Raw genomic sequence first — 55839 nt, 5'->3', positions numbered from 1 at the left:
GCAGGTCGAGAGCCTGGTCCCGATGCCGGCCACCGAGTTCCTCGTCCGGCTCCGGCCCGGACGGGAACCGGCCGATCCGGACGCGCTCCAGGCGCGGCGGCGCACGCTCATGGAGCGGATCCTGATCGAACTCGCCGAGCAGACGCAGCAGATCGCGGGCAGCCCGCTTCATGGGCCGTCCGCGCATCCATTCCTGCCCGCACGCGGCGCCTGGTGGCACCGATGGCTCTCGGCCGCGGCGTCGCGGGCCGCCGCGCTGGGCGTTCTCCCGCGCGGGACCCGCCCGGCCCGGTGAGCGGTACCGCGTCCGGACCGCCCGTGGGCGATCTCCCTACGCCCCGGCGCCGCGGTCCAGCACGATCACGGCCCGGCGGTTCTGCGACCAGCAGGAGATGTCGTTGCACACCGCCACCGGCCGCTCCTTGCCGTACGACACGGTGCGCATCCGGTTCGCCGCGATGCCGCGGGTGGCGAGGTAGTCGTTCACCGCCTGGGCGCGGCGGGCACCCAGGGAGAAGTTGTACTCGCGGGTGCCGCGCTCGTCGGCATGGCCCTCGATGATGAAGGTATAGCGCGGGTAGCGCTGCAGCCACGCGGCCTGCTTGTCGAGGGTCGCGGTCGCGGTCGGCGTCAGGTCGGTGGAATCCGACTCGAAGAAGACCCGGTCGCCGATATTGACGACGAAGTCCTGCGCGCTGCCCGGGGTCGCGGCGCCGGCCCCGAACGCGGAGGCGTCGGCGAGGTCCTTGTCGTTGCTGCAGGCGCCCAGCCCCAGGCCGGCGACGAGGGCGAGGCCGAGGGCGGCGGCACGGAAACGCTGCATCATGATCTGAAAAGCTCCTCGCGCGGAGCCGAAGGCCGGCTGCGGGTCTTCGAGGCGGGTCCGCGTACTCCTTGAACGCCGTCTGTAGGCGCGGATGGTTAAGCGACGGTTCCGCCGGGCTGCGCGGGTGGGTGGTGACGACCCGTCGCGTCCGGCGGCGTGCGCTGACGCACCCCGGGACGCGCCGCGAATGCGGCAGCCGCGGGGCGGATGGGCCGGACAGGTGATTTCGCGCAGACAGGTTGCGGCGCTGCAACAGGATCGTGCGGCTTCCGCGCCGTCCAGTAACAGACACAGGGGGCCGATTAAGAGATCCTCAACCCTGTCGCTCCCTTAATCGGCGGGCCGAACACCGGACAGCCCGCCATGCGCCCCGCCCAGAGCGTCCTCATCGTCGAGGACAGCTATCTGCTCCTCGAAATCATCGCGAGCCTGTGCGAGACGCAGGGCATCCGGGTGATCGAGGCCTCCACCGGCGAGGCGGCGCTGACGCTCCTGCGCGCGCGCGGCGCGGCCATCGACTGGCTGTTCACCGACATCCACCTGCCCGGGCTGATCGACGGCTGGACGGTGGCCCACGCCTTCCGGGCGCTCCATCCCGACCGGCCGGTGGTCTACACCTCGACCGACACGATGGGCCGCAGCGGCGTGCCCGGCAGCCTGTTTCTGCGCAAGCCGTTCCAGGTGCAGGAGGTCGACCGGCTGGTGCGGATGATGGTCGAAGGACTGGGTGAAGCGCATCTCGGCGCACAGCTCTGCGCCGCCGGCTGAGCCGGTTCAGCCGGCCCGGAACAGAGCCACGATCTCCAGCGCCGCGAGCCAGGATTCCACCCGCGGACAGGTGAGGTCGCCGGCCGGCAGGGCGTCGTAGATCGAAAAGCTCGCCGCGATGAAGCCCGGCAGGTCGTAGAGCACCGGGAAATCCTCGCCGAGAGCCTTGGACTTCGACGCCTTGGCCTTGAACAGGTACGATCCGGTCAGCCCGAACTGCTCGGCGACGGCCGGGTAGATCGGCCAGATCACGTCCTGGGTCAGCTCGTCGCCGAGATAATCCTCGATCTCCACCGGCTCCGGGGTGATCCCGCTCTCCACGAGCAGGCGCCGGGCGATGTCGCCGACGACGTGCGCCTTCGGATGGTTCATCAGGTGCATGAAGGCGCCGCGGCGCGCCCAGCGGGTCAGCTCGCGCTCCAGGCCGAAGCCCAGGGCCTCGGCCGCGCCGACGAGTTCGCGCACCGCCGGATCCCAATGATCGAGATAGCCGAGGCGCCGGAACACATCCTCGCGGAACAGGCCGGCGGTGTGGTCAGGCGCGAGCCCGAGCCGGTGGGCGGCCAGCACGATCGCCGAATGGTACTGCCCCATCGGCGAGGGCGCGAGCTTCAGTGCGGCGAGGTCCGAGGCCTGTCCGGCATAGACCATGTCGGGATGGAAGGCCGAGAACACGATCGACGGGAAGAGCCTGAGCCGGGGATCGGCGGCGCGCAGGGTTGCGGCGTCGCCCCCCGGGATCAGCCCGGCCGGGAAGGTCTGCGAGAAGACGTGGTCGTGGGCGAGCAACGTGCGGACGAGGCCGTCGATATGGCCGTGGTCGCGCTTCAGCGAGCCCATGGGCAGGTAGCGCACGGGGCTCCTCGGGGCGAGCAGGCGCATCGCCCGGGCGACGCCGCGGGCCTGGCAATTGCCCAGGACCGCGATGCTCGGTCCGTCGCGGCCGGTAGCGGCGCGGGCGCGGTTCCGCCATGGTGTCGCCCAGGTGGGGGGCCAACTGGGCGTCGAGAGCGTGAACGCGCTGCGGGCGCGCCGGGGCAGGTCGTTCAGGGCCACGTCGCGTGCCGTGTCAGCGGACGGTTCAGCGGTCCCGAGGGCCGTCGCCGTCGTGAGGAAGAGGGTTCGAAGATGGCGTTGAATCCGTATACGGGTCTACCGGCCGAGCGATTCTGGCGCAAGGTCGTGACCAACGTGCCGCCCTTCGCGGTCAATCCGCACCCGAAGGACACGTTCGTGATCGCGCCGACCGACAAGGTCGCCACCGGCGGCTCCTGCTTCGCGCAACGCGTGGCCGAGGCGGTGCGCGGCGCCGGATTCAACTATTACCTGACCGAGCCGCCGCCCCCCGGCATGAGCGCCGAGGAGGCCAATGCCCGCCAGTTCGGCACCTTCTCGGCGCGATACGGCAATCTCTACTACACGCGCCAGTTCGTGCAGCTGTTCGACCGGGCCTACGGAACATTCGAGCCGGAGCTGAAGGCGTGGCTGCGCGACGACGGCCGCTACGTCGACCCGTTCCGCCCCACGGTCGAGCCGGCGGGTTTTGCGAGCGAGGCCGAGGTGGTGGCCGCCCGCGACGCGCATCTCGCCGAGGTGCGCCGCCTGTTCGAGACGCTCGACGTGTTCGTGCTGACGCTCGGCCTCACCGAGGGCTGGCGCTGGCGGGCCGACGGCGCGGCGCTGCCGCTGGCCCCCGGCGTCGCGGGCGGCACCTTCGACCCCGCGCTCTACGAATGCGTGAATGCCGGTGCGGCCGAGGTTCTCGGCGACCTGAACGGCTTCCTCGACCGGCTCTGGAGCGTGAACCCGAAGGCGCGGGTGATCTTCACGGTCTCGCCGGTGCCGATGATCGCCACCTACATGGACCGGCACGTGATGGAGTCGAACAGCTACTCCAAGTCGGTGCTGCGGGTGGCGGCCGGCGAGGTGGTGGGCCGCGGCGACCCGCGGGCGGTCTATTTCCCCGCCTACGACATCGTCACGAGCAACGTGAATGCCGGGCGCTACTACAACGAGGACCAGCGCACCATCAACGACGCGGGCGTGCGCCACGTCATGCGCCTGTTCCTGGCGACCTTCGCCCGCGACCGGGTCTCCCCGGCGCCGACCCACGCCCCCGTGGACCTCGCGGCCGAGTTCGAGGGCAATGCCGGCGTGATCTGCGACGAGGAGGAGATCGAGCGCAGCGTGGCGTGAAGCGCGATTGGCAGGCGGGCGGGATCTACAGGGTCCCGATCCGCGTGCTGGTCAGAGGCAGCTCGAACATCGATCCCGGTCGGGCTCGCCCGGCGAAGGCTTCGATGCCGCTCCAGAGGGCCAGGATGCGCTCCGCCTGCTTGACGAGGGGCGCCTTGTAGAGCCCTGCCGAGAGGAAGAACCCGATCAGGCGCGAGGCGCGGAAGGCGTTGAATTCCGCATTGTTCCTGCGAATGCGGCGATCACCTGAGATCACCACCCAGCTGCCCTCGCGGCTCAGTTCGGAGATCCACTGCAGGTCGGTCACGCCGGGCCCGTAGCGATCCCGGATGTGAAGGATGTCGTGGTCGCCCGCGAAGAGAGCCGCCAGGGCCCGGGCCAGGGCAGGCGGAAGATTCTCGTCGACGATAACCTTCACGCGGCCTGGAGCGAGGCTTCGAACCGCATGGCGTCCCGGACCACGGCCACGGGGATCTCATAGAGGCGTGCGACACGCTCGACGGTCCCCTCAGCCCTGACGGCATCGGCGAGGGCCACGGTGGGCACGCCAGTACCGGCGGCGATCGGCTGGCCGAAGGCGCGACGCGGATCGATGACGATCGTGTCCCGCCCCTGGAACGGACGCCAGCGGGTTACGACGTCGCCCTCGATGTCGAGATCGCGGAAGGTCTGCTCGATCACGGCGCGGATGACATACTGGCCGCGCGTCAGGTCGATCACCTCGCTCTCGCCATCCGCCTTGAGGCTTTCCAGGAAGATCGTGCGGCCATCCGTCTTGAACCGGCGCGTCGAGAACGGGCGCGGATCCTGCACGGCTTCGCGGGCTGTCTCGAGACAGCGCCGGATCACGCGCAGGTCGACCTGTTCGCGCACGAAGGCCTGGACGAAACGCAGCTCGATCAGGTCGCGGAATCCGAGTTCCAGATGCTGGTCGTTCGCCGGCAATTCCGGCGTCCAGAGCGGCGGCATTCGACGCTGGTGGCCGTCGGCGGTGAAGGCGTAGCCACCGAGCCAGCGGTTGATCGTGCGGGCCGGCATGCGCAGGAGCCGCGCGGCCTCGGGGGCGGTGTAGAAACCGATCCCCAGTGCGGGCGCCTCGATGGCGGTGTTGGGCGTACGCGATGTCACGCGCGGAGCGTACCCGGAGACCGAATCGTTCGCTACTTTCTTGGCGGATGCTCCGATCCCGAGTTTGCCTCCGGCTGACCCTTTCGGGCAAGCTCGGCGACCCGGGCGCCCCGCCCTCCGGAGACGAATCCCTTGAGCCTGCCCCCGCCCCGCCGCGCCGACCACGCCATCGATCCGGTCTTCGTGAAGCGGCACTCGCCCCGCGCCTTCACGGGCGAGGCCGTGCCCGAATCCGAGCTGATGCGGATGATCGAGGCGGCGCGCTGGTCGCCCTCGGCGTACAATTCGCAGCCCTGGCGCTTCCTCTATGCGCTGCGGGGCGACGCCCATTGGGACACCTTCTTCGGCCTGCTCGTACCCGGCAATCAGAAATGGGTCTCGGGCACCGGCGCGATCGTGTTCCTGGTCTCGAACGGGCTCATGAAGGTGGGCGACGAGCTGAAGCCCTCCTACAGCCATTCCTTCGACGCCGGCACCGCCTCCCTGGCGTTCCAGCTCCAGGCGGTCCACCAGGGCTGGCATGCCCACGGTATGGTGGGCTTCGACCATGTCCGCGCGCCCGAGGTGCTGCGCCTGCCCGAGAACCACCGGATCGAGGCCGCCTTCGCGGTCGGCCGCAAGACGCCCGAGGCCGATCTCACCGAGGAGCAGCGGCCGCGCGAGACCCCGAACGGCCGCCGTCCGATCACCGACTTCACCATCGCGGGCCCGTTCCCGGCCGCCGCGGACTGAGGCGAACCGGAACCGGAACCGGCGGCTTCGCCTGCGGATTGTGTCCGCATCGCAAAACCGTCGCGGGCCCGGGTCCATCCCATCCGCCCTGCACCATTCAGGAGCTGGCTCATGGGTTCGTCCGATAGCGGCGCCACGGCCGCCGCGTTCCTCGACGACGGACGGTTCGACCATGCCTCGGGCCTGCAGAGCGTCGCGGATCGGCACGGGGTCAGCCTCGACGCGGTGCGCCACCTCGTACGGGCGCTGGAGTGCGGCCACGGCACCATGGCGCAGTTCGACCATCCCGACCTCGGCGGGATGGGCCAGTGGTTCTCGGGCGGCATGGTGATGATCGGCCGGATGTTCGACAATGCGCTGAAGGCGCGGGTCGACGCCCTCTGCACCGAACTCGCCGCCACGCTGCCGGTGAGCGGCTTCTCGGAGACGGCCCCCGCGGAGCGGCGCGGCGGCGGCGAATGGTGGCCGGCGGATCTCGGATCGCCGGCGAGCACCGGCTCGCAGAACGGGATGCGCTACGCCTATTTCCCGGAGAGCCGGCGGCTCGCGGTCGAGTCGGGGTCGGGCGTGGCGCTCTACGACACGGCCGAGCACCGCATCACCGGGGTCTCGCAATCGAACGGCAGCCTGGGCTTCACCGGGCCGGCGGGAGCCGTCGATCTCGCGCGGCTGCGCCGTATCGAGGCGGAGGCCGCCGCCCCGCGGCAGGCCGATCCGGCACAGGCTCCGACACCGACGCCCGCGCCGGAGAATGCGCCGCCCGTCGACGTGCTCGCGACCATCGAACGGCTGGCCGATCTGCACGCCCGGGGCGTGCTCACCGACCGGGAATTTTCCGACAAGAAGGCGGAGCTGCTGGCGCGGCTTTAGGGCGTGCCCCGAGTGCAGGCTCTGCCCTGGCCGCTCGGGCTGCGCTTGGTGCCGGCAGACGATCGCGACCTTCTGAGATCGGAGCCGTCTCAGACGACCAAGGCCCGGTGCAGGAACGCGATCAGCCGGCGGTAGTGAGCGTTCTCATCCTCTCCCTCGGGCATGTGCCCCTGATCCGCGAGAAGATGGACTTCGGGATCGAGCCCATGCCGGTGCAGCCGGTCCCGGAGACGCATCGTCATTGCGGCCGACCATATCTCGTCCCGCAAACCATGGCTCAGGTACAAGGGACCGCGGTAGCGCTCGATCTCGATTGGCGTGGTGGGGAGCAACCCGACCGACGTGCCGCGCCACGTCCAGGCCCTTCGGGCCGGATCCCAGGCTTGCCAGCCCGGATCGCCCGCATCACGCCATTCCGCGCCCACGAAGGCGCCGCAGATGACATCCGGGGCGGCGTGAACCGCCACGGCGTCGGGCAGACCGGACATGTCGTCCCGCGCCATCAGTGACGTGACCAGCAGGGCGTGCTCGGCGCCACGGGAGACACCGTAGAGGCCGACTTGTCCGGCGATCGGCAGGGCCCGCAGGACGCCGAGCGCCTCGACCGTGCGATCCAGAGGCACCTCGACGATCGCGCCGGCATTCCAGAGGTTCCCGCCCCGTGAATAGCCGAGCGGAAAGGCCAAGAAACCGTGGGCGGCCAGGATCGCGGCGGTGAGGTAGCTGTAGCCGGACCAAGCGCCTTCGGAACCGTGCAGCACCATCACGGTGGGGAACGGACCATCGCCCGGCGGCCCGTAGGTCATGCCCCAGCCGGGGAGCGGACGGTTAACGATGCGCAGCGACATACCAAGAGTTTGGCATGAAGCGATCCCGACAGAAGCCCTCGATCGGATCCCGGCCGATCAGGCGATGCCGGCGCGCAGCAGATCGTGGACGTGGACGATCCCCACCGGTCGCCCGTCCGTGACCGCGAAGACCGCGGTGATCAGCCGCCGGTTCATCAGCTCCAGGGCGGCCTGGGCGAGCTTGTGCGGCTCCACGGTGACGGGATCGCGGGTCATCACCGCCGAGACCGGCGTGTCGAGGAGCGCCGGGCCCATGTGGCGGCGCAGGTCGCCGTCCGTGACGATGCCGACGAGCCGCCCGGCCCCGTCGGTGACGCCGACGCAGCCGTAGCGCCGGGCCGCGATCTCGATCAGCACCTCGGACATCAGCGCGGTCTCGTGCACGAGCGGCATGTCCTGCGGCCCGTGCATCACCTGCTGCACGGTCTTGAGCCGGGCCGCCAGCGTCCCGCCGGGATGGAGCGTGTGGAACCGCGCCGAGGTGAAGCCGCGCCGCTCGACCAGCGCCACCGCCAGGGCATCGCCCAAGGCCAGCTGGATCAGGCTGGAGGAGGTCGGCGCGAGGTCGTGCGGGCAGGATTCCCGCACACGGGGCAGTTCCAGCAGCACGTCGGCGGCGCGGCCGAGCGTGCTCTCGCCGTTGCGGGTGATGGCGACGAGGGGAATCGAGAACCGCCGGCTGAAGCCCACGAGATCGGAGAGTTCCGCCGTCTCGCCGGACCACGACAGGGCGACGATCACGTCGTCCCGGGCGATCATGCCGAGATCGCCGTGGCTGGCCTCGGTCGGGTGGACGAAGAACGCATGGGTGCCGGTGGAGGCGAGCGTCGCGGCGATCTTGCGCCCGACATGGCCGCTCTTGCCGATGCCGCTGACGATCACCCGGCCCTTGCTCTGCAGGATCGTCTGCACCGCCTCCTCGAAGGCTGCGCCGAGCCGCCCCTGGAACGCCGCGCTCGCCTCCTGAAGGGCCGCGATGCCGAGCTGAAGGCTGCGGATCCCGAGATCCCGGGTGGTGGCCAGATGCGGCGCCGGCGCGTCGTAGAGGTCGTTGCGGCGATCGTCGCGCAGGGCGCTGGAGGCGGGAGCGTTCATCGGTTCCGTTCTGAACCCGGCGCCGGGCCGGCGATGCGAAGCGTCTGCGGCGACGCTAGGCAGCCGTCGTGGTTGAAATGTGACGCACGGACGACACAGGGCCGCAGATCGTTCGGCCGCACGCCGGTTGAAGCGGCGTCCGCACGGGTCCATGCTGGCGCCAAACCACCCCAGAACGAGGGCACGCGCCCCATGTCGATCCGCTTCCCCGAACCCGATCCCGCCATCCTCGCCCGGCGCGAGGCGATCCTGGCCGGCCTCGCGCCCCTGGTGGCGCCGGAGGCGCTGGTGGTGAGCGAGGACGAGCGCCGGGCCTTCGAGACCGACGGGCTCACCGCCTACCGGCAGATGCCGCTCGCCGTGGTGCTGCCCTCCACCACCGCGGAGGTCGCGGCCGTGATGGCCTATTGCCATGCGAACGGCGTGCGGGTCGTGCCCCGCGGCGCCGGCACCTCGCTCGCGGGCGGCGCCATCGCACAGCCCGACGCGATCATCCTGGGCGTCGGCAAGATGACCAAGGTCCTCGACATGGACTTCGCCAACCGCACCGCCCGGGTGCAGAGCGGCATCACCAACCTCGCGATCTCGGGGGCGGTCAGCCACGAGGGCTTCTTCTACGCCCCCGACCCGTCGAGCCAGCTCGCCTGCACGATCGCGGGCAACATCGCGATGAATTCCGGCGGCGCGCATTGCCTGAAATACGGCGTGACCACCAACAACCTGCTCGGCGTCACCTTGGTGCTCAACGACGGCACCGTGGTCGAGATCGGCGGCCAGCACCTCGACAGCGGCGGCTACGACCTGCTCGGCCTCGTCTGCGGCTCGGAGGGACAGCTCGGCATCGTCACCGAGGCGACCGTGCGGATCCTGCGCGCCGCCGAAGGGGCGCGGCCGGTGCTGGTCGGCTTCTCGAAGGTCGAGGATGCGGGCGCTTGCGTCGCCGCGATCATCGCGGCCGGCATCATCCCGGTGGCGATCGAGTACATGGACCGCGAGGCGATCCTGATCACCGAGGATTTCGCCCAGGCCGGCTATCCCCGCGACGCCGAGGCGATGCTGATCATCGAGGTCGAGGGCTCGGATGCCGAGTGCGACGCGATGCTGGCGCGGATCGAGACGATCGCCCAGGATTTCCGCCCGACCAGCGTGCGGGTCTCCCGCTCGGAGGCGGAATCGGCCGCGATCTGGAAGGGCCGCAAGTCGGCCTTCGGCGCGACGGGCCGGATCTCCGACTACATCTGCATGGACGGCACGATCCCCACCGGCCAGCTCGGCCCGGTGCTGGAGCGGATCGGCGCGATCTGCGCCGGGAAGGGCCTGCGCGTCGCCAACGTGTTCCACGCCGGCGACGGCAACCTGCACCCGCTGATCCTGTTCGACATCAACCGGCCCGGCGAATTGCAGAAGGCCGAGGAAGCGGGCGACGAGATCCTGAAGCTCTGCGTCGAGGTCGGCGGTTGCCTCACCGGCGAGCACGGGGTCGGCATCGAGAAGCGCGAGCTGATGCGCTTCCAGTACGATCCGGTCGATCTCGAGCAGCAGATGCGGGTCAAGGCGGTGTTCGATCCGGACTGGATGCTGAACCCCGCCAAGGTCTTCCCGCTCGAGGGCCGGCTCGCGGCCTGAGCCGGGTTTTCAAAGGGCTCCGCCCTTCGGCGGGGTTCGGGGGCGGAGCCCCCGAGACTCGGGCTTCGCCCGACACCAGGACTCCGCCCTGGACCCGCGAAAGGTCTCGCCCCAGCCCTTTTAAGGTGTTTGCGGCAGCAACGAGACAGGGGCCAAGCGCACTCTCCTCCCCCTTGTGGGGAGGAGTTGGAGGTGGGGGTGGTGCAGACGGCACCGCTGCGCCTCATCCTGCACCACCCCCACCCCTGGCCCCTCCCCACAAGGGGGAGGGGAAAAGGCGGTGCTCTTTCAGGATGTTAGAGCCACGACTTGCGAGTTTCGCAGCTAGCCCAAACACCTTAAAAGGGCTGGGTCTCGCCCTTTCGAAACCATGCCTTGCGGCGCGATGCGGAACACCGCGCGTCCGTCAAGCAGGCCCTGTACGGCCGCGTCAGGCGGCCTCGACCTTGCGGCTGCCGCCACGCCCGCGGCCTCCGGCGGCCGCACCCCGGCGCCGCCCCTGCGAGGCGGCCGTATCGTCCGCGGCTTCGTTGTCCTGATCGGCCTGCTGGCCGCGGCCGGGCTGACCGAGGCCAAGGCTCTTGGCCAGGGCCGAGCGCTGCGCCGAGTAATTGGCCGACGTGGTCGGGTAATCGGCCGGCAGCCCGAAGCGCTCGCGGTAGCTCTGCGGGTCCAGGCCGTGCTTGGTGAGGTGGCGCTTCAGGGTCTTGTACGACTTGCCGTCGATGAAGCTGATCAGCCCGTCGGGCCGGATCGACCTGCGGATCTGGGCCGGGGTCGGCCGTTCGACAGTGTCGGCGACCGGGGCGGCCGGACCGGATGCGATCGAATTCAGCGCGCTGTGAATGCTCGCGATCAGGCTGGGCAATTCGGCCGAGGGCAGCGAGTTGTTCGAAACGTACGCCGCCACGACGTCCACGGTCCGTTCGATGTAATCCAGTTGGGATGTCGGCGTAGCGTCAGACATTCTCTCTTTCCTTGCTGTGAAAACCTGGTTCGGTTCCCTCTTTTCGCGAGTTAAGACACCCTCCGGAAAAAGCAAGGTCATCCCGATAGGGTTCGGTGTCTGACCAAAAGTCTAAGTATGCATCACCCGTCCATCCCTACAGGGTACAGTTGCATTGGCGACATTTGAACGGCATTTCCCGGCCGCTTTATCGAGGCCCGGCAGGCGAATGCTGCGCGGATCGTGAAAGCAAGTTTTCATTGACGGGAGAGACCTTTACCCTCGGAAACCGCCTCTGTCTCAGACGATCCTGCGCTGGGATTTACCGGTCTGCCCAAAACATCCGCAGGTGTCGCGCAAGATTTCGTGAGGAATCCGCGCGGCTGCGACATCGGGCGCCGCCGGGCACCGACCGATTCGCCCGTCGATAACCTCAGGTTACCGTCAGGCGCGGGTCAGGCGAAGGTCTTGCGCGGGTCGAACGCGTCGCGGACGGCCTCGCCGGCGAAGACGAGCAGGCTCAGCATCACGGCGATCACCAGGAAGCCCGTAAGCCCGAGCCACGGTGCCGTGAGGTTGTCCTTGCCCTGGGCGAGGAGCTCGCCCAGCGAGGGCGAACCCGGCGGCAGGCCGAAGCCGAGGAAGTCGAGCGAGGTCAGTGTCGTGATCGAACCGTTCAAGATGAACGGCAGGAAGGTCAGCGTCGCCACCATGGCGTTCGGCAGGAGATGAACCGCCATGATCCGGATATTCGACAGGCCCAGCGCCCGGGCGGCGCGGACATATTCGAAGTTCCGGGCGCGCAGGAACTCGGCCCGCACGACGCTCACCAGCGCCACCCAGGAGAACAGCAGCATGATGCCGAGCAGCACGAAGAAGCCCGGGGCGATGAAGGCCGAGATGATGATGATCAGGTAGAGGGTCGGGATCCCGCCCCAGACCTCGATGAAACGCTGGAAGGCGAGATCGACCCAGCCGCCGAAATAGCCCTGCACGGCGCCCGCCACCACGCCGATGGCAGAGGACACCGCCGCCAGGATCAGGCCGAACAGCACCGAGATGCGGAAGCCGTAGATCACCCGGGCCAGCACGTCGCGGGTGGTGTTGTCGGTGCCGAGCCAGTGCCAGGGGATGTCGGCGCAGGTCGAGCCGCCGAGTTTTTCCGCGACCGGCTTGCACTGGGCGTCCGTCAGCATCCAGGTCGGCGGCGAGGGCGAGGGCGTCGGCAGATCCTCGTTGATCGTGTCGTAGGAGAACCGGATCGGCGGCCAGAGCGCCCAGCCGTTCTCGGCGATCTCCTTGCGGATCTCGGGCGAGCGGTAATCGGTCTGCGCGAGGAAGCCGCCGAATTTCTCCTCCGGATAGTCGACCAGCACCGGCACCAGCCACTCGCCCTTGTAGGAGAGGAGGATCGGACGGTCGTTGGCGATGAACTCGGCGAACAGGCTGGCGACGAACAGGACCGTGAAGACCAGGAACGACACGTAACCGAGGCGGTTGCGGCGGAAATTGTCCAGCCGCCGCCGGTTGATCGGCGACAGGCCGCGCCGGCTCGCCGGAGCGGGCGGCGGGGGCGTGCCCTCGTCCGGCCGCAGGACGATCGGCTGGGCGCCGGGCATCGGGGCGGGCACGGCTGTGCCCTCGCCGGGGCGGGCGACTTCGTTCATGGTTGGAGGCTCCCGAACGTTGCCGAGCGCGCGTTCCCTCCCCCCTCTGCGGAGGAGGGTGGCCCGGCCGTCAGGCCGGGTCGGGAGAGGGGAGCGACGTTTTCGGAAGGGTCGCGACCGGCTTCATGGCCTGAACCGTCGCGCAGCCCCTCTCCCCCCCTGCTGCGCAGGGTACCCGCCCCCGCACAGGGGGGAGGGAGGAGGCCCAAATGCGCCCGTCCGCAAGTACTCAGCCGTCGAGCCGGGTCGCGGTGCCCTCGATCTCGGTCGGGCGCAGGCCGCCGCTGCGTTCCATCCAGCGGCGCAGCAGGCGGACGTTGCGACGGTTGGCCTTGAAGGCGGCGTCGAACAGGTCGCCCGCCACCGGCACTGCGCCGATCAGCCCGTCGAAGGCCACGTTGAGCCCCATCCGGGCGAGCAGCCAGCGCGGCGCCCCGAGGCGCCGGGCCTCGTAGACGATGAAGGACGAGATCACCATGCCGGCCACGTCGCCGATCACCGGAACGAGGCCGATCAGCGCGTCGAACCCGACCCGCCGGTTGATGCCCGGGATGATGAAGGCCGTGTCCATCAGGTGGGCCAGCGTTTCCAGCCGGGCGAGGCTCGCCTCGCGGCCGAGATCCGCCGACAGGAAGGCCGGCCGGCCGCCGGAGACGGTTTCGGCCCGGGCGAAGCGCCCGGCCGGGTGGGCCTGGGTGAAATCCATGGTTGCGGTCCGTGGGGATGCCATCGCTGTCAACGATGTGGCCCCGCCAACGGATCCCCGCAAGGAACGGGCTCGCGCGCCTCATGGGTGCCTCGGGCCGAGCCCGCTCATCCGGTCGAGGGCGGCGTCCAGGGTGGCGTCGTCCTTGGCGAAGCACAGGCGCACGAGCGTCCGCACGGAGGCGTCCGGGTAGAAGGCGCTCACCGGGATCGCCGCCACGCCGTGGCGGGTGACGAGCGCCTCGCAGAACGCCACGTCATCGCCCAGGCCCGGATCTCTCAGAGCCAAGTCCGCGATATCGATGTTGAGGAACCACGTCGCTCGGCTCGGCAGCACGTCGAAGCCCAGTGCCCGCAGGCCGCCGGCGAGCCGGTCCCGGGACCGTGCGTAGCCGGCCCGCATGGCGTTGAACCAGCCCGGGGGCTTGGCGAGGCCGTAGGCCACCGCCTCCTGAAGGTTCGGCGGCGTCGTGAAGGTGAGGAACTGGTGCGCCTTGGCGAGCCCCTGCATCAGCCGGGCATCGGCCATCACGAAGCCGACCTTCCAGCCGGTGAGCGAGAAGATCTTGCCCGCCGAGCCGATCTTCACCGTCCGCGCGCGCATCCCGGGCAGCGCCATGAGCGGGACGTGGCGTGCGCCGTCGAAGACCACGTGCTCCCAGACCTCGTCGCAGAGCGCGGTCACGTCGAAGCGGCAGCAGAAGCGGGCGAGCAGCGCGAGGTCGTCCGGCCCGGACAGGGTGGCGCCGGGGTTGAGCGGGTTGTTCAGCACCACGACCTTGGTGCGGTCGCTGAAGGCCTCCGCCAGGGCGGCCTCGTTCAGGCGGAAGGCCGGCGGCGTCAGGGTCACGACCCGCGGCACGCCCCCGGCGCGCCGGACCAGCGGCAGGTAGGCGTCGTAGAGGGGTGCGAACAGCACGACCTCGTCGCCGGGCTCGATCAGGGCCAGCAGCGCGCCGGCCAGGGCCTCCGTGGCGCCGGAGGTCACCATCACCTCCGTCTCGGGATCGAGGGCGAGCCCCTGATGCGCCGCGTAATGCGCCGCCACCGCCTCACGCAGGGCCGGCACGCCCATCATCGGCGGATACTGGTTCCAGCCCTCCACCAGGGCGCGGGCGCCGTGCCGGCGGATGTCGGCCGGCCCCGGATCGTCGGGAAAACCCTGGCCGAGATTGATCGCGCCGTGGGTCCGGGCGAGCCGCGACATGGTCTCGAACACCGTCGTGGGCAGCGTCGCGAAGACCGGATTCATGAGCGGCGGAACAGGGGATCGGGCCAGGACGGGCTCAGCATGGCCGGCCTGTAGCATGGGTGCGACGGGATGAGGAATGTGCGCCGTCGCACAGACGTATCGCGTCGCCGAAAACGGACGGCTGACGAATGTTGACTTTCATCACTCGTATCGTAGGTTTCCCTCACGGCCGGAACGGCGCTCCTGTCGACGGGGCTTCGCCCCCTCGCCCCCTCTGCAGGGTGCCGCTCCGGTCCTCTCGAAGGACCATCGACTTGCGGGTCGGTGGTCCTTTCGACGTTTCGGGGCTAGGTTTTCGGCCAGAACGGCTCGGCCTGATCGCACCGGCGGGCCGATGGCCGGGTCGTCCCGCCTCCGGTGTCAGCGGCTGTTCCAGAATCGACGATGCGAACGGCCACCCGCTGCCTGATCCTCGCTCTTGTATGCGCCGCAGGCGGCCTCCTCCTCCGCCGCACCCTGCCGGTGATTCCCGTCGATGCCGGTTTCCGGACGGTGCTGCGCGCCTATGCGGCGCCGGAACCCGGGGCAAGGCCCGGATCCGACAGGGGACCGGGCGGGGCGGACCACCAGCAACACGACTGAAACCTCGCCGCCCTAGTGACGGCGCATTGGGCAGGCACCGATCCAGGCTGCCCGGGCGGCGAAGATGTCGCCGCGGTCATGAGCCGTACAGGCCCCAGATACCGTTATGGGCTTAGGCTCGACGCCGGGAGTCGTTTCCGCCCCGGTCCGACATGAGACGGCAATGGTCTCAGACCAAGTCTCGGCGACCGGCGTCGCGGGGGCAGGCACAGGGGTTTGGACACGCGGGAACGGGGCCGTCCATCGGAGCGGCGGTCTCGGCTCCAGCCAGACATGAGTCAGTCATGAACGAGAGTTCACCGATCCGGACCGACACGGCCCGCGCCTACCAGCCCGGCGAGGCGCCCGTGCGCGATGTCCGGCGGCGGTTCCGGCCGATCCGCTGGCTCGTGATCCTGGTGCTGCTGGCCGGCGCCGGGGCGATCGGCCATCGCTGGTACGAGGCGCGAACCGACAAGGGGGCCGCGCCCGCGACCGGGCAGCATGCCGGCGGCCGCGGTGGCCGGCACGGCGGGGCCGACATGCCGCAGGCGGTCGGCATCGCGTCGGTCACGACCGGCGACATGCCGGTGGTGCTCCAGGGCCTCGGCACCGTGACGCCCCTCGCCACCGTGACGGTGAAGTCGCAGATCAGCGGCTACCTCATGCAGGTCCAGTTCCGGGAAGGCCAGATGGTCAAGGCGGGCGACGAACTCGCCCGAATCGATTCGCGGCCCTACGAGGCCCTGCTTGCCCAGTACCAGGGCCAGCTCGCCCGCGATCAGGCGCTCTTGCAGAACTCGAAGCTCGACCTCCAGCGCTACCAGACGTTGAACCGGCAGGATTCGATCTCCAGGCAGAATGTCGACACGCAGGCCGCCCTGGTGAAGCAGAACGAGGGCACGGTCGCGGCCGACCAGGCGCTGGTCGACCAGCAGAAGCTCAACATCGCCTATACGCACATCACGTCGCCGGTGGACGGGCGGGTCGGCCTGCGGCAGGTCGATCAGGGCAACTACATCTCGGCCGCCTCGACGGCGATCGTGGTGGTGACCCAGCTCCATCCGATCTCGGTGGTGTTCACCCTGCCGGAGGACGACGTCGCGCGGGTGATGCGGCAGGTGCGGGCGGGCGCGAAGCTCATCGTGCGGGCCTACGACCGCGGCGACGCCCACGAGATCGCCACCGGCCGGCTCGACACGGTCGACAACCAGATCGACACGACCACCGGTACGGTGAAACTGCGCGCCCTGTTCGACAACGCCGACGAGGAGCTGTTTCCGAACCAGTTCGTCAACGCCAAGCTGACGGTCGACACGGTGCGGAATGCCACGCTGGTGCCGAACGCGGCCCTGCTCCAGGGCACGCCCGGCACCTACGTCTACCTGATGGACGGGGACAGCAAGGTCACGGTCCGGCCGATCAAGACCGGCGAGACCGACGGGACCCACACGGTGGTGGTCTCCGGCCTGAACCTGGGCGACCGCGTCGTCACGGACGGCACCGACCGGCTGAAGGACGGCGCGCCGGTGCGCATCACCGAGGGCGCGCAGGCCGATGCGGGCAAGGCCGCGGAGGCGAAGCCGGACGGCAAGGGGGAGGTGAAGGCCGACGGGGCGGCGGACTCGCAAGGGACAACGGAGGGCGGCCGTCGGCACCGGCGCCGTCAGGCGCAGTGAGGCGGTTGGCAGCGCGCGTGTGCGGCTTCCTCCCCTCTCCCCGCGCGCGGGGAGAGGGCTCCGGCGACCTCGTCGTCGCCGGAGCGAGGCGGCAGCCGAAGGTGAGGGGGCTTGGCCGTAGAAGCCTCATCCTGCGGCACCCCCTCACCGCCGTTTCGGCTTCGCCTCCGCTTCCCGCAGGCACGACAAGGTGCCTGCGGGCCTCTCCCCGCCCGCGGAGACAGGGGAAAAAGGCGGCGCGCCGATGAACCCGTCCCGCCTCTTCATCCTCCGCCCGGTGGCCACGACGCTCTTGATGCTGGCGATCCTGATCGTCGGCGGCGTGTCGTACCTGAACCTGCCGGTCTCGGCGCTGCCGGCGGTCGATTACCCGACGATCCAGATCCAGACCTTCTATCCCGGCGCCAGCCCCGAGGTGATGACCTCCTCGGTGACGGCGCCGCTCGAGCGGCAGTTCGGCCAGCTCGCCAACCTCAACCAGATGACCTCGCAATCCTCGGCGGGCGCCTCGGTCATCACCCTGCAGTTCAGCCTGGACCTGTCCCTCGACATCGCCGAGCAGCAGGTCCAGGCGGCGATCAACGCCGCCGGCAACCTGCTGCCCTCCGACCTGCCGGCGCCGCCGATCTACGCCAAGGTCAACCCGGCCGACGCCCCGGTCCTGACGCTGGCGCTGACCTCCAAGACGCTGCCGCTGACGCAGGTGCGCGACCTCGCAGAATCGCGCCTCGCCCAAAGAATCAGCCAGGTGGCGGGCGTCGGCCTCGTGAGCATCTCGGGCGGCCAGCGGCCCTCCGTGCGGGTGCGGTTCAACGCGCGGGCGCTCGCCGCCTACGGGCTCAACATCGACGACCTGCGCACCACCATCACCAACCTCAACGTCAACACGCCGAAGGGCACGATCGACGGGCCGAAGCAGTCCTACGCGATCAACGCCAACGACCAGATCCGCGACCCGAAGGCCTACGATTCGGCGATCATCGCCTACCGCAACGGCGCCCCGGTCATGCTCTCCGAGGTCGCCGACGTGGTCGAGGGGCCGGAGAACACCAAGCTCGGCGCCTGGGCCGACGCGACCCCGGCGGTGATCCTCAACATCCAGCGCCAGCCCGGCGCCAACGTCATCGCCACCGTCGACAAGATCAAGGCGCTGCTGCCGCAGCTCCAGGCGAGCCTGCCGGCCGCCGTGGCGGTGGCGCCGCTCACCGACCGGACCACCACGATCCGCGCCTCCGTGGAGGACGTGCAGTTCGAACTCGGCCTCGCCATCGCCCTCGTCGTGCTGGTGATCTTCCTGTTCCTGCGCAGCCTGTCGGCGACCCTGATCCCGAGCCTGTCGGTGCCGCTGTCGCTGGTCGGCGCCCTGTCGGTGATGGATCTCTACGGCTTCTCCCTCGACAACCTGTCGCTGATGGCGCTCACCATCGCCACCGGCTTCGTGGTGGACGACGCCATCGTGGTGATCGAGAACATCGCCCGGCACGTCGAGGCCGGCGATTCGCCCCTGGAGGCGGCGCTGAAGGGCTCACGCGAGATCGGCTTCACCATCATCTCGCTCACCGTCTCGCTGATCGCCGTGCTGATCCCGCTGCTGTTCATGGGCGACGTGGTCGGGCGGCTGTTCCACGAATTCGCCATCACGCTGGCGGCCACGATCGTGATCTCGGCGGTGGTCTCGCTGACCCTGGTGCCGATGCTGTGCGCCCGGCTCCTGAAGCACGTGCCCGAGGCCGAGCCCCGCCACCGCCGGGAGGGCGCGATTTCCCGCCTCGGCCGCCGCGCCATCGACGGCACGATCGAAGCCTACGGCCGGGCCCTGCGGGTGGTGCTGAACCACCAGGGCCTGACGCTGCTGGTGGCGTTGGGCACGCTCGCGCTCACCGCCTACCTGTTCGTGGTGATCCCGAAGGGCTTCTTCCCCGTGCAGGACACGGGCGTGATCCAGGGCATCACGCAGGCCGATCAGTCGGTCTCCTACGCCGCCATGGCCGAGCGCCAGCAGCGGATGGCCGAGATCGTCCTCAAGGACCCGGACGTGGCGAGCCTGTCGTCGTTCATCGGGGTCGATGGCCAGAACGTCACGCTCAATTCCGGCCGGATGCTGATCAACCTGAAGCCCCGGGAGGCGCGCACGGCCTCGGCCAGCGCGATCATCCGGCGGATCTCGGCGGCGGCCGCGAACGAGCCCGGCCTGCGGCTCTACATGCAGCCGGTCCAGGACCTGACCATCGACACCGCGGTCTCGGCGACCCAGTACCAGGTGATCCTGGAGAGCCCGAACATCGACGATTTCGAGACCTGGGTGCCGCGCTTCACCGAGGCGCTGGCGCAATCGCCGGTGGTCACGGACGTGGCGAGCGACCACCAGGGCCAGGGGCTCGCCGCCTACGTGACGATCGACCGGCCGACCGCCGGCCGCTACGGCATCACCCCGGCCACCATCGACAACGCTCTCTACGACGCCTTCGGGCAGCGGATCATCTCGACGATCTTCACGCAGTCCAACCAGTACCGGGTGATCCTGGAGGCGGACCCGAAGCTGCACACGACGCTCCGCAGCCTCGATTCGATCTACCTGCCCTCCTCGACGGCGGCCAACGGGCAGGTGCCGCTCTCGGCCGTGGCGCGGATCAGCGAGCGGCGGGCGCCTTTGCTGATCTCGCATCTCGGCCAGTTCCCGGCCACCACCGTGTCGTTCAACCTCGCGCCCGGCGCGGCGCTGGGGCAGGCAGTGGAGGCGATCGATCAGGCCAAGGCCGCGATCGGGCTGCCGCCCTCGTTCCGGGTGGTGCCGCAGGGCTCGGTCTTCGCCTTCCAGTCGGCGCTCGGCAACGAGCTGTTCCTCGTTCTGGCGGCGATCGTGACCGTCTACATCGTGCTGGGCGTCCTCTACGAAAGCTTCATCCACCCGATCACGATCCTCTCGACCCTGCCCTCGGCGGGGATCGGGGCGCTGCTCGGCCTGATGCTGTTCGGCCTGTCGCTCGACATCATCGCGGTGATCGGCATCGTGCTCTTGATCGGCATCGTGAAGAAGAACGCGATCATGATGATCGACTTCGCGCTCCAGGCGGAGCGCGAGGACGGGCTGGAGCCCCGGGAGGCGATCTTCCAGGCCTGCCTGCTGCGCTTCCGGCCGATCCTGATGACGACGCTCGCGGCTTTGTTCGCGGCGGTGCCGCTGATCCTCGGCACCGGCGTGGGCTCGGAGCTGCGCCAGCCGCTCGGCATCTGCATCGCGGGCGGTCTGATCGTCAGTCAGGTGCTGACGCTGTTCACGACGCCGGTGATTTATCTGGCGTTCGACCGGCTGGAGCGGCGGATTGCCGGGCGGCGCCCGGAGATTGAAGGCGGCGAGGTGTTGCCGTGATGAAGCGGGACGATGCCGCCTCACCCCCTCCCCCCTCTGTGGGGGAGGGTGGCCCCTGCGTCAGCAGGGGTCGGGAGAGGGGCAGCGCGACGGTTCAGGAGCTGAGGCCCGTCGCGACCTTTCCGGATGCGTCGCTCCCCCCTTGCGGGACTTCGTCCCGACCCGACCCCCTTCGGGGGCCACCCTCCCCCGCAGAGGGGGGAGGGAGGGCGCGTGGCGGCTCCGACCCGGGGCCACCTCGGAACGACCGGCGTCATGGCAAGCCCGATGCGCGCCTGCGCAGCTTCGCCCGGGAGCAGCGGCAATCCTATACGCGGGCCGAGGATGCTTTCTGGCAGCAGGTGCGCGGCGGCCGCTTCCATGGTCTTAAGTTCCGGCGGCAGGTGCCGATCCCACCATACATCGCGGATTTCCTCTGTGCCTCCGCACGTCTGATCGTCGAGCTGGACGGGGAGCCGCACGAGACCGAGGCGCGGCGGCAGCGCGACGCTTGGCTGACGAGCCAGGGCTTCACGGTCCTGCGCTTCCCGAACGAGCTTGTGCTGAGCAATCTGGACTTGGTGCTCGATAGACTTGCTGAAGCCGTCGCGACAAAGACAAGTCAAAGCTCCCCCCTCCCCCCTCTGCGGGGGAGGGAGATGCGCGGGGCCGATCGTTCCTCTTCCGATCAGGTTGCGCCAACCCACGGGGGCCCCCACCCGTGAACATCTCCGAGCCGTTCATCCGGCGGCCGGTGGCGACCACGCTGCTCACCATCGGCGTGCTGCTCGCCGGCCTGTTCGCCTTCCTGAAGCTGCCGGTGGCGCCGCTGCCGCAGATCGACTTCCCCGTGATCCTCGTCCAGGCCCAGATGGCCGGGGCCTCGCCCGACACCATGGCCACCACGGTGGCGGCCCCTCTGGAGCGCAGGCTCGGCGCCATCGCGGACGTCAACGAGATGACGTCCACCAACACGCTGGGCTCGACCCGGATCGTGCTGCTGTTCGGCCTCAACCGCGACATCGACGGGGCCGCCCGCGACGTCCAGGCCGCCATCAACGCGGCGCGTGCCGACCTGCCGACGGCGCTCCGCCAGAACCCGACCTACCGGAAGTTCAACCCCGCCGACACGCCGATCATCATCCTCGGCATGACCTCGGAGACCCTGACCCGCGGCCAGGTCTACGATTCCGCCGCCACCGTGGTGCAGCAGAAGCTCTCGCAGCTGCCGGGCGTCGGCAATGTCGATATCGGCGGCTCGTCCCTGCCGGCCGTGCGGGTCGAGCTCGATCCCACGGCCCTGTTCAATTACGGCATCGGCCTCGAAGGCATCCGCGCCGCGCTCGCCTCGGCCAACGCCAATTCGCCCAAGGGCGAGATCGACGCCGGCAATCGCCGCTACCAGCTCTACGCCAACGACCAGGGCCGCAAGGCCGCCGATTACCGCGACATCATCGTGGCCTACCGCAACGGCGCCGCGGTGAAGCTCACCGATGTCGGGCAGGTGCTCGACGGGGTCGAGGACAAGCGCAACCTCGGCATCGTCAACGGCAAGGCCGGCGTGCTGCTGTTCGTCTACAAGCAGCCCGGCGCCAACGTGGTCGAGACCATCCGGGCCGTGAAGGAGGCCCTGCCGCAGATCACCGCGGCGCTCCCCGGCGGCATCGACATCAAGCTCACCGGCGACCGCAGCGCCACGATCCGCGCCTCGCTCTCGGCCACCGAGGAGACGCTGCTGGTGGCGGTCGGGCTCGTGATCCTGGTGGTCTTCGCCTTCCTGCGCTCCTGGCGGGCCACCCTGGTCCCGGCGGTGGCCGTGCCGATCTCGATCATCGGCACCTTCTCGGCGATGTACCTGCTCGGCTACTCGCTCAACATCCTGTCGCTCACCGCGCTGATCATCGGCACCGGCTTCGTGGTCGACGACGCCATCGTGGTGCTGGAGAACGTCCAGCGGCACATCGAGGCGGGCAAGCCCCGGCTCCAGGCGGCGCTGATCGGCGCCCGGGAGGTCGGGTTCACGGTGATCTCGATGAGCCTGTCGCTCATCGCGGTGTTCCTGCCGATCCTGCTGATGGGCGGCCTCGTCGGCCGCATCTTCCAGGAATTTTCCGTCACCCTGTCGCTGTCGATCCTGATCTCGCTGGTGCTGTCGCTCACCACCACGCCGATGATGTGCGCCCGGCTGCTGCGCGCCGAGGGGCACGGTCCGGACGGGGCACCGGCATCGGGGCGGCGGCCGAACCTTCTGATCCGGATGCTGGAGGGCGGCTTCTCCCGGCTGCTCGGCGCCTATGCGCGGACGCTGGAGGTGGCGCTCGCCCATCCGCGCCTCGTGCTGCTGACCCTGCTCGCCACGGTGGGTCTCAACGTCTACCTCTACATCATCGTCCCGAAGGGTTTTTTCCCCGAGCAGGATACCGGCCAGATGATGGGCGGCATCCAGGCCGACCAGCGCATCTCGTTCCAGTCCATGGAGCAGAAGCTCAAGCAGGCGACGTCGATCGTCGGCGCCGATCCGGCGGTGGAGAGCGTCGTCGGCTTCACGGGCGGGCGCGGCACCAACTCGGCCAACGTGTTCGTCGGGCTGAAACCGCTGAACGAGCGAGCGCCGATCTCGGAGGTGATGACGCGGCTGCGGCCGAAGCTCGCCCAGGTGGCGGGCGCCCGGCTCTATGTGTTCCCCCGCCAGGATCTGCAGATGGGCGGCCGCCAGAGCTTTGCCCAGTACCAGTACACCCTCCAGGGCGACACCCCCGAGGAGCTGTTCGCCGCTGCCCCGAAGCTGGTGGCGGCCCTGCAGAAGGACCCGACCTTCGCGGACGTGACCTCCGACCAGCAGGAGGGTGGCCTGGAGAGCCGCGTGGTGATCGACCGCAACACCGCCTTCCGCTACGGCATCACCCCGAACAAGATCGACAACACCCTCTACGACGCCTTCGGGCAGCGGCAGGTCTCGACGATCTACAACCCGCTGAACCAGTACCACGTCGTGATGGAGATCGCGCCGCGCTACCTGGAGACCCCGGAGACGCTGAAGCAGATCTACGTCTCGACCTCGGGCGGCAACGCGGCCGGCTCCGCCACCACCAACGCGGTGGCCGGCACCGTGGCGACAGCGAGCGGCGTCAACACCAACGCGGCGACCGGAACCAGCAGCCCGGGCAGCGCGGCGTCCGCCTCCGGCGCCGCCGGCTCGGGGGCGGTGGGGAGTGCGACCGGGAGCACGGGCGCCGCCGCGGCGGCCGCCTCCGCGAGCACCGCCGACACCGCCTCGAACGCCGCCGCCATCGCGTCGGATTCCGCCCGCAACGCCTCCGCCAACGCCATCGCGGCCTCGAAGGGCGGCGCCTCGTCGAGCGCCCCGGTCTCGGCCGCCAAGGAGACCATGGTCCCGCTCTCGGCCTTCGCGCGGATCGAACCCGGCAATGCCCCCACGCAGGTCAGCCATCAGGGCCTGTTCGTGGCGACCACGATCTCGTTCAACCTCGCCCCGGGCAAGAGCCTGTCGGACGCGACCGACGCGATCGACCGGGCGATGGCCAACCTGCACCTGCCGGCCACGATCCACGGCGAATATGCCGGCGCCGCCAAGAACTACGTGGCCTCGGCCTCGCGCCAGCCGCTCCTGATCCTGGCCGCGATCCTGGCGGTCTACGCGGTGCTCGGGATCCTGTACGAGAGCTTCGTGCATCCGCTCACGATCCTCTCCACCCTCCCCTCGGCCGGCGTCGGCGCGGTGCTGGCGCTGCTGGTGACGGGGACCGACTTCACCATCATCGCGCTGATCGCGGTGTTCCTGCTGATCGGCATCGTGAAGAAGAACGCGATCATGATGATCGACGTGGCGATCGACTCCGAGCGGACCCGGGGCGCGAATCCCGTGGATGCGATCCGGGAGGCCTGTCTCCTGCGCTTCCGGCCGATCATGATGACGACGCTGGCGGCGATGCTCGGCGCCGTGCCCCTGATCCTGGCCAACGGCGAGGGCGCGGAACTGCGCCGGCCGCTCGGCATCGCCATCGTGGGCGGGTTGATCGTGAGCCAGATCCTGACCCTCTACACCACCCCCGTCGTGTATCTCACCCTTGACCGACTCAGGCACAGGGTGCTCGACCGCCGCAGGCGCGCCGGACGGGGCGGAGAAGCGGCCCTGCCGGCCGGAGAATGATGGTTAAGGTTTCACGTGAAACATCGGCGGCCGCGGCCGTCCGCGTGGGTTGGTCCAACCCACACCCTCATCCTGAGGTGCGGCGAAGCCGCCTCGAAGGAGACTTCCAGGGATCGCGCGGCCGGCTGGAAGGCTCCTTCGAGGCCTGCGCTACGCTCCGGCACCTCAGGATGAGGTTCAGGGTGGGAGGTGCGCTCTTCACCTTCGCCGCCCTCCTCCTCACCGCTCCCCTTCTCGCAGGCTGCGTGGTCGGACCGGATTATTCCCGGCCCTCGGTGGAGACGCCTTTCGGCTACAAGCAGGGCGGCATCCGGGAAGACAGCCCGGCCTATGTCGCCGCGCGCAAGAAGGGGTTTCGCGAGGCGCGGCCGAGCGATGCCGTCGAGCGCGGCGACTGGTGGCGGGTCTTCCGGGATCCGACTCTCGACCGGCTGATCCGCCTCGTCGATGTCGACAACCAGTCGCTCCGGCAGGCGGTGGCGAATTACCGGCAGGCGCGGGCGCTGGTCGCCTCCGCGCAGGCCGCCCTGTACCCGACGGTGATCGGCGCGCCGAGCATCACGCGCGCGGGCAGCGGCGGCGGCAGCACCGGGACCGTGCGCACCAGCGCGGCCTTGGTCGGCGAGGCGAGCTGGCAGCTCGACCTGTTCGGGGGCACCCGCCGCACCATCGAGAGCGAGGCGGCGCTGGCCCAATCCGACGCCGCCACGATCGCGCTGACCCGCCTGACCATCCAGGCGGAGGTCGCGGCCGACTACCTGACCGTCCGCTACGCCGATTCCCTCCAGAAGGTGCTCGACGAGAATGTCGAGAACTTCAGGAAGACCGCGCAGATCACCGAGAACCAATATGCCGCCGGCGTGGCGGCCCGGTCCGACGTGATCACCGCGCAGACCCAGGTCCAGACCATCGAGGCCCAGGCCATCGCGGTGCGGCTGACCCGGGTTCAGTACGTGAACGCCATCGCCACCCTGATCGGGCGCCCGCCCTCCGAGGTGTCGATCCCGGTGGCCGGCATCGGCCCGAATCCCCCAAAGGTGCCGGTGGGCATCCCCGGCGACCTGCTGGAACGGCGTCCGGACGTCGCGCAGGCCGAGCGCCTCGTCCAGGCGCAGAGCGAGCGCATCGGCGTGGCGGTGGCGGCCTTCTTCCCCACCGTGACGATCTCGGCCCAGGGCGGCGTCTCGGGGCTCACCCGCAACGGCCTGTTCTCGGCCGCCAACCAGTTCTGGTCGGTGGCGGCCTCGGGGAGCGAGGTGCTGTTCGACGGCGGTGCCCGCACGGCGGCCCTGCGCTCGGCCGAGGCCGCCTACGACGCCCAGGTGGCCAATTACCGGCAGGTGGTGCTCGCCGCCTACGCGGAGGTCGAGAACCAGATGGCGGCCCTGCGCATCCTCGGCCAGCAGCAGGCCGCGCAGGACAAGGCGGTCGAGCTGTCGCGCAAGGCGGTGGAGATCACGCTGAACGAGTACCGGGCCGGCACGCAGAACTTCACCACCGTGGTGACCGCGCAGGGCCTGCTCGTGACCAACGAGATCAACGCCCTTCAGGTCCGGCTCAGCCGCTTCACCGCGGCCGTGACGCTGATCCGGGCGCTCGGCGGCGGCTGGGACGTGCGCTCCCTGCCGAGCGATTCCGAGCTGAAGGGACCGAGCCTGCCGATCGACCGGGGCGGTCAGGCGGTCCGCCCGGACGAGTAGGGCCAGCGGACGGTATTGGGTTTCAAAAGGGACAGTCCCTTTTGCGGGTGCAGGGCAGAGCCCTGCGGCACGGCTCGTTCACCCCTTCCTGGGGGCGGACGAGCCGTGCGTCGGGGTTTCACCCCGACACCCCACCAAAGGGCACGCCCTTTGGGATCCCAAGCCTCGGGGCCGGAACGGACCCTCCCCAGGACGGGTTGTCCCGCCGGTTTGCTGCACTGCAGATGGACGGGAGCCGGGGATGGCCGAGCAGACGACAGCCCTCAAGAACGACGCCGCCTGCGGCACCAAGCCGGCGCCGCCCTGCACGCTGGTGATCTTCGGCGCGGGCGGCGACCTGACCAAGCGCCTGCTGATGCCCTCGCTCTACAACCTCGCGGGCGCGGGGCTTCTCTCGGACGGGTTCTCGATCCTCGGCGTCGATCACAGCGACGGCACCGATGAATCCCTGCGTGACAACCTCACCAAGACCCTGGAGGCGTTCAGCAAGGACCCGACCTCGGAGTTCCACGCCGACCATATCGATCCCAAGAGCTGGGGCTTCATCCGGGAGCGCCTGCACTACCTGAAGGGCGATTTCGAGAAACCCGAGACTTTCGAGGCCGTGAAGCAGAGGGTCACCGGCAACGCGGTGTTCTACTGCGCGGTGGCGGCGCGCTTCTTCGGGACGATCGTGGACGGGCTGGGCCAAGCCGGCCTGCTCCGCCAAGAGGGCGACACCTTCCGCCGCGTGGTCATCGAGAAGCCGTTCGGCTCCGACCTCGCCTCGGCCCGGGAGCTCAACGCCCGCATCCTGAAGCAGGGTGACGAGAGCCAGTTCTACCGGATCGACCACTTCCTGGGTAAGGAGACCGTGCAGTCGATCATGGCGTTCCGCTTCGCCAACGGTCTGCTGGAGCCGGTCTGGCGGCGGGAATACATCGACAGCATCCAGATCACCGCGGCCGAGACGGTCGGCGTCGAGGAGCGCGGCGGGTTCTACGAGCCCACCGGTGCGCTGCGCGACATGGTGCCCAACCACATGTTCCAGCTCCTCTGCATGGTGGGCATGGAGCCGCCGAACTCCTTCGACGCGGAGGCCGTGCGCACCGAGAAGGCCAAGCTCGCCGAGGCGGTGCGGCCGATCCCGCCGGAGGATGCGGTGCGCGGTCAGTACACCGCCGGCACCTCGGAGGGGCGCGACGTGCCCGCCTACCGGGACGAGCCGCATGTCGCGAAGGATTCGGTCACCGAGACCTACATCGCGTTGAAGCTCCACATCGAGAACTGGCGCTGGGCGGGCGTGCCCTTCTACATCCGCACCGGCAAGCGCATGACCGGGCGGCGCACCGAGATCGCGGTTTTGTTCAAGCCGGCCCCGTTCAAGATGTTCGAGGACACGCCGACCGCCGATCTGGGGCCGACCGTGATGCGGATCCTGATCGACCCGGATCACGGGGTGAGCACCGAGTTCAACGTGAAGGTGCCGGGGCCGCAGATGACAATCGGTCGGGTGCGCTCCGGCTTCCGCTACAAGGATTTCTTCGCCGATACGCCGAATGTCGGCTACGAAACGCTGCTGTACGATTGCATGACCGGCGACGCGACCCTGTTCCAGCGGGCCGACAATATCGAGGCCGGCTGGGCGGCGGTGGACCCGCTGCTGAAGGGCTGGCCGCAGGCGGATGTGAAATTCTATCCCGCGGGGAGCACCGGCCCCAAGGAGGCCGACGCGCTTCTAGCCCGCGACGGCCGGCACTGGCTGGGGCTGGACGGGGAGACGGATTGAGAACAGAGGAACCGGACCGGATCTGACGACAGGCATTCGGATCCGGCCGTTTTCCCGCCGGCTACGATGTGTTAGCCTTCAACGATCTTGGATGGTCCGTCGAGCTTAGGGACGACGACTTTGGGCGAGGCGACGTTTACCTTTCAGGTCGATGAAGCCCTGAAGAACGCGTTTTCTCAGGCCGCACAGGATCGGGATCGCAACAGCGCTCAGCTCTTGCGTGACTTCATGCACGCGTATGTCCAACAGCAACGGGACGAAACCGAGCATGAGGCTTGGTTTCGCCGGCAGGTTCAGATCGGGCTCGATTCCGCCCAAAGCGGCCGTGTCATCTCCGCCGAGGATGTCGAAGCGCGGTTCGCTGCCAAGCGGGCAGCCACACAGCGGCGACTCGACGCCGCAAAATGAAGGCGTTGGTCTGGACGCTCGAAGCGCTTCAGGACCGCGACGCAATCTACGATGATATCGAAGCCGACAATCCGGCGGCTGCCATCGCGTTGGATAGGCGGTTTACCGAGAAGGCCGCCCGCTTGGTCGATCATCCCGCACTCGGTCGGCGGGGTCGGGTCGCGGGCACCCGCGAGATGATCGTCCACCGCAGGTACATCATCGTCTACAAGGTCGATGATAGCGTCGTGCGAATTCTTCGCGTCCTGCACGCCGCTCTGCAAGGGCCGCCTTGGTCGAGGTGACAAGCCCTCATAAAACGCCTGCGGCACCGGCTAGACCCGTACCCGATCGCGTTGCAATTGAGCACCGCTCTAGGCCCAGCCCTTTTAAGGTGTTTGGGCTAGCTGCGAAAATCGCAAGTCGTGGCTCTAACATCCTGAAAGAGCACCGCCTTTTCCCCTCCCCCTTGTGGGGAGGGGCCAGGGGTGGGGGTGTGCAGGATGAGGCGCAGCGGTGCCGTCTGCACCACCCCCACCTCCAACTCCTCCCCACAAGGGGGAGGAGAGTGCGCTTGGCCCCTGTCTCGTTGCTTCCGCAAACACCTTAAAAGGGCTGGCTCTAGGCCTTTGTATCAACGCGCTCTCCTGCGCCGAACCGGCGTCCACTTCGGCGGAGAGCGCTCTATGTCATCGAAGGACTTCCGGTGACCAGGCGTGTTGCGGGTTCCGATGCCGAACCCGCCCTCACCGCCGCTTGAACGGCAGCATCGCCGCCACCGCCAGCGCGTCGACCCGGTTGTTGAGCGGGTCGCTGGCATGGCCCTTCACCCAGTGCCACGCCACCTCGTGGCGCTCCCGGGCGGCGTCGATGCGGCGCCAGAGATCCTCGTTCTTCACCGGCTTCTTGTCGGCGGTGCGCCAGCCCCGCGCCTTCCAATTGTGAATCCAGCCGGTGACGCCCTGGCGCAGGTACTGCGAGTCCGTGAACAGGTCGACCCGGCAGGGACGCTTCAGCGCCTCAAGCGCCTCGATCGCCGCCAGGATCTCCATGCGGTTGTTGGTGGTGTGGGCCTCCCCGCCGGACAGCTCCTTCTGGGTGTCGCCGAAGATCAGGATCGCGCCCCAGCCGCCCGGGCCGGGATTCCCCGAGCAGGCCCCGTCCGTGTAGATCTTCACGCGCTTCGGCTCGGCCGCGGATTCGGTATCCGGCCCGGTCATCTCGGTGCTCATCCGGTTCTCAGCCCTGCCGCCCGTAGTCCCGCGCGTCCCGCGCCTGCCGGTGGAAGGTGAGCCGGCGGTCGAATTCCCGCGGATCCTTCGGCTTCACCAAAGCACCCGGCGGCACGTTCAGCCAATCGACCAGCCGGGTCAGCATGAAGCGGAGCGCCGCGCCCCGGCATAGGATCGGCAGGGCCGCGACCTCAGCGGGCTCCAGCGGACGCACGGCCTCGTAGCCGGCAAACAGAGCCGTCGCCCTGTCGCGGTGGAAGGTGCCATCGGGCTCAAAACACCACGCGTTGAGGCAGATCGCGAGGTCGTACGCGAAGGCGTCCGTGCAGGCGAAGTAGAAGTCGATCAGGCCCGACAGGGCATCGCCGATGAAGAACACGTTGTCGGTGAACAGATCCGCGTGGATCACGCCCCCCGGCAGGTCTGTCGGCCAGTGCGCCTCGAGGAACGCGAGGTCGGCCCGGGTGCGCGCGGCGAGGCCGGGCTCGACGGAATCGGCCTGGGCCTCGGCCTGCGCGAAGAGCGGCCGCCAGGACGAGACCGAAAGATTGTTCTCCCGCACCATCGGGAAGTCGCGGCCGGCGGCGTGGAGGGTGGCGAGCGCCCGCCCCAGCTCCCGGCAATGCCCGACGCCCGGCGCCTTGACCGAGACCCCCTCCAGAAAACTCACGATCGCGGCGGGCCGGCCGCAGAGCTGCCCGAGGGCCTGACCGGTCCGGTCCCGCACCGGCTGCGGGCAGGCGAGGCCCCGGGCCGAGAGATGCTCCATCAATCCGATGAAGAACGGCAGGTCGGCTTCCCGCACCCGCTTCTCGTAGAGCGTCAGGATGTAGGAGCCATCGGTGGTGTGCAGGAAGAAATTCGAGTTCTCGACGCCCTCGGCGATGCCCTTGAAGGAGAGCAGGCTGCCGATCGCGTAGGCCGACAGGAAGTCGGCGAGCGCCGCGTCGGATACCTCGGTGTAGACGGCCACGTGTTCGCGCTCTGAATTTTGGAACTTCGATACGACGAGGGGCGCCGAAGCGCCCCCGCATAAAGCCTGCCGCGCCTGTGTCGAGGCTGCCTACTCGGCGGCTTCGCTCCGCAGCTCCCGCGGCAGCGGGAACACCATGTCCTCGATCACCGTCGAGACCGTGTCGACCATCACGTCGTAGCGGGCCGCGAAGGCGTCGATGATCTCCTCCACCAGCACCTCGGGCGCCGAGGCGCCGGCCGTGAGGCCGAGCTTGCGGATGCCCTCGAAGGCCGGCCAGTCGATCTCCTCGGCGCGCAGCACGAGGCGGGTGATCGGGCAGCCGACCCGCTCGGCGACCTCGCGCAGGCGCTGCGAGTTCGAGGAGTTCGAGGAGCCGACCACGATCAGCGCATCGACCAGCGGCGCCACCTGCTTCACCGCCTCCTGGCGGTTGGTGGTGGCGTAGCAGATGTCGTCCTTGTGGGGTCCGGTGATGGCCGGAAACTTCTGCTTGAGCGCCTCGACGATGTGGCGCGTGTCGTCCACCGACAGGGTCGTCTGGGTCACCCAGGCGAGGTTGTCGGGATTCTCGGGGTTCAGGGCGGCGATCTGGTCGAGATCCTCCACCAGGGTGATCGAACCCTTGGGCAATTGGCCCATCGTGCCCACCACCTCCGGGTGGCCCGAATGGCCGACCAGCAGCACGTGGCGGCCGCGCTTGTGGTGGATCTCGGCCTCGCGGTGGACCTTGGTCACCAGCGGGCAGGTGGCGTCGATCGTGGTGAGCCCGCGCGAATCGGCGTTGGCCGGCACCGTCTTCGCGACACCGTGGGCGGAAAAGATCACCGGGGCGCCGCCATCCGGCACCTCGTCGAGCTCGCGCACGAACACGGCGCCCTTCCGCTTCAGGCTCTCGACCACGTACTTGTTGTGCACGATCTCGTGACGGACGTAGACGGGCGGCCCGTAGATCGCGAGAGCTCGCTCCACCACGTCGATGGCCCGCACCACCCCGGCGCAGAAGCCGCGTGGGGCGCAGAGCAGGATCTCCAGCGGCGGCTTGCCGGTATTGCCCGGGGCGGGCGCGGGGGGCGCTGTTTCGGCGGTCATGCGGGGGATGTGGCGAGGGCGGGGCTATCCTGTCAACAGGCCAAGTGGCGGAACCGGGCCGTGCGACGGAGGCGGAGCCTACCTGTAGCACGATTGCCGCGCGGTTTGGACCCGCGCCGTTCAGAGCCGCCGAAGACTGGTCACCGCACCGTAGCTGTGGGCCTGGATCCGCTCCACCGCACCGGCCAGGGGCTCCACCGCCACCGCCATGTGGTGGCCGTTGGCGTGGATCAGCGTCTCGGCATCGAGCATCAGCCCCATATGGCCGCGCCAGAACACGAAGTCGCCCCGGCGCAGGCCTGCGACATCGAGGGGCAGAGCCCGCCCGAGGGCGCGCTCCTGCATGTCGGCATCGCGCGGGCAGGGCAGGCCCGCCGCATCGAGGCAGAGCTGCGCGAGGCCGGAACAGTCGAGCCCGAGCGTGGTCCGTCCGCCCCAGAGGTAGGGGATCCCCACGAGGCGTGCGGCGGTGGCCACGTAATCCGGTTCGCGCTCCGCCACGGGGGCACAGTGGCGGGTGAACACGTAGCCGTCGGGCGTCTCCAGGTAGGCGCCCGATTCCCCGGTCGCCACCAGACGTGCCCCGAGGCTCAGATGGGCGCGAACCGGCCGCTTCAGGTCGGGTTCCGGATACAGGAAGGTCCGCAGCGCCGTGACCCGGTGGGTCGGCTCCGGCCCTTCCGGTCCGAGGCTGTCGGCAGGCAGGTAGCCGACATAGCCGTCGCGGGCGAGTTGCACGAAGGCGAAGCCGTCCGCCTCGGCGTAGAGGGTGACGGCATCGCCGAGCAGCGCCTCCGTGTCGAGCCCGCCCCCCGGGGAGGGTTCGCGCCGCAGGGGGGCCGAGGGCGCCGTGACCCGGCGGGGGCTGCCGGCCACGAAGCGTGCGGCCTCGACCCGGCCGCGCAGGCGCTCGTCGGCGATGTCGGCGCGGGCGGGAGTCAGCCGCGGATCGAGGATATCGGTCATGGGGCGACCCTATCACAGCCGCCTTCACGATGGGTTGCGGGTCTGCGGCCAGCGCAGGAAACCGTTGTCCTGCCACGAATGCGCTTCTATGTCGCATCCGCCCGCCGACAGGAAACGATTCGGGGCGGATGGGTTCGCGTCCTTGACGGCAGCGCCGGCCACCAGCGCGCTGCGGTGGAAACGCCCTGTTAGGCATGCACCCGCCACGTCGGTCAAACGTTTTTGATGCACTGCACAACCGGGCCGGAAGGCGCTATGTCTGGCCTATGAAGACTGCGAGTCGCCCCGTGAAGAAGACGCAGAAGAGCTTCGCCGACCTGCCGCCGATCCGGGTGCGCCGCGAGCCGCCGACGGTCAGCGAGGCGGTCGCGGCCGCCCAGGACCTCGCCGACGATGTCGAGCAGCAGGCCGAGATCGCGGCCGGCCTGATGGGTCTGCCGGTCGATGAGGTCCGCCCCCATGTGCTGGCCGCCAAGAAGGCGAAGCCGGAGCGCGTGCCGGAGCGGATCCTGACCCAGGCGAGCCCGAGCCGGGCGCCGCGCACCGTCGTGGTCGAGCGGCGCACCCGCCCGACCGTGGTGATCGAGCGCCGCAGCCGGCCCCTGTCCCCGACGCGCTGACGGGGTTCCGCCGCCCCTGCCCGGGCGGCGGTTCTCACCACGGCAGCGTCTGGCCGCGATAGTCCAGATAATGGGCGCCCGGCCGGCCGAGCTGGGCCTCGATCACGTCGGCGAGGCCCGTGACGCTGGTGGCGACGTCGATATCGGCCTCTTGCCCGCCCATGTCGGTGCGCACCCAGCCCGGATGCAGGATCAGCACCGAGACGTTGTCGGCCCGGTGCCGGATCTCGAAGCTGCGCGCCAGGGTGTTCAGCGCCGCCTTGCTGGCCCGGTAGGTCTCCCAACCGCCCGACTCGTTCAGGCTGACGCTGCCCAGGATCGAACTCATCAGCGCGAGGCTGCCGCCGGGCGCGAGGCGATCGAGGAAGGCCTCGGCGAAGCGGATCGGGCTGATCGCGTTGGTGAGAAAGACCTGCGCGGCGACCTCCCGCGGCACCGCATGCGCGGGATCGTGCGCCTGCGTGGCGACGCCGGCCACCACGAAGATCAGGTCGAAGCGCTGCTCCCGCAGACGGTCGTGCAGGGCGGCGACGCCCGCATCGTCGTCGATGTCGGCGGTCTCGATACGCAGGGATTTCGCGTCGAGCCGGGCGAGATCGGGGGACGGGCTGCGCTGGGTCGCGGTGACGTGCCAGCCCCGCGCCAGGAACGTCTCGACGAGGCCGAGCCCCAGGCCCCGGGAGGCCCCGACGACCAGCGCGTTCTTTTGGGATTGGGTCATGATCGGTCTCCGGATATCGGGCGGATGAGGGCCGAGCCGGTCCGGAGCTTTCGCGCGGGACCGGGCTTCGGGCGAAACCCTATAACCCGCGCGGGACGTAAGCAGACACGGTCAGGCCGCCCGCACGGTGGCGAGGAAGCGCCCGACCGCCGCGCGGAGATGTTCGGACTGGCGCGCCAGTTCGGAGGCGGCGGACAGGACCTGGCTCGCCGCCGCCCCCGTCTCCTCCGAGGCCTGCGCGACGCCGGCGATGGTGCCGGTCACCTCGGTGGTGCCGGTCGAGGCCTGGGCGACGTTGCGCACGATCTCCTGCGTCGCCGCGCCCTGCTGCTCCACCGCGGTCGCGATCGTGGTCGCCACGCTGTTGATCTCGCGGATCCGGTCCGTGATGCCGCCGATGGCCGAGACGGCCTGATCGGTCACACCCTGGATCTCGCCGATCTGGCCGGCGATCTCCTCGGTCGCCTTGGCGGTCTGGCCGGCCAAGTCCTTCACCTCGGCCGCCACCACCGCGAAGCCGCGCCCCGCTTCACCGGCGCGCGCCGCCTCGATGGTCGCGTTCAGGGCGAGCAGGTTGGTCTGGCTCGCGATGTTCGCGATGAGCCCAACCATGTCGCCGATCCGCGCCGAGGTTTGACGCAGCGCCTGAACCAGGGTGGCGGTCTGGTCCGCTTCGCCCACGGCTGCCTGGGCCAGCGTCGCCGAGCCCCGGACCTGCCGGCCGATCTCCTGCACCGACGTGCCCAACTCCTCCGCGGCGTAGGCGACCATGTTCACGTTCGCGGCGGCCTGTGCGGACGCGGCCGCCACGACGGTCGATCGGCTCGCGGTCTCGGTGGCCGTGGAGGTCATCTGTTCGGCCGTCGTCTGCAACTCGGTGGCGGACGACGACACCATGCCGATGACGCCGCCCACCGCCGCCTCGAAGCCGTCGGCCATCTGGCGCATGGCCGCCTTGCGCTGCTCCTCGGCGGTGCGTCGCGCCTCTACGGCCTCGGCTTCGAGTTGAAGGGCGCGGATCGAACTCGCGCGCGATGCCTCCAGGGCGAGGGCGATCGCGCCGATCTCGTTGGCCCGCCCGGTATAGGGAATCTCGGCCTGACGGTCGCCGGCGGCGAGGTCCTTCATGCGCTGGATCAGGCGGTCGATCGGATGCGTGACGCGCAAGATCAGATATCCGAGTGAATAGATGCCGACGATGAGCGCGAGGCCGCAGAGGAGCGTCGTGACCCAGATCGAACGCGCATAGGTCTGACCGGCGCTCGCCGTGGACTGCTCGCCGCCCGCGACGTTCAAGGCGGTGTCACGATCGAGACAATCCAGTGCCTTCTCGAAGGCGGTGCGCGAGGTCTGGAACAACGCGTTGAGGGCGGGCTGATCCTTCGCTTGCGCCGCCCCGATCAGCTTCGTGCGGTACCCCTGGTAGTCGCTCCAGTGTTGCTTGAACGCGGTCCAGAGAGCTCTCTCCTCCGGGCTGGAGATCAAGGGGACGTAACCCGCCGCGACCGCTTCGACCTCACCGAGACGGTGATCCGAGAGTGTGACCAGAGTGTCGACGGGCTCGACCGCGGTGACCAGGCGCGCATCGACAAGACGCAATCGCGTCACTTTGTATTTGATCTCACCCAGTTTGAGCACGCTCGGTAACCAGTTGGTCGATAGCTCGAGCGCGTTGTCGTTGACCGATCGCAGTTGATGAACGCCGAGCACCCCTTGTGCCGAGATGGCGACCACAAGCGCACAAACCAGCGTGATGAGGATGTGCTTGACCGTGAATGCCATGGTGCTGCCTCGGACGGGAGTCGATTGTCTCCGGGGAGGTGCTGATAGGCAATTCGCGTACTAGCTATATGACAGATTTTTGCCAAGAGAAAGTCTTTCTGCCTTATGTTTTGTCGTGTTTCGACATTGATGCTATAGTTTTTCTTGGAAAATCTATCGCGGTTCTGCGTCCGCAGTCAGATATGCATCACACCGGTTCAATCACGACATCGTTGAAAGCGGCCGAAAAGCGCCGGCGCGCGTTCCGAAATCCTCGCCGCAGGGTCCGCCTCCGGATCGACGCGGACGGGTACGGACTGACGTCCCCATAGCGGGAGCAGCCATCCCCAAGGCCAAGCAGACCGGACCTCGAAACGATCAATCCGCCGTCTGCACCGACCACGTGGCGTGGCGGATGCCCGGGAGCCGCGCCAGTTCGTTGGTCACGGCGTCGAGTTCTTCCGCCTTCACGGCGCTGGCCGTCAGCGTCGCCACCACGTCGACCGCGGTCTCGCCGCGCTCCTCCACCGCGACGCTGCTGACCGGGTACTTGGCTGCCTCCAGGCGCTCCACCAGCAGATCCTGCGCCGGGCCGGCCTCGCCGGGCACGGTGGTCACCTGGACCTCGTAGGTCGCCTCGGTGGACGATTCGCGGATCGGCGCGCGGTTGATGGCGTTCACGAGCGGCCGCAGCGCCGTGTTGCAGGCCAGCACCGTCACCATCACGAACACCGCCTCAAGCGGCAGGTCGGCGCCGCAGAACGCCCCCACGGCGGCCGAGCACCACAGGGTGGCGGCCGTGTTGAGGCCGCGGACGTTCATCCCCTCCTTCATGATCACGCCGGCCCCGAGGAAGCCGATGCCGGAGATCACGTACGCCACCGTGCGGACCCCGCCGTCCGGGCCGGTCAGCCGCATGCCGAGATCGACGAAGGCCGAGGCGCCCACAGCCACCAGCACCGCCGTGCGCAGGCCCGCGGTGCGCTGCCGGTACTGGCGCTCGGCCCCGATGATCGTGCCCAGCACGAAGGCCACGAGCAGGCCGATGCCGGATTTCAGTTCTTCGGGGAGGGCGGCGTAGCTGGTCATCGGCGGTTCTTGCGAGCGAGGCGGTGACGAAACCGTGACATCGTAGCCCGGCCCAGGCCCGAAAACGCGGATGGAACCGGGATTGACGGCCGCACCGGGCAGCGGGCACACCGGCAGGAGCCTGAGGATCCCTTAAGAATTCGGGACCCGGCCGAGGAGACGCGCAGGATGCAGCACAGGCCCCGAGCGGCGGACCCGGCCCGCGCAGGATGTGGCCGCGCAAGATGTCTCGGCGCATGAGCGGCGCCCTCGCCGAACGCCGGCCCGAGACCGTCCCGGATGCAGGCCTGCACGGCCGCGTCATGGCGCTGCGCGAAGGCCTGGAGCGCGGCCTGATCGGCAGCGCCGGTCTCGTCGAGCGCCTGCTGATCGGGCTCCTGACCGGCGGCCACCTGCTGATCGAGGGCGCGCCGGGGCTCGCCAAGACCCGCGCGGTCAAGCGCCTCGCCGACGGGCTCGACGGCTCCTTCGCGCGCATCCAGTGCACGCCGGACCTGATGCCGGCGGATCTCACCGGCACCACCGTGTGGCGGCAGGACAGCGGCACGTTCGAGTTCCTGCCCGGCCCCCTGTTCCACGCCCTCGTTCTGGTGGACGAGGTCAACCGCGCGCCGCCCAAGGTGCAGTCGGCTCTGCTCGAATCCATGGCCGAGGGGCAGGTGACGGTCTCGGGGGCGACCCACCGGCTCTCCGACCCGTTCATGGTGGTGGCGACCCAGAACCCGATCGAGCATGCCGGGACCTTCCCGCTGCCGGAGGCGCAGCTCGACCGCTTCCTCCTGCACGTCGTGGTCGAGATGCCCGACGCCGAGACCGAGCGGGCGATCCTCGACCTCGTGGAGGGCGAGATCACGCATCACATCGAGGCCATGCCGGTGCGCCTGTCGCTCGCCGACGTGCGCGCGGCCCGGGAGGCGGCGCTTTCCACCTACGTGTCGCCGGCGCTCAAGGACTATCTGGTCCGGCTGGTGGCGGCGACCCGCACCGACGCGGCGGCGCCGGACCTGCGCGCCATGATCGAGCACCCCGCCTCGCCGCGCGGCACCCTGGCGCTGATGATGGCCGGCAAGGCCCGGGCCTGGCTGCGGGGCCGGGACCACGTCATCCCGGAGGACGTCACCGAACTCGCCCGGGACGCCCTGTCGCACCGGATCGGCCTGACCTGGCGGGCCGCCGCAGAGGGCAGGACCGCGCGGGGGCTCGTCGGCGAGCTGGTGCAGCGGGTGCGGGCGCTCTGACAATGTTCGGGTTCGCGCGCCGCCGATCCCCTCCCCCCTCCGCGGGGGAGGGTGGCCCCCGAAGGGGGTCGGGTCGGGACGTAGTCCCGCAAGGGGGGAGCGACGGTGCGGATTTAAGCATCGGCCTTCATGACGGTCGCGCCTCTTTCGGAACCGGCGCTCCCCTCTCCCGACCCCCGCTGACGCAGGGGCCACCCTCCCCCGCAGAGGGGGGAGGGAGTTTCGGCGGCATTCATCTCTCGGGCGAGGCCCTGATAGGCCTGCGCCACCTCGCCCGGCGGGGCTCCGCGCCCGCCACCCGGACGCTGGCGGGCCTGCCCGGCGGCATCGTCACCCGCCGCCGCGGGCGCGGCTCCGAACCGGAGGATGTCCGCCTCTGGTCGGAGGGCGACGACCGCCGCTTCATCGACCGCAACGCCACCGCCCGGACCGGGCAGCTGCACGTGCGCACCCACCACGACGAGCGCGACCGCGCCGTGGTGCTGCTCGCCGATTTCCGCCCCTCCATGCTGTTCGGCACCCGCCGGGCGCTGCGCTCGGTGGCGGCCGCCGAGGCCCTGGCACTGCTCGGCTGGCGGGTCGCGGCCGATGGCGGCCGGGTCGGCCTCGCGGTGGCGTCGGCCGGCGTCCCGACCGTGCTGCGGCCGGCGGGCGGCGAGCGCGCCATGATCGCGGTGACCGGAGCGCTGGCCCAGGCCCATGCGGACGCCCTGGAGACGGTGTCGGCGGCCCGCGCCGAGCCGGAGCCGCCGCTGGAGGCGACGCTCGGCCTCGCCCGCAGCCTGCTGCCGGCCGGGGGCCACCTCGTCGTGGCCAGCGCCCTGGACGATCCCGGCCCGGGCTTCGACGAGCTCCTGACCCTGCTCGCCGAACGCATCGCCATCCGGCTGATCCTGGTGAGCGACGCCTTCGAGCGCATCCGCCCGCCGGGCTACTATCCCTTCGCGTTGGCGGACGGCCACCGCGGGACCGCGCTGCCGACGGCGACGCCCGTGGGACAGGCCGAGGCCCGGCTCGCCGACTACGCCCACCGCGGCATCGCGGGCGTGCGCCTCGATGTCGAGACCGGGCCGGAGGCCTACGCGCCGCTGATGGAGCGCCTCGATGCGGTGCTGTGACAGCCTGTTCGGCCCCGATCCTGGGTTTCCAAGGGGCAAGCCCCTTGGCGGGTGCTCAGGGCGGAGCCCTGAGATACTGGGCTCTGAGATGTTCACCAGGGCTCCGCCCCGGACCCGCGAAAGGTCTCGACCTTTCGAAACCAGGACTGAGGCCGGGTCTCCGCGATGAACCCCGTCGAGACACCGCTCGGGCTCGACCAGCTCCGCGGCCTCCACCTGCCGGGCGGCGCCGCGGGGGCCGTGCAGGGCGAGATCGTCGCGGCAGCCCTGCTGGGCTTCCTCGCCGCCCTGCTGGTGGGGCTCGTCCGCTACGGGCGCAGCCGGGCGCGGGCCACCCTACGCCGGGCGGCGCTCGCCGAACTCGCCCGAAGCCGCGGGCTCGATCCGGAGGCGCGGCTCCTGGCCCAGGCCCGTCTGCTGCGCCGCCTCGGCCGGACGCTCGGCGGCGAGGCGGAGAGCCGGGCCGTTGGGGCGGATTGGGCCGCGCGCCTCGATGGGCTGTTCAGGACCGACTTCTTCACGCGGGGCGCCGGACGGGTGCTCGCCGACGGCCTGTACCGCCGGCAGGCGCCGGATCTCGACGCCCTGGATTCCGAGCTCGGCCGCCTGATCGGGCGGCTGCGGGCATGAGCGGCGTTCTGCCCGCCTGGCTCAGCGCCCTCCTGTCGGCCTTCGACCTCGCGGCGCCCTGGGCATTATGGGCGCTGCCGCTGCCGCTGCTGGCCGCCCGCCTGATCCCGGCCGAGCCCGAGGGCGGCAGCGGGGCGCTGCGCGTGCCCGGAACGCTGGTGGGCGCGGGGCGCTCCGGCGCCGATCTCGCCGCCCGCGGCCGGCGCCGGGCCGCACTGACCTGGATCCTCTGGATCGCCCTGGTGGCGGCGCTCTCGGGTCCGCGCCTCGTCATGCCGGCGACGGCGCTGCCGGCCTCCGGCCGCGAGATCATGATCGCCATGGATCTCTCGGGCTCCATGGAGCGGCGCGACTTCGCCCTCGACGGCGCGACCGTGACCCGGCTCACCGCGGTCAAGCGCGTCGGCACCGATTTCATCCGGCGCCGCGCCGGGGACCGGATCGGCCTCGTGATCTTCGCCGACCAGGCCTACGTGGCCGCCGCCCCGAGCTTCGACACCGCCGCGGTCGCCCGGGCGCTCGATGAGGCGACGATCGGCATCAGCGGCCGGTCCACCGGCATCGGCGACGGGCTCGGCCTCGCCCTGCGCCGGCTGGACCCGCGCGATACCGGAGCCGACGCCGCCTCCGAACCCGCCGGCGGCAAGGCCGCGAAGGCCGTGATCCTGCTCTCGGACGGCGCCAACAATGCCGGCCAGACCGCCCCCAAGGACGTGGCGGAGCTGGCCAAGGAGCTGGGCATCAAGGTCTACACGATCGCGCTCGGCCCGCGGGACATGGCGGATGCCGACGGCGAGCAGGACGTGGTCGACACCGAGACCCTGCGTGACATGGCGCGGCTAAGCGGCGGCGAGGCGTTCCGGGTGCGCACCACCGACGACCTCATCAAGGTCGCCGACGCGATCGACCGGCTGGAGGGCGGCCGCGCCCTCGCCCCGCCCCTGCCGCTGCGCCGGGATCTCTGGCCCTGGCCGGCCGCCCTGGCGCTGCTCAGCGCCGCCGCGTTGCTGGCCAGCCGGAGGGGGGCGTGATGGTTCGAGACCACGCCCATCCAACCAACCCCCTCATCCTGAGGTGCGCGCGCAGCGAGCCTCGAAGGAGGGCTCCAGAGGTCGCGCGGCTGGCTGGAGGGCTCCTTCGAGGCCTCCGCTACGCTCCGGCACCTCAGGATGAGGGGGTTTGGGTGGGGGGATCCGCCCGATGAGCGCCCTCGACGCCGTCACCCTCCTGCGCCCGTGGTGGTTCCTGGCGATCCCGGTCGTCGTCCTGCTGGCGCTGCGCGCCGCGTCGCGCTCGGCGCCGCTCGGCGATTGGGTCCGGGCGGTGGATCCGGCGCTGATGGCGCATCTCGCCCGCACCGGTGCCGTGCTCGGCGGACGCCGGCAGGCGAACCGCGCCGCCGCCCTCGCGGCCGGGCTGATCGCCCTGGCGCTGACCGGCCCCGCCGTGGAGCGGGCGGACGGGCGCACCTTCCGCAACCTCGACGAGACGGTGATCGTTGTCGATCTCTCGCGCTCGGTCGCGGAGGGCGGCAACCTCCAGGGCGTCCGGCAGGCCGCCGCCGCGGTGGCCGAGGCCGCCGGAACCCGGGCCGTCGCCCTGGTGGTCTACGCGGGCGACGCCTACCTCGCCGCCTCCCCCACCACCGACCGCGACAGCCTCGGCACCACCCTGTTCGCGCTGGACGCCGACACGGTGCCGGACCGTGGCTCCCATCCCGAGCGCGGGCTGGCGCTCGCCCGCCGCACGCTCGCGGAGGCCAACGTGGTGTCGGCCGACGTGGTGCTGATCAGCGACGGCGACGGCATCGGCGAGGCCGCCACCCGCGAGGCGCGCGCCATCGCCGCGCAGGGCTGGCGGCTCCAGGCCCTGTTCGTCCCCGCCGACAAGCCGCTGCCGCCCAACGCCCCGAAGCCAGACCGGGCCGCCCTCGACGCCCTGGCCCGGGCCGGCGGCGGCACGGTCGCCGACATCGCGACCCCCGGCCCGGTGCTCGACGCGGTCGGCGCCGGGCTGAGTCAGCACCTCGCGGCCGGCGGCTACGGCGTGCTGGCCTACGCGGATCTCGGGCGCTGGCTGCTGCTGATCGCGGCGCTTCCGGCCCTGGTCCTGTTCCGCAGGAGCGCATGATGAGGAGCGCGTGATGCGGCTCACCCTCCCCGACACGGGCTTCGCCGCCCCGCTCCGGGCCGGCCTGCCGCCGCGCTGGCGGCGCCTCGCCCGCATCGCCGGCCTGGGGCTCGCCGGCTTCGGCCTGCTGGCGCTGCTTGCCGTCTCGCAGCCCCGCACCGGGTTCGGGCGCCTGCTGATGGGGCTCGGCCTGCCGGGACTCGCCGCCGACGTTTTCGCCGACCCGGCCTGGCGCGCCGCCGCCCTCTACGAGGCCGGCCGTTACGACGCGGCGGTCGCGCTGTTCCGCGCCGGCGGCCGCCGGGCGAGCTACAACCTCGGCAACGCGCTGGCGAAGGCCGGCGACCTCGACGGGGCGCTCGCCGCCTATGACGAGGCCCTGCGCTTCAACCCCCGCGACGCCGACGCCCAGGCCAACCGCTCGCTCATCGCCCGGATGCGCGCCGAGGTGATCGACCGCGGCCCCGGCGGCGGCATCGCCAACGGCACCGCCCAGTACGGCGCCCGCTACAACAACACCGGCAACGAGGACCAGAACAACGACATCAACGCCGCCTCCAGCGGCGAGGGGCTCGCCGGCAACAAGGAGTCGAACGCCAGCGCGTCGCTGCCGGGCAACAGCAAGGTCGCCCGCCGCGGCAGAGCCGAGCAGCAATCGATCGACACCGGCAAGGGTCAGGCCCGGGGCTCGGCCGGCGACGCGGCGGGCCGCGGCCGGACCGGGGGCGGCTCCGCCATGGTGGCCGAGGCGCCCGAGCGCGAGGTCCGCCGGGTGACCAAGAGTTTTGAGGCCCACGAGATCCGCCCGGACCGGCTCTGGCTCCAGACCCTGCCGGACGATCCCGGCCGCTATCTCAAGCTGCGCCTGCGCGCCGAGCAGACCCGCCGGGTCGAGGCCGGCACCGCGATTCCCGCCGGGAGCAACCCGTGGTGATGCTTTTTGGGGTTTTGGGTCGGCGTACTCGTGCCGAGATGCGCCAATCCCCTCCCCCTTGCGGGGAGGGGTCAGGGGTGGGGGTGGTGCAGACGGCACCGCCACGCTCGATCCTGTACCACCCCCACCTCCGGCTCCTCCCCGCAAGGGGGAGGAGAGAGCCCAACGGCCAACGACATGCGAACATCGGAGTCCTCGCGCATTGGAGGGGGACGCGCGTCTGGCATCTCGCCCTGCTCCTCGCCCTCGCCCCCCTCCCCGCCCAAGCCGAGATCGAACCCGGCGACCTCACCCTCACGGTCACCGCGGAGCTGAACGGCAACAGCGCGCCCTTCGCCCGCGAGATGGTGCTGTTGAGGATCCACGGGGTCTACAAGCAGCCGATCCTGCTGGAGGAGGTGGTGCAGCCGTCCCTCGCCAATTTCTCCTGGACGCAGCTCGGTCGCGACCATTGGAGCAAGGCCAAGCTGCCGGATGGCCAGAGCGCCATCGCGTTCGACCGCACCGTGGCGATCTTCCCGCACCATGCGGGCCAGTTCACCATCGAGCCCTTCGTCCATAAGCTCACCGTCAACGATGTCGGCGAGCGCCGGGTGGTCGAGGTGCGCTCGCAACCGATTCCGTTCCCGGTGGCGCAATGGACCGCCCCGACCGGTGGCCCGGACGCCAAGGAGCCCTGGTGGCTGCCCGCCCGGGACGTGGCGATCACCGATTCGTGGAGCCCGGATCCGGAGACCATCAAGGTCGGCGAGACCGCCCGCCGGATCGTCACCCTGGAGGCCCAGGGCATGGTCGCCGAGGGCCTGCCGCCCCGGCCGGTGATGCGCACCCGCGGCATCATCACCTTCGCGGGGCCTGTGACCCGCGAGACCCTGCTGACCCCCTCGGGCCCCGTGGCGCGGGCCACCTACCAGTGGGACGTGAAGCCCGGCGTGCCGGAGATCATCCCCCTCGACGCCATCGCGATCCCCTGGTTCGACACCAACACCCGCACGATGCGCGAGACCGAGATCCCGGCCCGGCAGATCGGCGGCGGCCTGCCCGACCGCGAGGGCGACCGGGCGCCCCCCGCGATCCCCTCGCCGCTGGCGGTGGCCGCCGCGGCGCTCGCCGCCTTCGGGCTGGGCCTCGCGCTGATCGGCTTCGGCCTCGGCCGGCCGACCCTGCGCCTGTCCCGGCCGACCCGGCGTCGCCTGCGGGCAGCGGCCCGCGCCCACGACCCGATCGGGTTCCGCGCGGCCCTCGACACGGCGATGCGCGAGGTGCCGGAGCTGGCCCGGATCCGGCGGGCGCGACCCGATCTCGCCTCTGCCTTCGCGGCTCTCGACCGGTCGGTGTTCGGCGCCTCCGGTGCGGCCGGCCCCGATCTGCCGGCGCTCGCCCGCGCCCTGTCACGCGCCCAACCGGTGCCCGCGGCGCCCGGTCCGGACCGGCTGGCGCCCCTCGACGGACCCGCCCGCTGAGCCGGGCCGCGCGGTCGTAAAGGGTTCATCGATCGTCGCCTTGTGAAGGGCGATCCGGGAACGGCCCGCACGATCAGGATTTGGGTCGCCGGTTCCGATCGTCATGGAGACCCTTCCGACATGCCCACGTTTCTGATCCGACCGGTCTTCGCCGCGGCGCTCAGTGCCGCCCTGATCCTGCCCGCCGCGCTCCCGATCGCGGCCTCCGCCCGGTCCTCCGGCACCGAGCGTACGCTGAAGATGGTCGACACCGACAAGGACGGCACCATCGACCTCGCCGAGGCTCAGGCGGCCGCCGGAAAAGTCTTCGACGGCGCGGAAAAGGACAAGGACGGCACCGTCGACGCCAAGGAGCTGAAGGGCCGGGTCAGCAAGAAGGACCTGAAGGCGGCCGACCCCGATTCCGACGGCACCCTCGATCGCAAGGAATACCTCGCTCTGGTCGAGCAGCGCTTCAAGGCAGCCGATCCCGACAACGACGGCAAGCTCGACGCCAAGGAACTCAAGACCCCCGCCGGCCGGAGCCTGCTGCAGCTCCTCAAGTGATCGAGACCTGACCGAGGGCCATTGCACAGTTCCTGAGCAAGGACTATTCCTGTGCAATGGCTTAAGATCTGGGCAGGCATCAATATTTTGCACGATCTTGCGTCATCTGACCAACCTCCATAGGTTCTCAGTATCCGGTCGGACAAGAACCGGATGAACCACCAGGGAGGTGCGCGATGGGACGCGCGAACGACGTCAAGGACCGGTTCCGCGCGCGGCTGCAGGAAGCCGATGCCAGGAGCAACGATTTCCGCAAGAAGCTGCTGGAAGAGGGCACCCGGGCGCTGCAGCCGGTCGTGGGCGTCCTGAACCTGATGGCCGAGGTGCTCAACGAAGAGGACAACGTCCACGGCAGCATCACGGGCCTTGAGGCCCGGATCGATCAGGACAACTTCATCAGCCTGTGCGCGCAGCTGCGCGGGATTGAGGCCGAGCAGAAGATCAAGATCAAATACGGGCCGGAACTCGGCGGCAGCAACTTCATCTCGGTCTCGGGCCTGAACCAGCGCTACAACGAGCGCCTCGTGCCGGGCGCCGCGCGCTGCGCCAGCGGCCGGACGGTGGGCAGCGACATCCAGCTCGACGAGCACCGGGGCGACGAGCTGGCCGAGGTGGTCCGCGAGGTGGTGGAGGATTTCTACGCCGCCCAGATCGAGCAGCGCAGCCACTTCACCTTCGCGCGTTGACGGGGCCGGACAACCGGATTCCCCTGTCGGCGATCCTGCGCTAAGCCTGTCCCCGATGGGGATGGAGCTCCCCGACAACCGCCCGGCGGTCGCCACGCCGGGCTGATGGCTCCTACCGCACGGGCGCGCCGCGCGCCGTCCGCGGTGGGGCCGTGCGCCGAAGCCGCGACGCGCGACGCCGCCCGACCGAACAGGAAGGGCAGGCATGATCAACACCCTCATCGTCATCCTCGGGGCCGGGCTCGGCGGCGGGGTCCGGCACGGCGTCAACGTCGCGGTGTCGCGGCTGCTGCCAGGCCTCGGCTTTCCGCTGGCCACGCTGATCATCAACGTGCTGGGCTCGTTCCTGATGGGCGTGCTGGCGGAAGGCTTCGCGTTGCGCGGCGCGGCGGGTCACCCGGCCCGGCTGTTCCTGACCACCGGGATGCTCGGCGGCTTCACCACCTTCTCGACCTTCTCGCTCGACGCGATCAGCCTGTACGAGCGGGGCGAGACCGGCATGGCCGCCCTCTACGTGCTGGCCTCGGTGGCGGCTGGGCTAATCGGGTTGGTGGCGGGTCTCGCCCTGGTCCGAACAGTCCTGAGTGGGAGCTGAAAAGTCCTGGTTTCAAAAGGTCTTCGACCTTTTGCGGGTGCAGGGTGGAACCCTGCAAAGACCCAGGGGCGCCGCCCCTGGACCCCGCCAAAGGGCTCAGCCCTTTGGGATCCCCGGACTCAATCCGCGATGAACTTCAGGCGGTGGTCGCGGTGGAGATCGACGATCGCGGCCGCCGTCTCCTCGATGGAGCGGCGGGTGACGTCGATCGTCGGCCAGCGGTTCTTGGTGAACAGCCGGCGGGAGGCCGTGATCTCGTCCGCCACCGCCGAGCGGTCGACGTAGAGCGAGGACTCGTCAGCGTTCAGGCTGGAGAGCCGGTTCTGCCGGATCTGCACGATCCGCTCCGGCGAGGCGAACAGGCCGACCACCAGAGGCTTGCGCGCGCGCTCGATCGCGGGCGGCAGCGGCATGCCGGGCACCAGCGGCAGGTTCGTGGTCTTGAGGCCGCGATTGGCGAGGTAGATCGAGGTCGGCGTCTTCGAGGTCCGGCTGACCCCGAGCAGGATCACGTCGGCCTCCTCCAGATCCTCCGGCAGGTTGCCGTCGTCATGGGCCAGCGTGAAGTTCATCGCGTCGATGCGCTTGAAATACTCGGCGTTCAGCATGTGCTGGGCGCCGGGACGGGCCGTGGTCTCGGCGCCGAGATAGGCACGCAGGAGGTCGTGGACCGGCCGCAGCACCGACAGGCAGGGCGAGCCGGTCTCCCGGGCGACCTCCTCCAGGCGCTCGCCGAGGTCGCCGCCCACCAGGGTGTAGAGCACGAGGCCCGGCGCCGCCCGGATCTCCGAGATCACCCGGTCGAGCTGCGCGGCCGAGCGCACCAGCGGATAGACGTGCTCGATCGCCGAGACGCCCTCGTACTGGGCGGCCGCCGCCCGGCCGACATTGATCAGCGTCTCGCCGGTGGAGTCGGAGACGAGGTGGAGGTGGAAGTAGCTGCGGCCCATCCGGACGCCTTTCGCGAAGCCCAGCTTGTCCACCGCCGGCCGCCAGGGGAGTCGATGAGTGTGGATAGGATGCCCGACCGAACCGGTCCAGGGTCGGGGGACGTCCGGTTATCGACTCCGCCGTTCACAGGCCGTTGATCCGCACAGGCGGAATCCGGGCCCGTGGGAGAATCCGGGACGCAATCGGGGCGCGTACAGGACTCGGCGTTGCCAAGCCGCTGTCGGACCATCCGCTTCTCGCAAGTTGGAGCAAATCCTTTAAAGCCTCGTTAACGGCGCGGCGCCGGGGACGGCCTGTGGACCCGTTTGTGCCCCCGACTCTCAGGCCCCTAGAAGAAAAAACAGAGTCCTAGAATCTCTCTTTTCTTTTCGAAGGGGCCTGTGTGGGGATCGGCGTGCCGCGACTCGACAGGAGGCGCGCCGACGGGCATGCGGGATGGGCTAAGCGGGGTGGAGCACAGATGACGGGGACGTCGACAGGGGAGCGCAAGGTGCTGCGTGTCCTCGAGGGAGAAGCCATCGGGCCGCCCCCCGCCTGGATGATGCGCCAGGCCGGGCGCTACCTGCCGGAATATCGGGCGACCCGGGCGGAGGCCGGTTCGTTCCTCGATCTCTGCTACAGCCCGGATTTCGCCGTCGAGGTCACCCTTCAGCCGATCCGGCGCTTCGGCTTCGACGCCGCGATTTTGTTTTCGGATATCCTGGTCGTCCCCCACGCGCTCGGCCAGGACGTGCGCTTCGTCGAGGGCGAAGGACCACGCCTCGACCCGCTCGACGGGCGCGAGGCCTTTTCGGCCCTGCGCGAGGCCGGCGATCCGGCCGTGATGGACCACCTCGCCCCGGTCTTCGAGACGGTGAGGCGTCTGCGGGCCGAACTGCCCGGCGAGACCACGCTGCTCGGCTTCTGCGGCGCCCCCTGGACGGTGGCGAGCTACATGATCGGTGGCCGCGGCACCCCGGACCTCGCCCCGGCGCGGGCGCTGGCCGAGGGCGACACGGCCTTGGTCGATGCCCTGATCGACCGCCTCGTCACGGTGCAGACCGACTACCTCGTGCGCCAGCTCGAGGCCGGCGCCGATGCCGTGCAGATCTTCGAGTCCCATGCCGGCACCCTGCCGCGGGCGGTGCCGGCCTCCGGCGGGGTCGTCGAGCCCGTGGGCGACGTGGCCGAGAGCGCCCTGCCGGACGCGCCCGCCGCCGACGCCCTCACCCGCTGGTCCCTGCAACCCATCGCCCGGATGGTGGCGGGCGTGCGCGAAAAGGTGCCGGGGGCGAAGATCATCGTGTTCGCCCGCGGCTCGGGGCTCGACGGCCATGCCCGGGTGGTGCCCGAGACCGGCGCCGACGCCGTCGGGGTCGATTGGGGCGTGGACCTGAAGGCCCTGCGCGGCCGGGTCCCGGCCTCGACGGTGACGCAGGGCAACCTGCATCCCGACACGCTGATCGAGGGCGGGCCGGCCCTCGACGCGGCGGTGGATGCGGTGCTGGCGGCGAGTGCCGGCCTGCCGCACATCTTCAACCTGGGCCACGGCATCACGCCGCAGACGCCGGTCGCCCATGTCGAGCGCATGCTCGCGCGGCTGCGCGGGTAAGCGCGTGCTCTACGACTGGATCAAGGCCCTCCACGTCATCAGCCTGATCGCCTGGATGGCGGGGATGCTCTACCTGCCGCGGCTGTTCGTCTACCATGCCGGCCTGCCGGCGGGCTCGGAGGTGCAGAGCGCGACCTTCAAGGTGATGGAGCGCCGCCTGCTCAAGGCGATCATGACGCCGGCGCTGATCGCCACCTGGGTGTTCGGGCTGAGCCTCGCCTGGATGAGCGGCTACTATGCGGCCCCATGGCTGCAGGCGAAGTTCGTGCTGGTGCTGGCGATGTCGGGCATCCACGGCTGGCTCGCCGGGATGGTCAAGGACTTCGCCGCCGACCGGAACACCCGCGCGCCCCGGTTCTACCGGATCCTCAACGAGGTGCCGACGCTCCTGATGATCGGCATCGTCATCCTGGCGGTGGTCAAGCCGGGCCTCTGATCCGGGGATCCTGTGATCCCGGGCGCGATGCGCCACGCCGGCGCGGCCGCGGGAGCTTTTCGCGGGCCGGCTCGTTCTGAGGCCATGTCGAAGCGACGTTCCACCGCCCTGACCCTGGCCCTCCTGGCGTTCGGCCCGTCCGCCCATGCGGCGAGCTTCCCCTGCGACAAGGCCGAGGCGCCCGACGAGAAGGCGATCTGCGCGCATCTTCCCCTCAACGACCGGGACGTCGAGATGGCGACCCGGTTCGAGATCCTGAAGGCGGTGCTGCCGATGGGCGGGCAGACGAAGCTGCGCGACGACCAGGAGGCATGGCTCAAGGAGCGCCGGACCTGCGGCGGCGATACCGCCTGCCTGACCGGGATCTATGACGCCCGGCTCAAGGTGCTGCGCGCGGTGCTGTCGGAGTTCGCCAAGCAGGGGCCGCAATAGGAGACGGCCACGTGTCACCCGGTGCGACCGGGCCGGGTCGAGCCCTCACAGCCCGAGAAATATCTCGGCGGGAAATCCAAAGCGTGCATTAAGGGCTCGGGCCTGACGAATGTTGATCTGACGCTTGCCGCTCAGGATCTCCGAGACGACCGATTGGGTGCCCACCTCCGGTAGATCACCCTGATTGAGGCCGCGCTCATCCATGATGGAGCGCAGGGCTGCGGCACCGGTGACCTCCGGCATGGGCCGATGCGCCTCGTCGTAGGCCTCGATCAGATCGCCCATACGGGATGCGAGAACCGCCAGGGGATGCTCCTCGTCCTCACCGACGAGACTCAGGATCTGATCCATGACCTGGACCAGCCGGTCATACTCACCGCTGTTCGACGGGGCGGTGAGCAGGGGAGCAATGTGCGGCCAATGCTCGACGGCTTTCTCCACGAGGGTGGTCATCGCTCTACACCTTCCATTTGCCCTTATCGTAGGTGGCGTGATCCATGATCGACTGGATGTAGACCTTCTTGAATTTATATTGGACAACGGCAACGAGGCGCAGCTTGTTGCCGCCAATATCGAAGACATGCAGGCGGCCGACCTTATCAGTTGCTGGAAACAGCGCCTTCATCTGGGCGAAGTCACACGGTTCCGCGCTTTTCATCAGCCGGTACCACGCATCAAGTACGTCTGCGGCGCGCGGCCATGTCCGCTTGGCCTCCCAGATCCGGGCTTGGGTGATGACGTGCATGAGGTCGCCGCCGCATCGCGGTTTGCGATGCTAGCGGATCGACAATGGCGCGGGAAGCAGGTCCCGCGCTGCCGGCCCGATGGGTCACAACCGCGCCAGCAACCGCTCCGCCAGGGGGTTCTCGGCCGCGAAGGCGTAATCCACCCGCCGCACCGTCACGGCTCGTGCCCCGGCCTCGACCAGCGCGCCGGCCAGCTCGAACACCGCGCCCTCCGGGCAGCGCAGCACGATCTCGCCCTCGGGCCCGCGCGGGGCGCCGTAGGGCAGTTCCGCCTCGTGCAGGCCCGCCAGGGTGGCGAGGTCGATCGTGCCGCTCTCCGGCAGGGCGGCGCGTACCTCCCGGGTGGTGCGGGCACGCTCCTCGGCGGCGATCCGGCCGAGCACCGTGCGCAGGGCCGCCCGCTGGCCCTCACCCCAGGGCGCCTTCAGAGAGGCGACGAGGTTCGCCTCCGAGCGGAGGATGATGCCGTCATCCAAGATCTTCAGGGCATTGGCGGAGAGCGTCGCCCCCGTGGTGGTGATGTCGACCACGATCTCGGCCGAGCCCGCGGCCGGCGCCCCCTCGGTGGCGCCCAGGCTCTCGACGATCCGGTAATCGGCCACGCCCTTCTCGGCGAAGAACCGGCGGGTCAGGTTCACGTATTTGGTCGCCACCCGCAGGCGGCGCCCGTGGCGGGCGCGCATCCCGGCCGCGACCTCGTCGAGGTCCGACATGTCGCGCACGTCGATCCAGGCCTGGGGCACCGCCACCACCACGGTCGCGTTGCCGAAGCCGAGCGGGGTGAGCAGCTCCACCTGGCCGCGCACGTCCGGCAGGGTCTCGCGGATCAGGTCCTCGCCGGTCACGCCGAGATGGGCGGCGCCGGAGGCGAGCTGCGCGGCGATCTCGGAGGCCGAGAGGTAGCGCACCTCGACATCCGGCACGCCCAGCAGCTTGCCGCGATAGTCGCGGGCACCCGCGCCCTGCGCGAGCTTCAGCCCGGCCCGGCCGAAGAACGCGTTGGCGTTCTCCTGAAGCCGCCCCTTGGAGGGGACGGCGAGGATCAGCGGTCCTGAGTCCGAAAGAATCATCGGCCGGCTCCCGCCACGCGCTCGATCCAGAAGGTGCAGCCGACGGCCGGCAGCGGCACGGGGCTGCCGAGATGGCCGAGCAGCCCGTCGTAGCGGCCACCGCCGACCAGGATCGGGCCGTCACGCTCGGACACCTCGAAGATGAAGCCGGTGTAGTAGTCGAGGTTGCGGGCAAAGCCCCCCTGGAAGCGGAACCGCTCGATCGGCAGGCCGCGGGCCGCGATGAAGCCGGTGCGCTCCTCGAACAGGTCGAGGGCCGCCGCGAGGGCGTCGTGGCGGATGTTCGCCTCTGCGACCAGCGCCCGCAGGTCGCGCGCCGCCGCGTCCGGATCACCGGCGATGGCGCGGTAGCGGTCGAGCACGGCGCGGTTCTCGGCATTGAGCCCGGCCCCGCCATGGGCCTGGGCGGCCGCCTTGGCGAGGAAGCGCTCGGCGATCTCGCCGGCGCTGCGCCCCCCAACCGCCGAGATTCCGGCGATGGCCAGCACGTCCTCCACGAAGGCGCGCACCCCGCGCGGGTCCTGGCCCTGGATCGCCGCCAGCAGGCCGGCATGCGGATCCTCGGGCCGCGCGCCGGCGCCGTTGGTCACGGCGTCGAGGGAGCGCCCCGCGGCGAGTGCCCGGAGCGTCCGGCGCTTGGCGGCCGGCGGCACCGCGAGCCCGTCGAGGAGCGCCACGGTCAGCCCCATATCGCCGAGCCGGACCGCCGGATCGGTGCGGCCGAACAGCGCGAGACCTTCGAGGGCGAGGCCCAGCACCTCGGCATCCGCGGCCGGCGTGTCGGTGCGCCCGATCGACTCGATCCCGGCCTGGAAGAACTCGTCGGGCTCGTCGGCGGCCAGCCGGAAGACCGGGCCGCAATAGCTGTAATCGGCCGCCTGCCCGTCGGCTTGCGACCGGTGGAGGCGGCAGACGGGAATCGTGAATTCCGGCCGCAGGCACAATTCGGCCCCGCCCGCATCCTGGGTCACGAAGATCCGGCGGCGGATATCCTCGCCCGACAATTCCAGGAACGGCTCCAGCGGTTGCAGCACCGGCGGCGTCACCGGCCGATAGCCCGCCGCATTCAGATGGGCGGAGAGCCGCGCGCGCGCCGCATCCCCCGCCCCCGTCTCGCCTGCCTCCGGTCGTGTCATCGTGTCCACCTCGCGGGCGCTCTGTAGCAACCGCGGCCGGGCTTGGCGACACGCCCCGGTCGACAAGCCCGGCGCGCGGGATTGCGCAGGGACGGTCCCGTTTCACGAAACGGTAACATCGCGTTGACATGACTTTGAGAAGTACTCCGACATATCCCGGTCATTCCGTGCATCTTCCGCTCCGCCTCCGGACCCAATTCCTCGTTCTCGCCGGGTTGACCGGCGTCATCGTGATCGGAGTCGGCGGCCAGGCCGCCCTGCGGATCCGGCAGAGTGCGGCCGTCACGGAGCGGATCGGCGACCGGTTGCTGCCGGCGGTCGATCTGCTCGGCGATCTGCGCGCCACCATGACCCGCGTGCGCCTCGGCGCCACCCGGGTCATCGACGAGACGGAGCCCTCCGCCCATGCGCGCGCGCAGGAGCGCAACGCGGCCCGCATCGGCGCGATGCAGGACCTGATCCGGGCCTTCGCGGCGCTGCCGGCCGAGCCCGGGGCCGCGGCGGATTTCACGGCCTTCACCGAACGCTGGCAGGCCTATCTGAGCGCGCAGACGGCCGCCTTCGCCCAGGTGGTCGCGGGTGACGCTGCCGGCGGGCGGACCGCCTTCAACGGCCCCGCCAACAAACTCTACGACGAGGCCTGGACGCGGCTCGACACGCTGAAGACCGCCTACAGCCGCAGGGCGCAGGAGGCGGCCGGGCAGGTGCGCGACACCAGCGCGGCGACGCTCACCATGATCCTGCTCGGGACCGGCTTCGGCGCGGTCCTGGCGCTCGCGCTGATGCGGTGGCTGGCCGGCGACATCGCCGTCCGTGCCCTGCGGGTCGCCGCCGCCATGTCGGAACTGGCCGCCGGCAACACCGACGTGACGGTCCCCCACACGGATCGGCACGACGAGATCGCCGAGATCGCCCGCGCGGCTTTGGGCTTCCGGGCGAGCCTGGAACGCAACCGGGCCCTGGAGGCCGAGACCGCCCTGGCCCGGGCCGACGCGGAGACGCAGCGCCGGGCGGCGATGCAGGCCCTGGCGCAAACCTTCGAGGGCAGCGTCGGCGGGGTGATCGAGGCCGTGACGGCGGCGGCCGCGCAACTCCAGACCACGGCCCGGAGCATGAGCTCCACCGCGGTCCAGGCCTCGGACCGCTCGGGGGGCGTCGCCCGGGCGGCCGAGGAAGCCGCCGACAATGTCGGCACCGTGGCCGCCGCCGCCGAGCAGCTCGGCACCTCGGTCCTGGAGATCGGCCGGCAGGTCCAGGCCTCGACCGGTCTGGCGCAGGCGGCGGTCGCGGAATCCGGGGAGACCGCTTCCCTGGTCCAGGATCTCAGCGCGGCGGTCGCCCGGATCGGCGATGTGGTCGGGCTGATCTCGAACATCGCCGCGCAGACGAACCTGCTGGCGCTCAACGCCACGATCGAGGCGGCGCGCGCGGGCGAATCCGGCCGCGGCTTCGCGGTGGTGGCCGCCGAGGTGAAGGCGCTCGCCGAGCAGACCGCGAAGGCCACCGAGGAGATCTCCGGGCAGATCGCCCGGGTCCAGGAATCCACCGGGCAGGCCGCCGGGGCGATCACCGGGATCGCGGGGCGCATCCGCGAGATCAGCACGGTCGCCGCCTCGATCGCGGCCGCCGTCGAGGAGCAGGGCGCCGCCACGCAGGAGATCGTCCGCAACGTTTCCGCGGCCGCCGCGCGGACCAGCGCGGTCACCGACAACGTCGTGGGCCTCGCCGGTGCCGCCGACGAGACGGGCGCGGCCGCCGCCCAGGTGCTGAACTCGGCCAACGCCCTGTCGCAGGAATCGGAACGGCTCGGCGCCGCGGTCGGGCAGTTCCTGGCGGGCCTGCGCGCGGCCTGAGGCGGCGCTCGGCGGGGTGATCGCTCAAGCATTCGAGACGCAGATCTGTCTGTCCGAAGCGTCTTTCGATCGGTCGATGCGATAAAATCATCGTCGAACCGGTCGATGAGATCTGAGACCGGAGCCGATACTGTCCGTCCTGCCGCAATCAAGGCTTCGAAAGCGCATGGATTGCGCGCGCCAGGGAGCCTGATCCATTGTCGGGCGATCGGATCATCCGGCGAAGGTGTGGAGCGGATCCCACGATGTCTCGGCGCGTCTTTCGGATCCTCGGCCGGCGTCAGTCGGGACTGGCCGTCGTGCTGACGACCATCCTCCTGGCACAGGCGCCCGCCCGGGCCGAGCCCAAGCTCGAACGCGTCGTGCTGGTCTCCCGCCACGGCGTCCCTGCGCCGACCGCTTCGCCGGCCGCGCTGGAGGCCAGGACCGGCCGCCCATGGCCGGCCTTCCCGGTCGAGCCGGGCGAGCTGATGCCGCACGGCGCCGAGGCCCTGTCGCGGATGGGGGCCTATCTGCGGAGCCTCTACGCCAAGGCGGAGCTGCTGCCCGAGACCGGCTGCCCGGCGGTGAACGCCGTGCAGGTCTGGGCGGACGGCGCCGCGAACCGCACCCGCAAGAGTGGTCAGATCCTGGCCGACGCGATCGTCCCGGGTTGCGGCCTCGTGGCGCGCCACGGGCCCGCCGGCGCCGTCGACCCGGTCTTCGACAGCGGGCGCATCTGCCCCCTGGACCCGGCCGAGGCCCTGGCGGCGGTCCAGGGCAGGACGGCGGGCGGATTTGCGGTGACCGACAAGGCCTCCGACAAGGCCATCGCGGCGCTGAAGCGGATCCTGGGTCCGGCCGCCTGCAAGGCGGTCCCGGCGGCCTGTCTCGATGGCCCGAGCACCCTCGTCGCCACGCCCACCGGGCCGAAGATCGAGGGTCCGCTGGCGCTGGCCGCCACCGTGTCGGAGAACCTGCTCCTGGAATACGCGGAGGGCCTGCCGCCCGATCAGGTCGCCTGGGGCCAGGGCACGCCCGAGACCCTGGCGGCGCTGCTCCCCGCCCACCGGCGCGCGGCCGACCTCCTGCGCCGGACGCCCGAGATCGCCACGTTCCGCGCGGCGACGCTGCTGCGGATGCTCAGCGATCTGCTGCAGGGCGAGGCGCCCCGGGGCCTCGGCGTGCCCCCGCTCGGGGCGAGCGCACGCCTCGTCGTGCTGGCCAGCCACGACACCACCCTGTCGAACCTGTCGGGCGCCCTCGGCCTCGGCTGGTCGCTCCCGGGCCAGCCGGATCCGACGGCCCCGGGCGCCACCCTGGCCTTCGAGGTCTGGCGCCATGCGGAGACCGGGGCGCGGACGATCCGGATCCGGATCTTCGCCCAGACCCTCGACCAGCTGCGCTCGGCCCGCGCGCTCGGGCCTCTCGACCCGCCGGTCTCGCTGCCGCTGACGATCGGGATCTGTCCGGCGCGGGACGGCGGCTGCGACCTGGAGACCTTCACCACCAAGGTCCGCGCCGCCATACCGCCGGTCTGTCTGCGGTAAAGCCGCGTCCCGGTTTCGAAAGGTCGA

General features: G+C 70.3%; 52 protein-coding genes and 1 riboswitch (1 of these 53 cut by a window edge). Of the genes, 30 read left to right on the top strand and 22 right to left on the bottom strand.

Translation table 11 applies throughout. The features are described 5' to 3' along the window. On the top strand, positions 1 to 295 hold the end of the coding sequence (locus FVE89_RS15605; RefSeq protein WP_160534869.1) for a methyltransferase domain-containing protein. The gene continues 689 nt to the left of window position 1, outside the view; 295 of the gene's 984 nt are visible here — the last part of the coding sequence; the start codon falls outside the window, past its left edge; the stop codon is at positions 293 to 295. 36 nt (positions 296 to 331) lie between these two features. Here the strand turns inward: FVE89_RS15605 and pal are convergent, their stop codons facing one another. Further along, the gene (pal, locus tag FVE89_RS15600) at positions 332 to 826 is read right to left on the bottom strand and encodes a peptidoglycan-associated lipoprotein Pal (RefSeq protein ID WP_160534868.1); all 495 of its coding nucleotides are present in this window, start codon (positions 824 to 826) and stop codon (positions 332 to 334) included. 363 nt (positions 827 to 1189) lie between these two features. Between pal and FVE89_RS15595 the strand changes: the two genes are divergently transcribed. Then, a complete protein-coding gene (locus tag FVE89_RS15595; protein WP_160534867.1) occupies positions 1190 to 1594 on the top strand; it encodes a response regulator in 405 nt (134 codons plus the stop codon). Between the two features lie 6 nt (positions 1595 to 1600). Here the strand turns inward: FVE89_RS15595 and FVE89_RS15590 are convergent, their stop codons facing one another. Beyond that, positions 1601 to 2650 (bottom strand): WcbI family polysaccharide biosynthesis putative acetyltransferase, encoded by a 1050-nt coding sequence (locus FVE89_RS15590; RefSeq protein ID WP_160534866.1) that lies wholly within the window; start codon positions 2648 to 2650, stop codon positions 1601 to 1603. Between the two features lie 72 nt (positions 2651 to 2722). Between FVE89_RS15590 and FVE89_RS15585 the strand changes: the two genes are divergently transcribed. Beyond that, positions 2723 to 3790 carry a GSCFA domain-containing protein gene (locus FVE89_RS15585; protein WP_160534864.1) on the top strand — a complete coding sequence of 356 codons (1068 nt, stop codon included), beginning with the start codon at positions 2723 to 2725 and terminating at the stop codon, positions 3788 to 3790. A gap of 25 nt (positions 3791 to 3815) precedes the next feature. On the opposite strand, the gene FVE89_RS15580 is transcribed toward FVE89_RS15585, so the two are convergent. Further along, positions 3816 to 4208, bottom strand: coding sequence for a DUF5615 family PIN-like protein (locus tag FVE89_RS15580; protein ID WP_160534862.1), 393 nt, complete (start codon positions 4206 to 4208; stop codon positions 3816 to 3818). Further along, positions 4205 to 4918: a DUF433 domain-containing protein gene (locus tag FVE89_RS15575; RefSeq protein WP_160534860.1), complete on the bottom strand. Its 714-nt coding sequence runs from the start codon at positions 4916 to 4918 to the stop codon at positions 4205 to 4207. Before FVE89_RS15575 ends, FVE89_RS15580 begins: the two co-directional genes overlap by 4 nt. A 132-nt stretch (positions 4919 to 5050) precedes the next feature. On the opposite strand from FVE89_RS15575, the gene FVE89_RS15570 reads away from it, so the two are divergent. After that, positions 5051 to 5650: a nitroreductase family protein gene (locus FVE89_RS15570; RefSeq protein ID WP_160534858.1), complete on the top strand. Its 600-nt coding sequence runs from the start codon at positions 5051 to 5053 to the stop codon at positions 5648 to 5650. Between the two features lie 111 nt (positions 5651 to 5761). Further along, positions 5762 to 6520, top strand: coding sequence for an SHOCT domain-containing protein (locus FVE89_RS15565; protein ID WP_160534857.1), 759 nt, complete (start codon positions 5762 to 5764; stop codon positions 6518 to 6520). Positions 6521 to 6609: 89 nt separating this feature from the next. On the opposite strand, the gene FVE89_RS15560 is transcribed toward FVE89_RS15565, so the two are convergent. Continuing rightward, positions 6610 to 7368, bottom strand: a complete 759-nt coding sequence (locus tag FVE89_RS15560) for an acyl-CoA thioester hydrolase/BAAT C-terminal domain-containing protein (RefSeq protein ID WP_160534855.1) — start codon at positions 7366 to 7368, stop codon at positions 6610 to 6612. 57 nt (positions 7369 to 7425) lie between these two features. Then, the gene (locus tag FVE89_RS15555; RefSeq protein ID WP_160534853.1) at positions 7426 to 8463 is read right to left on the bottom strand and encodes a KpsF/GutQ family sugar-phosphate isomerase; all 1038 of its coding nucleotides are present in this window, start codon (positions 8461 to 8463) and stop codon (positions 7426 to 7428) included. Positions 8464 to 8655: 192 nt separating this feature from the next. Here FVE89_RS15555 and FVE89_RS15550 point away from each other — a divergent pair, with 192 nt between their 5' ends. Further along, positions 8656 to 10089 (top strand): FAD-linked oxidase C-terminal domain-containing protein, encoded by a 1434-nt coding sequence (locus FVE89_RS15550; protein ID WP_160534851.1) that lies wholly within the window; start codon positions 8656 to 8658, stop codon positions 10087 to 10089. Positions 10090 to 10519: 430 nt separating this feature from the next. Here the strand turns inward: FVE89_RS15550 and FVE89_RS15545 are convergent, their stop codons facing one another. The 4 genes from FVE89_RS15545 to FVE89_RS15530 all read right to left on the bottom strand — a co-directional run bounded on the left by FVE89_RS15545 (position 10520) and on the right by FVE89_RS15530 (position 14659). Continuing rightward, positions 10520 to 11056: a MucR family transcriptional regulator gene (locus tag FVE89_RS15545; RefSeq protein ID WP_160534849.1), complete on the bottom strand. Its 537-nt coding sequence runs from the start codon at positions 11054 to 11056 to the stop codon at positions 10520 to 10522. A gap of 434 nt (positions 11057 to 11490) precedes the next feature. Continuing rightward, on the bottom strand, positions 11491 to 12702 hold the full coding sequence (locus tag FVE89_RS15540) for an ABC transporter permease (protein WP_160534847.1): 1212 nt from the start codon (positions 12700 to 12702) through the stop codon (positions 11491 to 11493). A gap of 229 nt (positions 12703 to 12931) precedes the next feature. After that, a complete protein-coding gene (locus FVE89_RS15535; protein ID WP_160534846.1) occupies positions 12932 to 13408 on the bottom strand; it encodes a DUF4112 domain-containing protein in 477 nt (158 codons plus the stop codon). 81 nt (positions 13409 to 13489) lie between these two features. Beyond that, complete coding sequence (locus FVE89_RS15530; protein WP_160534844.1) at positions 13490 to 14659, bottom strand: aminotransferase; 1170 nt, start codon at positions 14657 to 14659, stop codon at positions 13490 to 13492. Positions 14660 to 15525: 866 nt separating this feature from the next. Here FVE89_RS15530 and FVE89_RS15525 point away from each other — a divergent pair. The 8 genes from FVE89_RS15525 (at position 15526) to FVE89_RS15490 (ending at position 28579) form a co-directional block, all read left to right on the top strand. Beyond that, a complete protein-coding gene (locus FVE89_RS15525; protein ID WP_160534842.1) occupies positions 15526 to 16899 on the top strand; it encodes an MdtA/MuxA family multidrug efflux RND transporter periplasmic adaptor subunit in 1374 nt (457 codons plus the stop codon). Between the two features lie 244 nt (positions 16900 to 17143). Continuing rightward, complete coding sequence (locus tag FVE89_RS15520) at positions 17144 to 20269, top strand: MdtB/MuxB family multidrug efflux RND transporter permease subunit (protein WP_160534840.1); 3126 nt, start codon at positions 17144 to 17146, stop codon at positions 20267 to 20269. Beyond that, positions 20269 to 20973, top strand: a complete 705-nt coding sequence (locus tag FVE89_RS31175) for an endonuclease domain-containing protein (RefSeq protein WP_246730796.1) — start codon at positions 20269 to 20271, stop codon at positions 20971 to 20973. The genes FVE89_RS15520 and FVE89_RS31175 overlap by 1 nt, the downstream gene beginning before the upstream one ends. Then, positions 20970 to 24419: an efflux RND transporter permease subunit gene (locus tag FVE89_RS15510; protein WP_160534838.1), complete on the top strand. Its 3450-nt coding sequence runs from the start codon at positions 20970 to 20972 to the stop codon at positions 24417 to 24419. Before FVE89_RS31175 ends, FVE89_RS15510 begins: the two co-directional genes overlap by 4 nt. Positions 24420 to 24589: 170 nt before the next feature. Next, positions 24590 to 26119: an efflux transporter outer membrane subunit gene (locus FVE89_RS15505; protein ID WP_160534837.1), complete on the top strand. Its 1530-nt coding sequence runs from the start codon at positions 24590 to 24592 to the stop codon at positions 26117 to 26119. A 241-nt stretch (positions 26120 to 26360) separates the two neighbouring features. Beyond that, on the top strand, positions 26361 to 27887 hold the full coding sequence (gene zwf / locus FVE89_RS15500; RefSeq protein ID WP_160534835.1) for a glucose-6-phosphate dehydrogenase: 1527 nt from the start codon (positions 26361 to 26363) through the stop codon (positions 27885 to 27887). A gap of 120 nt (positions 27888 to 28007) precedes the next feature. After that, positions 28008 to 28295 (top strand): hypothetical protein, encoded by a 288-nt coding sequence (locus FVE89_RS15495; protein WP_160534834.1) that lies wholly within the window; start codon positions 28008 to 28010, stop codon positions 28293 to 28295. Next, positions 28292 to 28579, top strand: coding sequence for a type II toxin-antitoxin system RelE/ParE family toxin (locus FVE89_RS15490; RefSeq protein ID WP_160534832.1), 288 nt, complete (start codon positions 28292 to 28294; stop codon positions 28577 to 28579). Before FVE89_RS15495 ends, FVE89_RS15490 begins: the two co-directional genes overlap by 4 nt. Before the next feature lie 441 nt (positions 28580 to 29020). Here FVE89_RS15490 and rnhA read toward each other — a convergent pair whose 3' ends face one another. The 4 genes from rnhA to FVE89_RS15470 form a co-directional block, all read right to left on the bottom strand. After that, a complete protein-coding gene (gene rnhA, locus FVE89_RS15485; protein WP_246730794.1) occupies positions 29021 to 29506 on the bottom strand; it encodes a ribonuclease HI in 486 nt (161 codons plus the stop codon). Positions 29507 to 29513: 7 nt separating this feature from the next. Then, positions 29514 to 30479: a homoserine kinase gene (locus tag FVE89_RS15480; protein ID WP_160534831.1), complete on the bottom strand. Its 966-nt coding sequence runs from the start codon at positions 30477 to 30479 to the stop codon at positions 29514 to 29516. A 90-nt stretch (positions 30480 to 30569) separates the two neighbouring features. Further along, positions 30570 to 31571, bottom strand: a complete 1002-nt coding sequence (gene ispH / locus FVE89_RS15475) for a 4-hydroxy-3-methylbut-2-enyl diphosphate reductase (protein ID WP_160534830.1) — start codon at positions 31569 to 31571, stop codon at positions 30570 to 30572. Between the two features lie 120 nt (positions 31572 to 31691). Further along, the gene (locus tag FVE89_RS15470; RefSeq protein WP_160534828.1) at positions 31692 to 32537 is read right to left on the bottom strand and encodes an NlpC/P60 family protein; all 846 of its coding nucleotides are present in this window, start codon (positions 32535 to 32537) and stop codon (positions 31692 to 31694) included. A gap of 287 nt (positions 32538 to 32824) precedes the next feature. Here FVE89_RS15470 and FVE89_RS15465 point away from each other — a divergent pair, with 287 nt between their 5' ends. Then, the gene (locus FVE89_RS15465; protein WP_342389723.1) at positions 32825 to 33157 is read left to right on the top strand and encodes a hypothetical protein; all 333 of its coding nucleotides are present in this window, start codon (positions 32825 to 32827) and stop codon (positions 33155 to 33157) included. 34 nt (positions 33158 to 33191) lie between these two features. Here FVE89_RS15465 and FVE89_RS15460 read toward each other — a convergent pair whose 3' ends face one another. The 3 genes from FVE89_RS15460 to FVE89_RS15450 form a co-directional block, all read right to left on the bottom strand. Continuing rightward, positions 33192 to 33878, bottom strand: coding sequence for an SDR family oxidoreductase (locus FVE89_RS15460; RefSeq protein WP_160534826.1), 687 nt, complete (start codon positions 33876 to 33878; stop codon positions 33192 to 33194). A 111-nt stretch (positions 33879 to 33989) separates the two neighbouring features. After that, the gene (locus FVE89_RS15455) at positions 33990 to 35660 is read right to left on the bottom strand and encodes a methyl-accepting chemotaxis protein (protein ID WP_160534825.1); all 1671 of its coding nucleotides are present in this window, start codon (positions 35658 to 35660) and stop codon (positions 33990 to 33992) included. Between the two features lie 357 nt (positions 35661 to 36017). Then, entirely contained in the window at positions 36018 to 36728 is a 711-nt protein-coding gene (locus FVE89_RS15450; protein WP_160534823.1) for an MgtC/SapB family protein, read from the bottom strand. Between the two features lie 236 nt (positions 36729 to 36964). Between FVE89_RS15450 and FVE89_RS15445 the strand changes: the two genes are divergently transcribed. The 10 genes from FVE89_RS15445 (at position 36965) to crcB (ending at position 46068) form a co-directional block, all read left to right on the top strand. Continuing rightward, positions 36965 to 37966, top strand: coding sequence for a MoxR family ATPase (locus FVE89_RS15445; protein WP_160534821.1), 1002 nt, complete (start codon positions 36965 to 36967; stop codon positions 37964 to 37966). A 230-nt stretch (positions 37967 to 38196) separates the two neighbouring features. Then, positions 38197 to 39084 (top strand): DUF58 domain-containing protein, encoded by an 888-nt coding sequence (locus FVE89_RS15440; protein WP_160534890.1) that lies wholly within the window; start codon positions 38197 to 38199, stop codon positions 39082 to 39084. A gap of 165 nt (positions 39085 to 39249) precedes the next feature. Continuing rightward, the gene (locus FVE89_RS15435; RefSeq protein ID WP_160534820.1) at positions 39250 to 39714 is read left to right on the top strand and encodes a DUF4381 family protein; all 465 of its coding nucleotides are present in this window, start codon (positions 39250 to 39252) and stop codon (positions 39712 to 39714) included. After that, on the top strand, positions 39711 to 40745 hold the full coding sequence (locus tag FVE89_RS15430; protein ID WP_246730792.1) for a VWA domain-containing protein: 1035 nt from the start codon (positions 39711 to 39713) through the stop codon (positions 40743 to 40745). The genes FVE89_RS15435 and FVE89_RS15430 overlap by 4 nt, the downstream gene beginning before the upstream one ends. A 169-nt stretch (positions 40746 to 40914) precedes the next feature. Then, on the top strand, positions 40915 to 41844 hold the full coding sequence (locus tag FVE89_RS15425; RefSeq protein WP_160534818.1) for a VWA domain-containing protein: 930 nt from the start codon (positions 40915 to 40917) through the stop codon (positions 41842 to 41844). Positions 41845 to 41857: 13 nt separating this feature from the next. After that, positions 41858 to 42778 carry a tetratricopeptide repeat protein gene (locus tag FVE89_RS15420; protein WP_160534817.1) on the top strand — a complete coding sequence of 307 codons (921 nt, stop codon included), beginning with the start codon at positions 41858 to 41860 and terminating at the stop codon, positions 42776 to 42778. A gap of 233 nt (positions 42779 to 43011) precedes the next feature. Next, positions 43012 to 44241 (top strand): hypothetical protein, encoded by a 1230-nt coding sequence (locus FVE89_RS15415; RefSeq protein WP_246730819.1) that lies wholly within the window; start codon positions 43012 to 43014, stop codon positions 44239 to 44241. A 120-nt stretch (positions 44242 to 44361) separates the two neighbouring features. Beyond that, a complete protein-coding gene (locus FVE89_RS15410; RefSeq protein WP_160534813.1) occupies positions 44362 to 44787 on the top strand; it encodes an EF-hand domain-containing protein in 426 nt (141 codons plus the stop codon). 176 nt (positions 44788 to 44963) lie between these two features. Next, on the top strand, positions 44964 to 45473 hold the full coding sequence (locus FVE89_RS15405; protein ID WP_160534812.1) for a hypothetical protein: 510 nt from the start codon (positions 44964 to 44966) through the stop codon (positions 45471 to 45473). 48 nt (positions 45474 to 45521) lie between these two features. Beyond that, positions 45522 to 45595: riboswitch (Fluoride riboswitch) on the top strand. An 83-nt stretch (positions 45596 to 45678) separates the two neighbouring features. Beyond that, the gene (crcB, locus tag FVE89_RS15400; RefSeq protein WP_160534810.1) at positions 45679 to 46068 is read left to right on the top strand and encodes a fluoride efflux transporter CrcB; all 390 of its coding nucleotides are present in this window, start codon (positions 45679 to 45681) and stop codon (positions 46066 to 46068) included. A 119-nt stretch (positions 46069 to 46187) separates the two neighbouring features. On the opposite strand, the gene FVE89_RS15395 is transcribed toward crcB, so the two are convergent. After that, complete coding sequence (locus FVE89_RS15395; RefSeq protein WP_160534888.1) at positions 46188 to 47018, bottom strand: pyruvate, water dikinase regulatory protein; 831 nt, start codon at positions 47016 to 47018, stop codon at positions 46188 to 46190. Positions 47019 to 47479: 461 nt separating this feature from the next. Here FVE89_RS15395 and FVE89_RS15390 point away from each other — a divergent pair, with 461 nt between their 5' ends. The 3 genes from FVE89_RS15390 to FVE89_RS15380 all read left to right on the top strand — a co-directional run bounded on the left by FVE89_RS15390 (position 47480) and on the right by FVE89_RS15380 (position 49478). After that, a complete protein-coding gene (locus FVE89_RS15390) occupies positions 47480 to 48610 on the top strand; it encodes a uroporphyrinogen decarboxylase (RefSeq protein ID WP_160534808.1) in 1131 nt (376 codons plus the stop codon). A gap of 4 nt (positions 48611 to 48614) precedes the next feature. Next, a complete protein-coding gene (gene hemJ, locus FVE89_RS15385) occupies positions 48615 to 49046 on the top strand; it encodes a protoporphyrinogen oxidase HemJ (RefSeq protein ID WP_160534887.1) in 432 nt (143 codons plus the stop codon). 84 nt (positions 49047 to 49130) lie between these two features. Next, on the top strand, positions 49131 to 49478 hold the full coding sequence (locus FVE89_RS15380; RefSeq protein WP_160534807.1) for a lysozyme inhibitor LprI family protein: 348 nt from the start codon (positions 49131 to 49133) through the stop codon (positions 49476 to 49478). 45 nt (positions 49479 to 49523) lie between these two features. Here the strand turns inward: FVE89_RS15380 and FVE89_RS15375 are convergent, their stop codons facing one another. The 4 genes from FVE89_RS15375 to FVE89_RS15360 all read right to left on the bottom strand — a co-directional run bounded on the left by FVE89_RS15375 (position 49524) and on the right by FVE89_RS15360 (position 52430). Continuing rightward, the gene (locus FVE89_RS15375) at positions 49524 to 49931 is read right to left on the bottom strand and encodes a transcriptional regulator (RefSeq protein ID WP_160534805.1); all 408 of its coding nucleotides are present in this window, start codon (positions 49929 to 49931) and stop codon (positions 49524 to 49526) included. Positions 49932 to 49935: 4 nt separating this feature from the next. Then, entirely contained in the window at positions 49936 to 50223 is a 288-nt protein-coding gene (locus FVE89_RS15370; protein ID WP_160534803.1) for a type II toxin-antitoxin system HigB family toxin, read from the bottom strand. Positions 50224 to 50307: 84 nt separating this feature from the next. Further along, on the bottom strand, positions 50308 to 51294 hold the full coding sequence (hisG, locus tag FVE89_RS15365; RefSeq protein ID WP_160534801.1) for an ATP phosphoribosyltransferase: 987 nt from the start codon (positions 51292 to 51294) through the stop codon (positions 50308 to 50310). Further along, entirely contained in the window at positions 51291 to 52430 is a 1140-nt protein-coding gene (locus FVE89_RS15360; protein ID WP_160534799.1) for an ATP phosphoribosyltransferase regulatory subunit, read from the bottom strand. The genes hisG and FVE89_RS15360 overlap by 4 nt, the downstream gene beginning before the upstream one ends. 167 nt (positions 52431 to 52597) lie before the next feature. On the opposite strand from FVE89_RS15360, the gene FVE89_RS15355 reads away from it, so the two are divergent. Then, on the top strand, positions 52598 to 54283 hold the full coding sequence (locus FVE89_RS15355) for a methyl-accepting chemotaxis protein (RefSeq protein WP_160534798.1): 1686 nt from the start codon (positions 52598 to 52600) through the stop codon (positions 54281 to 54283). Positions 54284 to 54528: 245 nt separating this feature from the next. Continuing rightward, complete coding sequence (locus FVE89_RS15350; protein ID WP_160534796.1) at positions 54529 to 55812, top strand: histidine-type phosphatase; 1284 nt, start codon at positions 54529 to 54531, stop codon at positions 55810 to 55812. Positions 55813 to 55839 lie beyond the last annotated feature (27 nt).

Source organism: Methylobacterium sp. 2A (assembly GCF_009806555.1).
Taxonomy (GTDB): Bacteria; Pseudomonadota; Alphaproteobacteria; order Rhizobiales; family Beijerinckiaceae; genus Methylobacterium.
The sequence above is the reverse complement of the archived record's forward strand: the minus strand, read 5'-3'. Positions and strand labels throughout refer to the sequence as shown.

What these genes read in the sequence shown, in the direction of transcription:
- pal (WP_160534868.1), bottom strand. Translation starts at nt 826, where the DNA reads ATGATGCAGCGTTTCCGTGCCGCCGCCCTCGGCCTCGCCCTCGTCGCC.
- FVE89_RS15595 (WP_160534867.1), top strand. Translation starts at nt 1,190, where the DNA reads ATGCGCCCCGCCCAGAGCGTCCTCATCGTCGAGGACAGCTATCTGCTC.
- FVE89_RS15585 (WP_160534864.1), top strand. Translation starts at nt 2,723, where the DNA reads ATGGCGTTGAATCCGTATACGGGTCTACCGGCCGAGCGATTCTGGCGC.
- FVE89_RS15565 (WP_160534857.1), top strand. Translation starts at nt 5,762, where the DNA reads ATGGGTTCGTCCGATAGCGGCGCCACGGCCGCCGCGTTCCTCGACGAC.
- FVE89_RS15560 (WP_160534855.1), bottom strand. Translation starts at nt 7,368, where the DNA reads ATGTCGCTGCGCATCGTTAACCGTCCGCTCCCCGGCTGGGGCATGACC.
- FVE89_RS15555 (WP_160534853.1), bottom strand. Translation starts at nt 8,463, where the DNA reads ATGAACGCTCCCGCCTCCAGCGCCCTGCGCGACGATCGCCGCAACGAC.
- FVE89_RS15550 (WP_160534851.1), top strand. Translation starts at nt 8,656, where the DNA reads ATGTCGATCCGCTTCCCCGAACCCGATCCCGCCATCCTCGCCCGGCGC.
- FVE89_RS15545 (WP_160534849.1), bottom strand. Translation starts at nt 11,056, where the DNA reads ATGTCTGACGCTACGCCGACATCCCAACTGGATTACATCGAACGGACC.
- FVE89_RS15540 (WP_160534847.1), bottom strand. Translation starts at nt 12,702, where the DNA reads ATGAACGAAGTCGCCCGCCCCGGCGAGGGCACAGCCGTGCCCGCCCCG.
- FVE89_RS15535 (WP_160534846.1), bottom strand. Translation starts at nt 13,408, where the DNA reads ATGGATTTCACCCAGGCCCACCCGGCCGGGCGCTTCGCCCGGGCCGAA.
- FVE89_RS15530 (WP_160534844.1), bottom strand. Translation starts at nt 14,659, where the DNA reads ATGAATCCGGTCTTCGCGACGCTGCCCACGACGGTGTTCGAGACCATG.
- FVE89_RS15525 (WP_160534842.1), top strand. Translation starts at nt 15,526, where the DNA reads ATGAACGAGAGTTCACCGATCCGGACCGACACGGCCCGCGCCTACCAG.
- FVE89_RS15520 (WP_160534840.1), top strand. Translation starts at nt 17,144, where the DNA reads ATGAACCCGTCCCGCCTCTTCATCCTCCGCCCGGTGGCCACGACGCTC.
- FVE89_RS31175 (WP_246730796.1), top strand. Translation starts at nt 20,269, where the DNA reads ATGAAGCGGGACGATGCCGCCTCACCCCCTCCCCCCTCTGTGGGGGAG.
- FVE89_RS15505 (WP_160534837.1), top strand. Translation starts at nt 24,590, where the DNA reads ATGAGGTTCAGGGTGGGAGGTGCGCTCTTCACCTTCGCCGCCCTCCTC.
- zwf (WP_160534835.1), top strand. Translation starts at nt 26,361, where the DNA reads ATGGCCGAGCAGACGACAGCCCTCAAGAACGACGCCGCCTGCGGCACC.
- FVE89_RS15490 (WP_160534832.1), top strand. Translation starts at nt 28,292, where the DNA reads ATGAAGGCGTTGGTCTGGACGCTCGAAGCGCTTCAGGACCGCGACGCA.
- rnhA (WP_246730794.1), bottom strand. Translation starts at nt 29,506, where the DNA reads ATGAGCACCGAGATGACCGGGCCGGATACCGAATCCGCGGCCGAGCCG.
- ispH (WP_160534830.1), bottom strand. Translation starts at nt 31,571, where the DNA reads ATGACCGCCGAAACAGCGCCCCCCGCGCCCGCCCCGGGCAATACCGGC.
- FVE89_RS15470 (WP_160534828.1), bottom strand. Translation starts at nt 32,537, where the DNA reads ATGACCGATATCCTCGATCCGCGGCTGACTCCCGCCCGCGCCGACATC.
- FVE89_RS15460 (WP_160534826.1), bottom strand. Translation starts at nt 33,878, where the DNA reads ATGACCCAATCCCAAAAGAACGCGCTGGTCGTCGGGGCCTCCCGGGGC.
- FVE89_RS15455 (WP_160534825.1), bottom strand. Translation starts at nt 35,660, where the DNA reads ATGGCATTCACGGTCAAGCACATCCTCATCACGCTGGTTTGTGCGCTT.
- FVE89_RS15450 (WP_160534823.1), bottom strand. Translation starts at nt 36,728, where the DNA reads ATGACCAGCTACGCCGCCCTCCCCGAAGAACTGAAATCCGGCATCGGC.
- FVE89_RS15445 (WP_160534821.1), top strand. Translation starts at nt 36,965, where the DNA reads ATGAGCGGCGCCCTCGCCGAACGCCGGCCCGAGACCGTCCCGGATGCA.
- FVE89_RS15435 (WP_160534820.1), top strand. Translation starts at nt 39,250, where the DNA reads ATGAACCCCGTCGAGACACCGCTCGGGCTCGACCAGCTCCGCGGCCTC.
- FVE89_RS15430 (WP_246730792.1), top strand. Translation starts at nt 39,711, where the DNA reads ATGAGCGGCGTTCTGCCCGCCTGGCTCAGCGCCCTCCTGTCGGCCTTC.
- FVE89_RS15425 (WP_160534818.1), top strand. Translation starts at nt 40,915, where the DNA reads ATGAGCGCCCTCGACGCCGTCACCCTCCTGCGCCCGTGGTGGTTCCTG.
- FVE89_RS15420 (WP_160534817.1), top strand. Translation starts at nt 41,858, where the DNA reads ATGCGGCTCACCCTCCCCGACACGGGCTTCGCCGCCCCGCTCCGGGCC.
- FVE89_RS15410 (WP_160534813.1), top strand. Translation starts at nt 44,362, where the DNA reads ATGCCCACGTTTCTGATCCGACCGGTCTTCGCCGCGGCGCTCAGTGCC.
- FVE89_RS15405 (WP_160534812.1), top strand. Translation starts at nt 44,964, where the DNA reads ATGGGACGCGCGAACGACGTCAAGGACCGGTTCCGCGCGCGGCTGCAG.
- crcB (WP_160534810.1), top strand. Translation starts at nt 45,679, where the DNA reads ATGATCAACACCCTCATCGTCATCCTCGGGGCCGGGCTCGGCGGCGGG.
- FVE89_RS15395 (WP_160534888.1), bottom strand. Translation starts at nt 47,018, where the DNA reads ATGGGCCGCAGCTACTTCCACCTCCACCTCGTCTCCGACTCCACCGGC.
- FVE89_RS15390 (WP_160534808.1), top strand. Translation starts at nt 47,480, where the DNA reads ATGACGGGGACGTCGACAGGGGAGCGCAAGGTGCTGCGTGTCCTCGAG.
- FVE89_RS15380 (WP_160534807.1), top strand. Translation starts at nt 49,131, where the DNA reads ATGTCGAAGCGACGTTCCACCGCCCTGACCCTGGCCCTCCTGGCGTTC.
- FVE89_RS15375 (WP_160534805.1), bottom strand. Translation starts at nt 49,931, where the DNA reads ATGACCACCCTCGTGGAGAAAGCCGTCGAGCATTGGCCGCACATTGCT.
- FVE89_RS15370 (WP_160534803.1), bottom strand. Translation starts at nt 50,223, where the DNA reads ATGCACGTCATCACCCAAGCCCGGATCTGGGAGGCCAAGCGGACATGG.
- hisG (WP_160534801.1), bottom strand. Translation starts at nt 51,294, where the DNA reads ATGATTCTTTCGGACTCAGGACCGCTGATCCTCGCCGTCCCCTCCAAG.
- FVE89_RS15360 (WP_160534799.1), bottom strand. Translation starts at nt 52,430, where the DNA reads ATGACACGACCGGAGGCAGGCGAGACGGGGGCGGGGGATGCGGCGCGC.
- FVE89_RS15350 (WP_160534796.1), top strand. Translation starts at nt 54,529, where the DNA reads ATGTCTCGGCGCGTCTTTCGGATCCTCGGCCGGCGTCAGTCGGGACTG.